The following is a 57671-nucleotide window of genomic DNA, read 5'->3' as shown; positions in this document are numbered from 1 at the left end:
TTTCACCATTTGGCCCCAGCGTGGTTGAACAAGCTACCCCAGCAGCAGAATTGCACGCAGGTATACCGCCATTAGCGTCAGTGTTTTCATCAAAGCGCTTACCCCAAATCTCATTCATTACCGAATGGGCCAGCTCTGCTGAGCGAACCCGTGAAAGTGTTTCAACGGCGCGATCGGCTTGGGGTAATAACATTGAAGTCATCAGTACGATGGAAATGCTCAAAACCAGCATGCCTACCACTAATTCGATTAAGGTAAAGCCTGATTTTTTAGGCGTAAAAGCATTAAAAGGGGATAATTTATAGGCCATGAATATAGCCCTCTGACTCGATTGCAATACCCAAGGTTTCATCGGCTACCGCATTAAAACACAAGCCTGAGCAATTAATGTTTGAGCGGCCCGAGTTATCAAATTCGAGGCTAAAACTAGTGGCATTGCTACTGGCAAGCTCGATATAAGCGCCGCCCTGAAAAGGCTGCTCAACTTCAACTCTTACAAGGTTTGCGGTATTACAGCTTGCTGATGCGGTGTTAATGGTTTGCGAATAATGACTGAGCTGATAACCCGATGGCGACACGCTAATACGATAACAACGATCGCTGTTATTCATCGCCCTTAACTGCACTTGGCGCAGCTCACTGATAAATTCATTTCGCAAAGAATAAGCGCTATAACTGGACTGAGGAATGAGCCTTGGGATCACAAACACAGCAACAATCCCAACAATGAGGATCGTCGTCACCAGCTCCACTAAAGTAAAGCCACAATGAACGCGTTTATGTTTAAGCCCCAGTGAAAAGATCATTACCACCTATCAAAATACAAATCAGTTATTAGTATGGCAAAATATATCATAAACGTCTTGATATCCTTTATTAAAATTGCCATTTAGCTGATTGGTAATTTTAGCCAGTAATAAGCTTAAACACTGGAATATTGCCAAAAAAAAGCCTGCAACAGCAGGCTTTAGTTTACAGCTATTTAAATATTAGCAATCTGAAGCTGTAGGTAATGTTAGAAATGTTGGGAGTGTATTCTCTCCAGCACTTTCAGTATAAGTTAACTTGCAAGCTGCTGGAGCGCCTACTTGAACTATCTCAATAGATTTAGGCGCATCTGCTGCAACAGATACTACTGTAAAATCCCATTCATCGTCTGAAATATCTACCGCTTTTAATAATTCAGTTTTTGTTGCTGCAATATAGCCGAATACTGTGGCAGCATTAGCTGAAGCACCAATACTTACTGAACCTGGATTTTTCTTTTCTTCACCCGCAAGGATTGCTTTTGAATATACTAAGCTATTAGCACCTTGAATCGCTGCTTTAACACCTTGCAAAGTTGATACGCGTGCATCACCTTGTAAATTGATAAATTTAGGCGCTGCAGTCACGGCTAAAATACCCAGAATAATAATCACCACCACTAATTCAATTAGTGTAAAACCTTGTTGCTTTTGCATATGTAATAACCTTGAATATAATTGAATAACATCAGCCCAAATAATTCGAGCTTATCCCTTTCTGGCAACAATTTTATCACTCAATCATAAGTTTCATGTGTTACTAAGATTACACTGCGGCAAAATTTTTCTTTTAAAAACAAAAAAGCCTGCATAAGCAGGCTTTTATTATCCGAAAATTTTATTTAGCAAAGATCGGGATCTGTTACAGCTTCATAAGTTGGAAGATCTGTATCGGTTGCCTCTGTATAAATCAGCGTACAAGTATCAGGTGCACCACGTTGATATATAGTCGCTTCACCATCAGTTGTATCATCGATAATCCAATCATTGCTACCAGTATCAACATCTGCAATAGCATCAAAAGAAACTTCCATTGCTCGCTCTAAATCAGCTTGAGTAGCAGCAGTATAACCATACACAATATTGTGATCTGCTGTACCTGAGCCAATATCAATTGTTGCAGTACCATCGGCAGCATCACCTTTCTCTTGACCAGCTAATGCAGCTTTGGAATAAACTAACGTATTTGAACCTTGAATTGCTGCTTTCATACCAGCTAACGCAGAAACGCGTGCATCACCTTGCAGATTAATAAATTTAGGTGCTGCGGTTACCGCTAAAATACCTAAAATAATGATAACCACCACCAACTCAATTAACGTAAAACCTTGTTGTTTTTGCATAATGCAGATCCTTTTTTAAAATAGAATTCATTGTATTTACAACATTACTGAATAATCCTTATTCAGTAATTTACTGTTACTTACTAGTGATTAAGGTTTTATTACCTTAACCATTAAACTAATCGTTACTAAAGCTTAATACTTGGCCTGTTCCTGGATTGTAAGTCACACCTTTTGCTCCAGCAGTATCTAAGTCAGGAGCTGGAGAAGCTATGCCATTATTTGCATTCAATACTAATGAAGCCACTTGATGATAAACACATAAATCAATGTTATTTACTGTGGTGCCGTCTATTGCGGTTGCAGAACCTCCACTTCCGCCAAGGACTCTTACAGTATAACGCTCATCACGAGCATCTTGGTTAAATAGCACATTGCGCGGCGCACTTTGCAATACGTTATCAAACACTTCTTGGCATGTTTGGTTAGTCATTGCTGTAACACTGGTATTGCTACTATTGCTACTGCCTGTCGGGAAGCCAAAGCGAGTATCCAATGACACCACTGTGCCATCTAAAATAACAGAGGTATTACGGCGACCATCCACTTCCCACTGGGCGCGAACAAAACCAACTGCGGTGGCTAAGCCACCTGCCACACCTTCAACACTGGCGTTTTGTGCATCTTCAGTCACGTTTAAAAAACGTGGAATTGCGGTTGCCGCTAGCAAGCCTAGAATGACAATAACAATAACCAGTTCGATTAAAGAAAAGCCTTGTTGCTTCATTTTCATATAAAATACCTCTATTGAGACTGACATCTATTTGAGCTGCAGTCATATTGCCTATTGTTAACTAGCTAAAGCTTATATGTAAATAAATTTTAGCACTTAATGTAGATTAAACACCTGTATCGATTAAAATTTAATCTGATCCGGTAAAAATAACCCGCCCCGATGAAACCTGATAACTAATGCTGCCACTTTGCACTGTTGCGAAATGACAAATCTCTAATTCGGTTTGGTAATTTACCCTAGCTCCCATATCTTGCAAGTTGCTTGCCATCAATTGTTGCCATAACTCGACACAGCCCTGTGGGGAGGCGGATTTTAGCATTGGCCTGCCAAAAGTCGACATCAAAATAATATTATCTTGTTCTGCTAGCGTGCCATCCTTAGACTGTTGATTCACAGAGTCTGGCGCTAGGTTTTCCCAGGTTAATTTCAAGCTCTGGGGCCTGCCCTGACTGAGCCACTGGCTTTTCACCATTGCTAAAACATATAGCAACCGATTATGTTCACGCTGAATACTTTGCGCGCCAATAGTATCTAGGCTGGCAAAATGTTTTGCGCCGATCACCGCCATAATGACTAGCGCTAAGGTGACGCTGACAATACGGATATAGCTTTTAACCAGATTGCGTTCTGATTGCTGTTGCTTTTGCATTATGCAATTAACTCATGGGTTGTTGCGTTATGCACAGTTAGCCACCTTTGACCACATTGAGCATATCCCACATAGGTAGATAAATACCTAAAGCCAAAATCAATACAATCCCAGCCACAAAACCGATTAAAATAGGCTCTAGCTTGGCGGTTAAGTTCTTTAAATCGTAATCAACCTCACCTTCATAGAAATCAGCAGCATCGTTAAGTAGCTTATCAATTTGGCCGGTTTCTTCCCCTACTGCCACCATCTGCAGTACTAATGGGGTAAATAAACCACTGTGATTTGAAACCCTTAGCATTGACTCACCAGATTCAATGCCGCGGCGCATGGCAACAATGCGGTCGTGCATGTAACTATTATCAACGGCATCAGCCACTAAACTTAACGCTTGAGTCATGGGCACGCCCGCGCCCAACATCATCGAAAAACTGCGGCAATAACGCGATAAGGTTGAGCGCTCAATAATTGATCCCACGGCGGGAATATGTAACTTCCACTTATCCCACTGTCGCTCACCTTTTTCGGTGTGATGCCAATAACGAATACCGACAATAATGGCCACTAAAACCACTGTCATTACATGCCAATAATTAACAAATAAATTAGAGGTGTTAATTAAAATTTTAGTGGCCCATGGCAGCTCGGCGCCAAAACGGGAAAACATATCAGCAAATTTAGGGATCACCATGATATTAAGTACCACCATGGCAATAGTAATAGCGATCAATACAAAGATGGGATAGCGCATGGCCGACTTGATTCGGCGGCGTGTCTCTTGCTCTCGTTCGATATAGCTCGATAACTGGATAAAAGCATCTTCCAATTTACCGGTGTTTTCACCCACATGAACCATAGAGATAAACAACGAATCAAAAATATCTTGATGCTGATTCATGGCAGCAGATAACGGACGACCTGAGGTTAGTTGCTCTGAAATATCATTAAGGGCATCTTTCATTCGCTGAGAATGAGTGGTTTCAGCCAAGCCTGCAATCGCACGCAAAATTGGAATGCCAGAGCGGGTTAACGAATACATTTGCCGAGTAAAAATTTGTAGCTCTTCTAACGACACCTTTTGAGTAAAAATACCGCCAAGATTAAAAGGCTTGGTCGGTTTTACTTCACGCAGCTCAAGGGGAATGATGCCACGAGACATTAACGCATCTGCGGCGCTATTCTCGTTTGCAGACTCGATTAAGGCATTCACTGCAGCGCCTTGGGAGTTCCGGCCTCGATACTGGAATGTTGGCATAATTAAACCCCTAAGCCCATATCATGTTGCGCTGGGGGCTCCATCCGTTGCTCACTAACATCTTCAACCAGTTTGGCCACCTCTTCTATGGTTGTCATACCATTAAATAAATATTCAAAGGCTGAATCGGCCAGCGGTACAAAGCTTGGGCTTTGTTTAGCCGCATGGGCAAAGTCTTGCGGATTACCGGTGCGCATTGCATCCACCATGGCATCATCAAGCTCAAGAATTTCAAAAATACCAATACGACCACGGTAGCCGGAGCCATTACAGCTTTGACAACCTGTACCTACTTTAAAGTTGGCGTGGCTAGGATCTTTTTTGCTGACGGCGTTAATCCAGGCTAATTCGCCTGCTGTGGCTTGGTAGTCTGTCACACAGTTCGCGCACACACGGCGCACTAACCGCTGGGCAATAATCACCCTTAGCGCACTGGCAACTAAGTAACTGGCTGCGCCCATGTCTAATAAACGTAGCGCGCTGGTAATGGCATCATTGGTATGCAAAGTTGATAATACAAAGTGACCGGTTAATGCGCCTCGAAGGCCAATTTCGACGGTTTCTTGATCACGCATCTCACCCACCATGATGATATCGGGATCTTGACGTAATGTGGTGCGTAGTACGCTGGAAAAATCTAAGCCTATCTTATGATTTACCTGTACTTGGTTGATCCGCGGCAATTGGTATTCCACCGGATCTTCAACAGTAATGATTTTGGTATTGGCTTTGTTCAGTTCACTTAAAATGCCATACAAGGTAGTGGTTTTACCGCTACCTGTTGGGCCTGTGACTAACAGCATGCCGTGGGGCCGCTTAATCTGTTTACGAATGCGCTGCAGAATATGATCCGGCATCCCGGTTTCATTTAGTGTCAGTAAACCTGCAGATTGGTCCAATAAACGCATTACCACTGACTCACCGTGGTAAATCGGCATGGTCGACATACGAATATCAATTTTGTGGCCTTTAACCTCAATATTAAAACGGCCATCTTGTGGCATACGTTTTTCAGAGATATCAAGCCCAGCCATGAGCTTTAAACGCAGTACTAATGCCGAGGCAATATTAACTTCATCTAAGGTGTTTTCATGCAATTGGCCATCAATACGTTGGCGAATACGCAGTACTTTTTCACCGGGTTCAATATGAATATCCGAGGCGCGCATTTGCACTGCATCTTCAAAAATCGACTGTAATAATTTAACCACTGTGGTTTCATTATCACTGTCACTGTTGGTGATACTGGCCAAGTCGAACATGTCATCGGCAGCGTATTCTTCTTCTAATTCGCCAGCAATTTTTGCAATTTCATCGGTGCGTCGATAGAGGTTATCGAAGGCATCCAGTAACTGTCGCTCTGGCGTCACCGCAATGGTCAATTTTTTCGGTGCGACAAACACTTCAAGGTGATCGATAGCTTGCAGATCCGCCGGATCGCTCATGGCCAAGGTCACGCTGTCATCTGTGGCTTCAACGACTAAGGCGCGATAACGACGCGCCTGCACTTCAGGGATCAAACTGACCACTTCAGCAGGAATAGAAAGTCGGCTGATATCTAAATAAGGCAGATTAAGCTGCTGAGATAAAAACTTCAGTAATTGATCTTCAGTAATACAGTTAAGATCAATTAAAGTACGACCGAGCTTTTTACCGGAGTTACGCTGCTCCGCTAATGCCTGCATTAACTGATCGTTTGAAATAATGTGTTCTTGAACTAGTAGATCGCCCAAACGCATTTTCAATTTAGGTTTCATTGGCTACCTCCTAGTTGAATTAAACGCTGCTCTATATAAGTCATAGCACCCGTTGATAAACCTCTATATGACATTGCCTTTCGATAAGCATCTGCCGCCTGAGGATATTGTTGTTGTGAATCTAACGCATAGGCTAAGCCCATCCACCAGCGCGCTTGCGAGGGTTCAATGGTCAGTAATGAGCGATAAGCCGCTTCTGCCAGTGCAAATTGACCTTCTTGTTGTGCAATATCACTTTGTAACATCCACTTGTCTCTGGCCCATTCGCTGTTATCGTCTATCTCACTCAGGGTATTGAGCGCTTTATTGGGACTAAACGCGGCGATTTGCACTTTTGCCTTTAAGATGGCTAATTCAACCTCTTCAGGAAAAAGGCTCACCCCTTGGGCTAAAATCTGTTCAGCTCTGCCTAAGTTATTGACCGAGTAATACAGTGCGGCGAGTTGTTTTCTTGCCTGATGCATAGAAGGCTGCAGCACCAAAGCTTCATAATAATTTTTAATCGCTTGATCAATTTTTTGCTGCTGCTCAGCCACTTCTGCTACATCAAATTTTTTCTTCGCTAATTGTTCATTGGTTAAGGTCACTTCTTTAACCGCCATGTGACCTTTTTGATTTACATTGGCCACGGTTGCAGTATTGGCTGCCATGGTTTTAGTCGCTGGCGTCTTTATATCCGTTACGGCTGCGCTGCTGCTTGAACGGCGATTTTGGGCAAAACGCACTTTTACATCCGCCGTTTTTTCAGCCACGTTGACGGCTTCAGGTTCAACCAGCGTTTGGTGTTGTGTTACTGCCTTGGCTTCTGCGATGAGGCTTGCTGGCTCGCTAACGACTATGTCTTGTTGCTCAGCTAACTCTTCATTTACTAGCTTTACATTAACTAACTCTACATTTGCTAGCTTTGATTGCTGGTTAGCATCAGCTTCATTTAGCTCACTTTCTTTTAGCTCAGCGCCTGCAAGCTGATCCGAGGCTTTAATCTCACTCTCTTGCTGCGCTATGGTTACCTTCGCACTGGCATTGCTAGTATCAGCCTTAGACTGAAGATTATGCTCAGCCAAAGGCTGCAGATTTTGTAATTGCTTACCTTGTTGATAGAGCATAAAGCCTAATATCAACATGGTAATGATCATCACCAGCGCAATGAATAAGCCTCGGTTCGACCCCACTGCTGAGGCAGATGTTGATTCTGGCTGCAACTGACTGTGGAACTGTACTTTTGGGGTAACAAAAGCCTCAGTCGAGTTGGCAGCGCTATTTTCATCTACTGCGTTTTGCTGGCGCTTATCTAAATCTTTTAAAACTTTATTGATTACGCTCATATTGACTCACTTAAAACAGCTAACCAGTCAACATCGACAAGATATAAACATGTCAGTGATGCGCTAATAATTAAGATAAAAAATACCCAAGCATTTATGGTATTGCTGGGCGCTAGATGTGTGGCGTCCTCAGTATCAGCAATGGCGGCGCGGCAATGTGATGTACTTATTTGCGCTCGCCCTTCTGCATAACACAGCAACATGGCTTTATTAGCAATCACATTAACTAACCGTGGTATGCCTCTTGCCGCTTGGGCGATTAATTGAATGTCTTTATCACTAAACAAACCTTTGCCTAGGTAGCCTGCAACACTTAAGCGATAGTTAAGGTAAGCTTTAATTTCATCCCACACTAACGGCCTTAGGTTATAACTAAAGGTGATCCGCTGTTTTAACTGCCGTATTGCTGGGTCTTGTAAGCGCTCATCTAGCTCTGGCTGGCCAAATAATACGACTTGAATTAACTTGGCGCTTTCAGTTTCTAAATTGGTAAAGAGTCGCAGCGTTTCTAAACTGTTATTAGGTAAAGCTTGAGCTTCATCGAGCACCAGAATCACTTTAAAGCCTTGGCTGTTGAGCTCAAGTAAACGGCTTTGAATTAAGCTGGTAAGTTGCTGCTGATTTAGGTTTTCAGTTAATAAAACCCCGAGCTCCGCCGCTAACGCCCAACGAAGCTCGTCAGGGGTTAAATAAGGATTAGGCACATAGGCACAGTGATAATTAGTCGGTAAATCATTCATCAACTTACGACAAATCAGCGTTTTGCCTGTGCCCACCTCGCCAGTAACTTTAATAAAACCTTCACCATTGGCAATGGCTGTTTGCAGCACTTGTAACGCCTCCACATGGGGCGTCAAACCAAAGAAAAACTGAGTATTTGGTGTTAGCGTAAACGGTAACTGACTCAGGCCAAAGTGCTGCTGATACATAATGTTTGCTCGTGCTTACATCGCTATTCTTGCTCTGGGTACCAACGGTCTAGCAAGTCTTTTGAACGCTTTAGCTCGTTGGTCCAAGTGTCAGCACCGACAACCGTTGGCTTAAGCATAATGATAAGCTCTGTTTTTTTGGTTGATTTACTGCGGTTGGTAAATGCCTCCCCTAAGAAAGGAATATCACCCAGTAGCGGCACTCTAGACACGATTTCAATATTCTCGCTCTTCATTAAGCCACCGATCACTACCACATCACCTGATGAAGCTTTTATCACAGTGTCAGATTCACGGATTTCACTTTGCGCTAATGGCAGCTCTAATGATGAGCCACTGACTTTAATTTCTTTGATTTGCTCAGACACATCAATCACTGATGGATGAACATGCAACAACACATTGCCTTCACCATCAATTTGCGGGGTCACGTCTAAAGCAATACCAGAAAAGAATGGCGTCAGTTCAACTTGCGGGGTCGTCACTGGCGTTGTACCTGCGACCGTGGTTGATGATACGTCAGTAACAAAGTACTCATCATTACCCACTTTGATCACGGCTTTTTGATTGTTAGATGCGGTCACCCTTGGGCTTGAAAGCACATCTACATCCCCTTGGGTATCCAGCAGGCTTATCATGGTACTAAAGTCGGTACCGGTTAAGCTGACAGAGGTCACTCCGCCTATTACATTCGTAATTTGATCGCTTAAGCCATTACCCGGTGAAGTACCAAAACTAATGTCTGTGCTACCTGCATGACCTAAAACGTTATCCCATTGAATACCTTGTTGATAACCATCAGATAAGGTCACTTCTAAAATTTTAGCTTCTAGGATCACCTGACGCTGTAAGTGGGTTTCAGCAATATTTAAAAAGGTACTGACTTGGCGTAACTCGTTTGGAAAAGCGCGCACCGTTACTAAGCCTGCTTGAGGCGTAATCACCACTTGGCGTCCACCACCGGTATCGCCAATAATGGACACTAAGGTTTTTTCTAGCTCACCCCAAAAATTTGACTTAGTGGTCGAGCGAATAAAGGTGCCGTTGGTATTATCACTACCATCATTACTACTGTTGTTACTGCTGTTGTTATTTGAGCTATTGCTGCTATTTGAGTTATTGCTGTTTGAGTTATTGCTGTTTGAGTTCGAGTTTGAATTATCATTACTGTCTGAAATGCGCCCAGAGCTGACAGAGGTTAGTGATAAGCCTTCACGTTCCATATAAATATAATTTAGCGGATAGGTTTCGGTGCGCATGCCCGCAGGGAAAATCCGTAAAATACGACCATCTTGGCTAACTTCATAACCATAAATGTCTTCAATCACTTTAATCACTTCAGAAAGCGTCACGCCATTGAGCGATACAGAAATAGAGCCGGTCACATCAGGATGCACCGCCACACTTAAAGGAGTGCCTTGAACTAAACTTGGGAAAAACACTTTAGCATCAACATCGTTAGCCGACACATCAAAGCGGCGCTCAGTCGGTAAAGCTGCACTGGTTCTGCCAAGGGAACTTGAACCATTTAATTCACGCTGCACATCTTCAGGCATTTGCGCTGGCGGCGGGACAATATTTTGCGCCGCTTGTGCTTGCTCAAGAGATTGACTCAGCTCACTTTTAGAGGTGGTTGGATCGGGTCTGTCTGTCGTTTGACAGCCCAACAAACACAGGGATAGCAGAGGGGTTACATACTTAATTACATTCATTGTTATTGATTTCCTATCGCTCTGTTATCGATTGAAATAGCGTTAATTTTCTGCCATCAGCTAAATTAACGTATTGCTTTCCAATATATTCAATTCGTACCCCTTCGACGCGATCGCCAACAAATAATATTTTGTTGTTAATCACCGCGTGGGGTTTATTACTGTGCATTATGCTATTAAGTACTAATGAGCCCGGACGATTAACTTGAGTCGATGACACTGCGTAGCCTTTACCTGGTAGTGTCGGATCTCTCAATGCTTTTGCAAAACTTAAGCTACTGAATAGCAAAAAGCTTAGGCTGATAGCACAGGTGATTATGAGTATCTGCTTATTGTGCAACACTAATAAACTCCTTATTAATACTTAAGGTATAAAGCTCTATTTCTACTGTGGCATTGGGGTGTTGCTCAACATGATAATCAAGACGCTTCCAATATAATTTGTCTGGCATAGCTTCAATGGACTGAATAAATTTTAAAATCGCGAAATAGCGCCCTTCTAGGGTTAAGCGAATACCATGGCTATACAGGTTCATTTTGTCTTCTTCGCCCACTTCAATAAGTGGCTGCGGCGCGATAGAGGAAAATGACACTAGCTTCACATCGTTAATATTACCCAGCAAAGTGGTTAATACTGTCGGCATATAATTGGCTGGCACCATGGAGATCATCTGGCTTTCTAAATTGGCATCCATCTGCTGATTTTGCTGCTCAATCAAGGTCAACCTATTGCGATAATCACTATTAGGATCCATGGCTAATCGCTGCTGATAAAGCGCAATTTGTTGCTCAGAAACCTCATTTTCAGATTCAATTTGCGTTACTTGATGTGACAGCTTTAATCTTTCTTTCCAGATAGTTTCAACCGGTATATAAAGCAGCATTGCAACAACAATTATGCTGGCAAGGGCAATCAATACTCTTTCGCGCTGACTGAGCTCATTAAACTGAATGGCGAGTTTTTGCCATGATTGCTTCATTGCTTCGCCCCCTGTTCAACAGTGCTCGCCAACTTAAACGCCAAAGGCTGGTTTTCGCCTCTATCCATGGTCATGGTAGAAAAAGCGTAACCTTTAAGAGTTTCGGTATGCTTTAATCGCTCCACCCAAAGTGGAATGCTTTGGGGGTGAGAGCCAAAACCTTCAAATTCAAAATATTGTTCATTTATCACAATCCGATTTAGCCATACAGAATTATCAGATACAGCGGCAAGATCGGTGAGCAGGCCTGCGTAGCCATGACTTATCATGTTATCTCGTTGTTTTATTTCATCTGATAATAATTGCTTTAACTCTAGACGTTGCTGCTCAAGCTCGACTTTAGCAACTAAATCCGCATCCGGTTGACGGGTGGATAATTGCAACTCTAACGCTGCTTTTTGATTGTCTAATTGCAGCTTTTGCTTTGATAAAGCCGCGTGCTGACTGGCAAGAGTCGACTCCAACCAAAAGCCAACACCCCAGGCGATAAGACTGAGCACAACTACGGCGGCAACCGCCAACATCATGCGCTCAAAAGACAATCTTAACTTGGCGGGCAATAAGTCGGCGCTAAACAGGTTAACCGTGGTTTTGATCACTTAACACCTCCAGCGAGTTGCGCATATGCCATGGTGGCAAAATGACCATTTACAGAGTCGTGTGAGATCACGCTGACCGTTTGATTAAAGTTTTGTGCGACCAAAGGCACCAAGGCTTGGGATTCACCACCGATAAGTAAATTAATCGACTGAACTGGGGCTTGGCGTAATTGGCTCTCGAAGTAATCCATTGAGCGTTGAATTTCTAAACTCAAATTATCGGCTAATCCATATTGTAAGTCTTGGGCACTGGCGCTATCGATTTGACTAAAGCCGCGCACTCGGCGCTGCATTAATAACTCGCCTTGCTTAACCACGGTTAATAGCAACTCTTGCCCTGATACATGACTAACAATCATGTGGGCTGACTCATCGTCAAATAAATGGGTCATGGCAATTTCTTCAATGCTGATGCCGCTAATGACAAAACCATGATGCTCACAAGCTTGGGCTAATTGCGATAGTTGCGCTTTATTAGCCACTACCACATTAATTTTTCCGGATGTGTTTAATGAAGACTCAAAGTAATCTAATTGAATGTTACTTACAGGCTCTGAAACTAAGTCTTTAACCGACCACAAGAGTGCTTGAGATAGCTCTTGGGCTTCTACGTTTGGTTTATCAGCAGTGACTAATTGGTAAAAGGCTTCACTCAAGACTATTTGAAGCTTAGCAGCGCCAAATTCTTGCTGTAGCATTTCAAAGGCTTTTGAGTAATTATCGCCATTTAAAGCGATTTGATGAGTAACGCCGTGTATAGCCAAGTTTGCAAAGGGTTTTGTTGTTGAATCAGTTTGTTGCTCATCATTGCTGACTATATTAGTCTGAAAAACTGAAATCGTATCCGCGCCAAGGTATAAGCCTAACTCTGCAGTAGGCTGAGGCTTGCGCCAAAAAGCTAATGTGTTCAAAAAACCATTTTTCATTCAAAACCCTGTGCTTCAATGACTCGCGAATGTAATGACATAGAAAGAAAGTAACTCTACGCAGCCAAAATCAAACCAGTTAGACAACATCAAAATAGCCTACTTACCGAGATGTCATAACGATTTTCGCCAACTAAGACTAAAAAAGCGTCAAAAAAAATAACGAGTGTCATTTTAACCTCTAATCCCTTAATTTTATAGGGGAATATTTGGCTAATTTTCCATTATACATAAGATAGGTTGTTAAACGAAGATACACAAGTTTCACACTCGCTCATCAAACATGCTATCACAGTAAAATGTGGCAAAATCAGCTGAATAAACAGCCACAATCTATCATTGTTCCCATAACGGCTGCCGATAACGACTCACTATGAGCTATTACTGATACAACAAGATACAATTATCGTACCAATTTATAGTAAAACGCTTTTAAGCTAGCCCAAGCAGCTTCAATACTAGTGGTTAAAAAAGTCACCTTGGGCGGCACTAACACCGAGAATTTTTAACGTTTGCCACTCTTCAAAACTACTGACACCTTCAGCAAATACCTGCACTTCAGCGCGATATAAGCCACCAATTAAGCTACGAATAAACAATTGGTTTTCAGATTTAAGATGGATTTGATGAATAATAGAGCGATGCAATTTCACTAAGTCAAAATGGCACTCTTGAATGTAGTGAGTGCCCACAACTTGCAAGCCCACATGGTCAACACACAACCTTGCTCCTATTTTGCGAAGCATTTCGAGCGTGGCGACCAAGTCTTGTTGATGTTTGACCACAATATCTTCAGCCACTTCAAAAGTAAGCCTTGATGCTAAGGGGCGATGCTCAAGTAAGGTGGTTTGTAGCCAGCGCGTAAAAGCGCGACTGGTTAACGAATCGAGACTTAAATTCACACTAAAATGCTGTTGGTTATTGGCCATTAATTCAAATAGCACAGTTTCAATTAATTGCCGCTCAATTTGCGGCATCAAGCCACACTTGTTGGCCATAGGGATAAATAACGTCGCCCTAACCTCATTACCTTGATTATCAATAGCGCGGCTGAAGGCCTCTTGGTGGCAAGCTGCGCCATCACTATCAATCACATTTTCGGTGATAGCCACAAAGCGGCGGTTAACTAAGGTGCTTTCTAAAAAACTGCGCCAACGCACTGAGCCTTTGGCAATCTCTTTATCTACAGCGCCTTTGTCATACATAAACCAATTATTATTTCGTTGCAGTTGTGCAGCTTTTAAGGCCATTTCAACTTCTTCAACGATCTGCTGCTGCTGATCGCCAGCCTTGTAAAAAGCGGCCCCTAAATGAATATAGTTATCTTGCGAGTCAGACTGATTTTGTAATTGGCTAATACCAATTTTAAGCAGTTTGCCGGCTAAACTGTCTGCTTCAGCAAGGGATAATTGCGGCGCGACCACCACAAATTGATTAAAACTGTAGCGGGCAAAAATGGACTCTTCAAAACTCACCAGTAACCTTTGTACGGCTTGCACTAAGTCATTAAGCTGCTCATTCACTTCTTCAACACCGTGTTGTTGCTGTAATAAATCTAAGTCGTCAAAGTTCATCAGCACCACTACCCCATGGGCAATCATGGCTTCTTGGTGGGTTAACGCCTCCAAACGGTTTTCAAAAAAGATGCGGTTACCAATGCGAGTGCTGGGATCCAAAAAGGTATTCGAGCGAATAAACTGATCAAAACGGCCCCGCTCTTTTTGTGCATCTTGCAGTTGCACAAGTAACTTGGTCATGGCGCGGTTAATCAGTCGTGGTCTGGCCTTAGCCGCATATTGCAATGCTTGTTGATGCTCGCCATCCAAAATCAAATGACTACGCTGAGCGATATGTTCAATGCCGTCTAACTCTTCAGTAAACCAGCGCAATCCAAAACGGACAAACAGTCCAATGGCGCTTAAAGCAATAAACAAGCTGATATATTCATACCAACCTAATTGTTGTACTAGATACGGCTGGGGTAAATTTAGCTCCATCGCTAAATTAGACGGCTTATCAAGCGTATGCTTATAGAGAGTTGGATATTGATCTGCCGTAGGGGAGTAATACTCAAATAAAATATCATCACCACGGGTCAACTTAAATGAATTGGCGTTATAAGCCATTAGCATAGGCGGTAGCCATGCATGTAAATCCCACTGGCTATTGGATTGGCTATTAGATTGGCTATTAAATTGGCTAATAGATTGATAGTGCTCAACTAACATCAACCCTAACTTATCGACTTTTTGCTGCTGAAATTTATAGGTCAATTGTGTGAAACTGACCATAGCACCCACCAAAAAAATAAAGCCCACAGCCGTGAGCGATAACAGCCAAAAACTGATCAGCTTTTTGGTTAGCATTTTCGTTAATTTCATTTATCAGCATCCTGCTTAAACACAGCACTCAAGGGGAATTCGTTATTGTTATTTTATTGCGAGTACATTTTTATTATTAGAAAAATAGTTTAGAAAAATAATATTAAAATCACATGTTCAGTTTATGCTAAACGCGTTTACTTTATACTAATAGTCTCGCCTTATATTGAGCTCGTCATAATATCACTTGTTGAATAAAATAATGCTGTCGCAGTTTTAAAAAAGTGAGCTTAGGCTTAATAATCTTATTTTGCTAAATTATCTGCAGCAACCTTGCAAAAATAACGGTGACACTGACTCAGCATCATTTAATTATAGCAGCCAAATCATTTTTATTATTAACGCCATGATCAGCCAATAAAAAAGGGGCTAATGCCCCTTCCTAACTCACGCTAATATCTCACCATTAATAGACTAATAGTCAGTGGGTACCTTATCTAGTACCGCGACACCTGAATCAATGGCCGCTTGAGATACCGCACTGGCGATATTTCTTAATAAACGAGGGTCCATTGGCTTAGGCAGCACATACTCTGGGCCAAAGCTTAATGAATCAACATGTGGGTATGCTGCTAATACTTCCGCAGGAACAGGTTCTTTAGCAATTGCCGCTAACGCTTTAACTGCAGCAATTTTCATTTCATCATTAATGACACTGGCTCGAACGTCTAATGCGCCTCTGAAAATGAAAGGAAAACACAATACGTTATTCACTTGGTTTGGGTAATCACTGCGGCCAGTACCCATAATCAAGTCTTGACGGATTGAGTGTGCCAACTCAGGTTTAATTTCAGGATCTGGGTTTGAACAAGCAAAAATAACCGGTTTTGGTGCCATTAGTGCAATGTCATCAGCAGTTAATAAATCAGCGCCAGAAAGCCCTAAGAATACGTCGGCATCCTTAATCACATCTTGTAAGGTACGCTTGTCTGTGTTGTTAGCAAACAAGGCTTTGTATTCGTTAATGTCTTCACGGCGAGTATGGATCACCCCTTGTCGGTCGAGCATGTAAACATTTTCACGCTGAGCGCCACACTTAACAATCATGGTCATACAAGCAATAGCCGCTGCGCCTGCACCTAAACAAACAAATACTGCGTCTTCAATTTTTTTGCCTTGAATTTCAAGTGCGTTCAACATGCCAGCTGCAGTTACGATAGCCGTACCATGTTGATCATCATGAAACACAGGCACATTACAACGGGCAATAAGCTCTCTTTCAATTTCAAAACACTCAGGCGCTTTGATATCTTCTAAATTAATGCCGCCAAAGGTATCTGCAATCGACTCAACCGTATTAATAAAATCTGCCGTGGTTCTGTGCTTCACTTCAATATCAACTGAATCAATATTGGCGAAACGCTTAAACAATAATGCCTTACCTTCCATCACAGGTTTTGATGCTAATGGGCCTAAGTTACCTAAGCCTAAAATAGCCGTACCGTTAGAAATCACCGCAACGGTATTACCTTTATTGGTATAACGATATGCGTCATCAGGATTGGCCGCAATTTCTCTTACCGGCTCTGCCACACCTGGACTGTATGCCAGCGACAGATCATGACTAGTTTGCGCTGGTTTAGTGAGGGTTACAGCAGTTTTACCTGCAACTGGGAATTCATGGTAATCGAGAGCTTGTTGGCGAAAATCTGGCATTGTATTTTCCTGAGTGAGGCAAGTGATACGGCGAAGTAAAAGTAATTCTGCGAAAACGAGGCCTGTTAAAAATAACCTAAGATCAAACTAAACCGTCAGCGATCGCTTTCAGCTGGGATTATAAATCAAAAAATAACAAAAGTTACCTTTAATAATTGGAATTTGGTCAAGTTATATTTTTTAATCAAAAAATTAACCATCACATTAAGAATCAATGACTTAAAAATGTAGAAAAATAACAAGATTTGCTAATAAAAACCGTAAAATGCTACTTAAACTTGTCAAAAGTTTGCCTAAATAACAATATTATTAACTCAGTTGAGTTTATATAATTTATAACCAAAAACTTTATTTAGCTGAAAATAAATTTGTGTAAAAAGTGACAGCTACAAAAAAAGACGCCGAAGCGTCTTTTTCTTAAAATAATTGCAAGGGCAATTATTTTTTACCAAGTGCACCAAAGCGCTTGTTGAATTTGTCGATACGACCACCAGTGTCTACAACTTTCTGAGTACCAGTGTAGAATGGGTGACATGCGCCACATACGTCCAAGTGCAAGTTTTTACCAGCAGTTGAATTTACTTTAATGATGTTACCACAAGTACAAGTTGCAGTAATTTCAGCGTAGTCTGGGTGGATACCTGTTTTCATTTGGATTACCTTTTAATATAGGCCACGTCGCTCTCCCAACCCGAAGTTGAGCACCACATGCGTTAATAACAATAGTGTTTTAGGCGCGCAATAGTACAGTATGTGTCCAGCCCAAACAAGTGCTATTTATTGACGACGGTGTTTAGCTTCCATCGCCTCAAATTCAAGCTTGGCATCTGCCTTAGTTAGATATTGATTCAACTGAACTTTTGTCGGGCAACGCAATGGGACATTGCGTTTGATTAAGTGAATTTTCTGCTGCGAAAACGCCTGAGGATTTGCCTCATAAAGCGCTAGCATGGCCCCATAAACATGGGTATTCCACGATGTAGCATAACGTGATGCAATCCCCCATAAGGTTTCAGTGTTATTACGCTCAACCATACAAGCCTGACTATAATTGCTGTTATTACTTGCCGTTACAGTAATAGGATCCTTTAGAGCTGGTGTTGCAGCTAACGGGGCTTTTTTGAGTGCTTTAGCGGCATCGATTTTAATCTCACTGCGGCCATTGGGGCTTATGTAAGGGGCATCAAATACCGACAATACCGCAAACTGCTGCCAACTATTGCCCTTATACTCACTGACAATCAGCTTAGCATTAGGATCGCTGACATCATCAACCCCTATGGCGTAGAGCATAAAGCTATTCACCGGTTGCAGCATTAACTCCTCAACAAGCTCATTTGCTCCATCGGTTTGACGTAAGTGAAAACTCAGTCGTGACAGGTCACCGTTAGCGGCCACAATATTGAGTTTTAATTGCGGATGCTGATCTAGCTTAAAATGGCGGCTATTGATACTGATATGACTCAGCGCCGCTTGGGCGCTAAACGAAAATAAAAAAACGGACAGTGCTAGGGCGTGTTTGCTAAATAATCCTTTTAACATCAATTTTCTCTTATCCTATTTCTTTATGGTCTAGCTCGAGTAAACTAGAGCTTCACAATTCTGAATGATGATGACTTATGCCTGTGTTTGTTGAGGTTGCATTGCCCGTTCCCATGCGGCAAACCTTTAGTTACCAAATCCCTGAAGCCAACGTAGCACAAATAAAGCTTGGACTGCGGGTAAAAGTGCCTTTTGGTCGACAGCAACTGATTGGGCTTATTACTGCCATTAAAGAGGACTGCGACGTGCCAGCAAACAAGATTAAAGCTATCACTGAACTGCTGGATGATAAACCGTTACTGCCTGAAAGTTTGTACAAATTAACACTTTGGGCGGCAAGATATTACTTTGCCAGCCAAGGGCAAATGCTCAGCCAAGCCTTACCGGTTGCCCTGCGTAAAGGCCTAAGCGCCCAACCGCAGACTGTGACTGTATTTGGGTTAAACGAGCAAGGCAAGCAGGTTGATATCAGCGTGCTCAAAAGAGCGCCCGCACAAAAGAAATTATTCCAATTACTGCAGCAGTCGGCCATCAGTCAAGATGAATTTACCACTCAAGAACTGAGTAAAGTAGCCTTAAAAGCCCTTGAAGATAAAGGCTGGATTGAGCGCCAGCACATCACCAATGCCGCCGACTTAAGTTGGCGTCAACAACTCGTAATGACAGAAACCCCACTTAAGCTTAATAAACAGCAAGCGGTGGCAGTATCTATCCTTAATCAGCAGCAAGGGTTTCATTGCAGTTTATTAGAGGGCATTACTGGCTCAGGTAAAACCGAAGTCTATTTATCAGTATTAGAAACTATCCTAAAGCAAGGCAAACAAGCGCTGATTTTGGTGCCAGAAATTGGCTTAACGCCGCAGACCATTAACCGCTTTAAGCGCCGATTTGATGTCAATATTGCGGTTATTCACTCTGCATTAACTGATAACCAGCGCTTAGAAGCCTGGCGTCAGGCCCGTAGTGGTGAAGCCGCGATTATTATCGGCACTCGCTCGGCACTATTTACCCCTATGGCATATCCGGGGCTGATCATTCTTGATGAAGAACATGACAGCAGCTTTAAGCAGCAAGAAGGGGTGCGTTATCACGCCCGTGACTTAGCGGTAATGCGCGGCCACCTTGAAGATATTCAAGTAATTTTAGGTTCGGCCACGCCATCACTAGAATCACTACAGAATGCCATTTCAGGCCGTTATGCCCACTTAGAACTAGGCGAGCGAGCTGGTGCAGCGCAAAAGGTAAAACAAGGCATTATTGATATTCGCTCCCATCCGCTTAAGGCCGGCATGAGCGCCTCGATGATCAATGAAATGCGCATGCATTTAGATGCAGGTAATCAAGTATTACTGTTTTTAAACCGTCGCGGCTTTTCGCCAGCCCTACTTTGTCATGAGTGTGGACATTTGCATGAGTGCGATCGCTGCGATGCCTTTTTTACTGTCCATCAGAGCTTAAATGAAATCTGCTGTCACCATTGTGGCAATCAATATGCTATTCCTCATCAATGCCATGAGTGTGGCAGCACCATGTTAATGGGTCATGGCACCGGCACTGAGCAACTGGCGCAAACCTTAGAGCAAGAGTTCCCCCAATATCCGGTGGTGAGGATCGATCGTGATACCACCCGCAGAAAAGGCTCATTAGAAAAGCAGCTTAATGGCATTTTAAAAGGTGAATATAAAATCTTAGTGGGCACCCAAATGCTGGCAAAAGGGCATCATTTTCCTGATGTGACCTTAGTAGGCTTAATGGATGTCGATGGCGCTTTATTCAGCGCTGACTTTAGAGCCCCAGAGCGTTTTGCCCAGCTTTATACCCAAGTATCAGGCCGCGCCGGCCGTGCTGATAAGCCCGGTAAAGTATTACTGCAAACCCATCAAAGTGATAACCCCATATTAAGGGATTTGCTGCAGCACGGTTATGGTAAGTTTGCCCGCGGGCAACTGCTTGAGCGCCAACAAGCCCTGTTGCCACCCGCTTGGCACATGGTGCTGCTCAGAGCCGATGCCCATTTAGCAGAAGATGCCGATAACTTCCTTAATCAGGTGGCTAGCTTATTACCACAAGATAAAGAGTTTGAAGTCATTGGCCCAATGCCAGCTCCGCTAGATCGCAAGGCAGGGAAATACCGCCGTCAGTTATTGTTTCAAGCTAAAAATAGACAACGATTACAACAGGTTTTTGAGCAAGTACTGCCAACCATTGAAGCATTACCTGAAAGCAAAAAATGCCGCTGGAGCATTGACCGCGACCCGCAAGATTTAATGTAATCAGTTTGTCTAATGCAGCGATTAAATTCGCTTTGCTGAAATTTAAAAAAAATCTCGAATAAAAACACTATCGAGATAGCATTCGAGTATCAAAAGCGGCTAAAATAGTCGGTTACTCCTGTCTTTTACTTTAAGTTAGTGCTGATAAACGCCCATGAAATCACATATTGCATCTTTACTAGAACAAACCGTCGACTCTTTTAAGCAACAAGGCATTGTCCCAGCTGATTTTCAGGCTCGCATTCAAGTTGAGCGCACTAAAGATAAAACTCATGGTGATTTAGCCACTAACTTAGCGATGATGCTAACCAAAGTCGCTAAAAAGAACCCGCGCGATATCGCCCAGTTAATCATCGACAATCTGCCGGCATCTAGCCATGTGGCTAAAGTTGAAATTGCCGGCCCTGGCTTTATCAACTTCTTTATTGATGAAAATGCCTTAGCAAATCAACTGCAAGATGCATTAAACAGTGAGCATTTAGGTATCAGCTTGCCTGAATCACAAACCATTGTGGTCGATTACTCATCACCAAACCTGGCTAAAGAAATGCACGTAGGTCATCTACGTTCAACCATTATTGGTGACAGTGTAGTACGCGCACTAGAATTTTTAGGCCACAAGGTCATTCGTCAAAACCATGTGGGTGACTGGGGTACTCAGTTCGGCATGTTACTCGCCTATATGGAAGAGCTTCGCGCTGCTCATGGCGAGCAAGCTGATCTTGAGCTATCTGATTTAGAAACCTTTTACCGTGAAGCCAAAGTACGTTTTGATGAATCAAGCGACTTTGCTACCCGCGCCCGTAACTTAGTTGTATCGCTGCAATCAGGTGATGAATACTGCAATAAACTATGGCGTGAGTTTAATGATATTTCGTTAGCCCATTGTCATGACGTTTATAAACGTCTTGGGGTGACCTTAACCCGTGAAGATGTTCATGGCGAAAGTGCTTACAACGATGATTTAGCCCAAGTGGTTACAGACTTAAATGCTAAAGGGTTATTAAGCGAAAGTAATGGCGCTAAAGTGGTATTCCAAGAAGAGTTCCGCACCAAAGAAGGCGAGCCTCTACCGGTTATTATTCAAAAAGCAGATGGCGGGTATTTATATGCCACCTCTGATTTAGCCGCAATGCGTTACCGCTCAAATGTACTAAAAGCCGATCGCGCCCTGTACTTTGTCGACTTGCGCCAAGCGCTGCATTTCCAACAAGTATTCAAACTGGCTAAAACCGCAGGTTTTGTTCGTGAAGGTTTATCACTAGAGCACACAGGTTTCGGCACCATGAATGGCCCAGATGGTCGTCCATTTAAAACCCGTAGTGGTGGCGTTGTTAAGTTAGTGGATTTACTGGATGAAGCAAACACTCGCGCCGTTGAATTAGTGCGTAGCAAAAACCCAGATATGGACGAAGAGACCCTACTTGAAGTGGCTCGCGTTGTGGGTATTAGCTCAGTTAAATATGCAGATCTATCAAAAAACCGCGCCAGCGATTATATCTTTAGCTTTGAGCAAATGCTCAGCTTTGAAGGTAACACCGCGCCGTACCTACTTTATGCATACACCCGTGTAGCAGGTATCTTTAAACGTGCCGCAGATGTTGACTTAAGTCAGGCTAAAATCGTGCTTGAACACGATAAAGAAAAGCAACTCGGTACTAAGCTTGCTCAGTTTGGCGAAGTATTAACTCGCATGACTGAAAAAGGCCTACCACATGTTATGTGTGCTTATGTTTATGAGCTAGCCAGTGAGTTCTCAAGTTTTTATGAAGCTTGCCCTGTGCTTGCCGCTGAAACTGAAGCGCAAAAACAAAGCCGTTTATTATTGGCGCAGTTAACTTCAAAAACCTTAAAAACCGGTTTGTCGCTGTTAGGCATCGAAACCTTAGAGCGTATGTAAATGAGCCGAGATTACGCTAATAAAAAGCCTAGTCCCAAAAAACGTTCGGCATCTAAAAAGAGAGGCGCAGCTCAACAAAAGCGCTCTATTCCTTATTTGCCGACCTTGGTGGTCATTTTACTGTTAGGCGGTTTTGGTTATTTCTTGTGGTTTATCAGTGGTAGTTCTGATGATGTGACGCCTGAGTCAGCACCAGCAACTCAAGTGGTTAAAAAGCCAACGCCAAAGCCGACTAAAAAAGACCCTAATGCCCTGCCGCCAAAACCAACGGAGCAGTGGACTTATTTGGAAGAGCTAGAAAATAAGAGTATTGATATTGAAGTGCCAGAAGATGCGATGAAGTCTCAAGGCCCTTACCAAATGCAATGCGCCTCATTTAGAAAACTTGCTCAGGCGGAAGAAATGAAAGCCGTGATTGCCTTTCAAGGTCTAGAAGCCCAAGTCAGAGCCACCCAAGGCACGACAGGCGTGTGGCATAAAGTGATCTTAGGGCCATTTGAGTCAAAACGTGCCGCAGAGCGTGCCAGACATAAATTGCAGCGTGCTAGCATTAATGGCTGCCAAATTTGGCTATGGGAATACTAAGCTTATCTCAGTTAGATAACTCAGCCTTCGTATCCTAGAATCGATAAACAACTCAAAAAAGACGCTAACACTGTTAGCGTCTTTTTTATTCCCTTGAATTTCGAATAACCAACCCCATATCTAGTTTATCAGCAAGCAGCAGACTCCTATTCGCTGCCGTCGTTAAGAGGATTTACCGTGACTACTATCGTATCCGTACGCCGTAACAATCAAGTTGTCATCGCAGGTGATGGCCAAGTATCCCTTGGCAATACCGTCATGAAAGGCAATGCCCGCAAAGTGCGTCGTCTCTATCAAAATAAAGTGATCGCAGGTTTTGCTGGCGGCACAGCCGATGCATTTACTCTTTTTGAGCGTTTTGAAACCAAGCTCGAAATGCATCAAGGCCATTTATTAAAGTCAGCCGTTGAACTCGCCAAAGATTGGCGCACCGACAAAATGCTCCGCAACCTTGAAGCCATGCTTATTGTTGCCGACACCAAAGAATCATTGATCATTACTGGCAACGGCGATGTGGTTCAGCCTGAGCATGACCTCATTGCAATTGGTTCTGGAGGTAACTATGCCCACGCCTCTGCGCTAGCCTTATTACAAAATACTGATTTAAGTGCTCGTGACATTGCAGAAAAATCATTAACGATTGCCGGTGATATATGTGTATTCACCAACCAACATAAAACCGTTGAGCAAATCGACTACTAAATTAGCACGTAAGGAATTATCTATGTCTGAAATGACCCCACGCGAGATTGTCCATGAGCTAGACTCGCACATCATTGGTCAAAAAAATGCTAAACGTTCTGTTGCCGTTGCTCTTCGTAACCGTTGGAGACGCATGCAACTTGAAGCATCATTTCGCCAAGAAGTGACCCCAAAGAACATTTTAATGATTGGCCCTACTGGTGTGGGTAAAACTGAAATTGCCCGCCGTTTAGCAAAACTAGCTAATGCGCCTTTCATTAAAGTTGAAGCCACTAAATTCACTGAAGTGGGTTATGTGGGTAAAGAAGTTGAGCAAATCATCCGTGATTTAACAGACTCAGCCGTGAAAATGACCCGCGAACAGCAAATGAAAAAAGGCCGTCATCGCGCTGAAGAGCTTGCAGAAGAGCGCATTCTTGATGCCCTATTGCCTAAGCCAAAAGATGACTGGGATACTGAAAAGAAAGACGATTCAAATACCCGTCAAATCTTCCGTAAGAAATTACGTGAAGGCCAGCTAGACGATAAAGAAATTGATATCGATTTAGCCGCGCCGCAAGTGGGGGTTGAGATCATGTCACCTCCAGGCATGGAAGAGATGACCAATCAGCTTCAAAGTATGTTCCAAAACATGGGACAAACTAAAGAAAACCGTAAAAAGGTTAAGATTAAAGAAGCATTTAAGCTGTTAATCGAAGAAGAAGCGGCCAAGCTTGTCAATCAAGAAGACATGAAAGAGCAAGCTATCGACTTGGTTGAGCAAAACGGTATCGTATTCTTAGACGAAATCGACAAAATCTGTAAGCGCGGCGAAAGCTCAGGCCCTGACGTATCTCGTGAAGGCGTGCAACGTGACTTACTGCCATTAATCGAAGGTTGTACTGTGACCACTAAACACGGCATGGTTAAAACTGATCACATCTTGTTTATCGCCTCAGGTGCATTCCAGATGTCTAAGCCATCGGATTTAATCCCTGAGCTTCAAGGCCGTTTACCAATCCGTGTTGAGCTAAGCGCATTAACCGCTGATGACTTTAAACGTATCCTAACGGAACCGCATGCATCATTAACTGAGCAATATGTGGCATTAATGGGGACTGAAGGCGTTAAAGTTGAATTTAGTGAATGTGGTATTGAACGCATTGCTAAAGCCGCTTGGCAAGTCAACGAGACCACTGAAAACATCGGTGCGCGTCGCCTACATACTGTGATGGAAAAGCTGATGGAAGAGATTTCATATGACGCTTCAGAAAAATCAGGCAGCACCTTTGTGATTGATGCAGATTATGTCAATGATCACTTAGATGCCCTAGTAGAAGATGAAGACTTAAGCCGCTTCATTCTGTAGCGATTGCTTAAGCTTACCTACCCTAGCTGTGATCTATTACTAATTTAGCCTCACAGATATTAGGAAATTAAAGGTGAATAGTGCCACAATGGACTATCACCTTTTTTATTGTCTATCATTGCCAGCCAAGAGTATCTTAACGTTGCTGACAGTATTTTAAAGAGAGCAATGCCATGAACCAGCAAGCCAATAGCCCCGTTGTAACCAATCTTAAATTAAAGCGTAAATCTAAGTTACTTGAAGTGAGCTTTGAAAGTGGTGAAGTGTTTAATATCAGCTGCGAAATGCTACGTGTTCACTCCCCTTCAGCTGAAGTGCAGCGCCACGGCAATCCAATTTTGGTCACCCATAAGAAAAACGTCAATATCACTGCCATTGAGCCTGTCGGCAATTATGCAGTTAAAATCATTTTTGATGATGGCCATGATACAGGGCTGTTTTCGTGGAAGATTTTATTTGAACTGGGTAATCAACAAGTGGAAATCTGGGAACGGTATTTAGCACGACTTCGTGCTGAAAAAGGTTCGCGTGAACCCTTGATTGATATGAATATCAAATACTCTTAGTTTGGTATTTCCAAACTTGGTATGGACATTCTTAGTCATCAAAAAGTAATGGCCATCCGCTCAAATTCCAAATACAAAAATGCCAGCTTAATCGCTGGCATTTTTCAGTTTACGCTTTTAAACGTCAGTCATCTTTTTAAAGATTAAACCGCAGCTTGAAAAATCACGCTGTCAGCTTTCTTAGTGTAAGAATCAATTTGATCAAAGTTCAAGTAACGGTAAGTATCAGCTGCGGTTGCATCTAATTCTTGAGCGTATTGTTGATACTCTGCTGGTGACGGTAGACGGCCTAATAATGCCGCTACTGCTGCTAACTCAGCTGATGCTAAGTACACATCTGCACCTGTACCTAAACGGTTAGGGAAGTTACGCGTTGACGTTGAAACAACTGTCGCACCTTCAGCAACACGTGCTTGGTTACCCATACACAGTGAACAACCCGGGATTTCAATGCGCGCACCAACACGGCCAAAGATCGCGTAGTAACCTTCTTCGGTTAACTGATCTTTATCCATCTTAGTTGGCGGTGCAATCCAAAGACGAGTTGGCAAGGTCGTGGCAAACTTCTCTAGCATTTTACCGGTAGCGCGGAAATGACCAATGTTAGTCATACAAGAACCAACGAACACTTCGTCAATTTTTGTTTCTGCAACTGATGAAAGTAATACCGCATCATCTGGATCGTTTGGCGCACAAAGAATTGGCTCTTTGATATCGTTCAAATCGATTTCGATAATTTCAGCGTATTCAGCATCTTTATCAGCTTCCATTAGCTCTGGGTTTGCTAACCACTCTTGCATCGCAGTAATACGACGCTCGATAGTACGGCGGTCACCATAACCTTCAGAAATCATCCACTTCAACATCACGATGTTAGAGTTTAGGTATTCAATGATTGGCTCTTTATCTAGCTTAATCGTACAACCTGCAGCACTACGTTCTGCTGATGCATCAGATAATTCGAATGCTTGTTCAACTTTAAGTTGCTCAAGACCTTCAATTTCTAATACACGGCCAGAGAAAGCGTTAATTTTGCCTTTCTTCTCAACCGTTAACAGACCCATTTCAATGGCTTTTAATGGGATTGAATGAACAAGGTCACGTAATGTGATACCTGGTTGCATTTCACCTTTAAAGCGCACCAAGATTGACTCAGGCATATCAAGTGGCATGACGCCAGTTGCAGCAGCAAATGCCACTAGGCCAGAACCCGCTGGGAATGAAATACCGATTGGGAAACGGGTATGTGAATCACCACCAGTACCTACGGTATCAGGCAGTAACATACGGTTTAACCAAGAGTGAATAACCCCGTCACCTGGACGCAGTGCAACACCGCCACGATTCATGATGAAATCAGGTAAGGTGTGGTGAGTGTTCACATCGATAGGCTTAGGGTAAGCCGCTGTGTGACAGAAAGACTGCATGGTTAAATCGGCGCTAAAGCCTAAACATGCTAAATCTTTCAGTTCATCACGGGTCATTGGGCCAGTGGTGTCTTGTGAACCAACTGAAGTCATTTTAGGTTCGCAGTATTGACCTGGACGAATACCTTTAACGCCACATGCTTTACCGACCATTTTTTGTGCCAGCGTAAAGCCTTTGTTGGTCGCAACCACATCTTGTGGACGAACAAACACTTCAGAAGCCGCAAGGCCTAATGTTTCACGGGCACGGTCAGTTAAGCCACGGCCAATGATTAATGGAATACGGCCACCAGCACGTACTTCATCAAGCAGTACCTCGGTTTTTAGCTCGAATGTAGAGATAACTTCATCACTACCGTTGCGCTTAACGACGCCTTCGTATGGATAGATGTCGATAACATCGCCCATGTTCATCTTGTCTACGTTAAGCTCGATTGGTAGTGCGCCTGCATCTTCCATGGTGTTAAAGAAGATAGGGGCAATTTTACCACCTAAACAGAAACCACCAGCACGCTTGTTTGGCGCATAAGGGATATCATCGCCCATGAACCATAGTACTGAGTTAGTCGCTGATTTACGTGAAGAACCGGTACCAACAACATCACCCACATAAACGAGCGGGTAACCTTTGCCTTTAAGGGCTTCGATTTCTTTAACTGGGCCAACAGTGCCAGCAACATCAGGTACAATACCGTCACGAGCATTTTTCAGCATAGCTAAAGCATGTAATGGGATGTCTGGACGCGACCATGCATCAGGAGCTGGAGACAAGTCATCTGTGTTTGTCTCACCTGATACTTTAAATACGGTCAAGGTGATCTTTTCAGCTAATTTAGGACGGTTTAAGAACCATTCTGCTTCAGCCCAAGACTCAACAACTTGCTTAGCAAACGCATTACCAGCTTGCATTTTTTCTACCACGTCGTGGTAGGCATCAAACATCAATAACGTGTTTGATAACGCAGTAACCGCGATTGGCGCAAGTGCATCATTATCTAATTGAGCGATAAGCGGTTCAATGTTGTAACCGCCCTGCATAGTACCTAATAACTCGGTAGCACGCTCAGCTGAAAGGATGGGTGACGATACAGTGCCTTGAGCCACTGCATCTAAGAATGCTGCTTTTACGTAGGCAGCTTCATCAACACCAGGGGGAATACGATTCTCTAATAAGTCAAGAATTACGGCCTCTTCACCAGCAGGCGGCGTCTCAACTAACTTCACTAATTCAGCCACTTGTTGTGCATCTAATGGCTTAGGGACAACACCCTCTGCAGCACGTTCTGCGACGTGTTTACGATATGCTTCTAGCACGGCAACATTCCTCTTTGTTATTGCGCCTAACAGCGAAACTGAACGTCATTCAATATAGAGAATGACCATTCCACAGGTTCGGGCTTGAAATCCGACCCGTAGTATACTACAGGTTTGCAAAAGTATGAATTAGATCACACTCTATCGGAGACGAAATCCATCTGAATTTTGAGTTCGATGGCTAATTTACTGCTCACTTTAAACAAAATAAATTAGACGATAGTTTAAAACGTTATAAAAAACCATTTAATTCAATGCATTAACTAATATATACAATTTAAACTTAACCGAGTCAACTTCTGCAAATTATCGCTATTTTTTTGCAATTATTTTGACTGTTAGGCATAGTTATTTGGCTATGATTAATCACTTGCACCCACCAGCATGCTTATTCAACTTTATCGCCTAGATATTCAAAACAGTAAACAGGACTATTATGACATTGATGAAAATTAACGCGGTTATTTTTGATATGGATGGGGTCATTATTGATACCGAGCCCGCTTGGCAACGAGTCGAGGTGGCGGTATTAAGTCAATTTGGCGTGCCTATCACCCTTGCTGATGCAGAAAAAACCACCGGCATGAGAATTGATCTTCTGGTCCACTATTGGTATCAAAAATACCCTTGGGCTAACTATGATAATCAAGCCGTTTCCCAACAAATTATTGATGGGGTTATCCACTTTATTGAAACTGAAGGCCAGCCGATGCAGGGCGTAGTGGCAGCATTGCAAGCATGTCAGCAGCAAGGGCTAAAAATCGGCTTAGCCACCTCATCATCCAGTGACTTAATTGCGGCTGTAATGAATAAACTGGCTATTAGGGATTATTTTGACGCCATCACCTCTGCCGAAAAGCTGCAATATGGCAAACCTCACCCTGAAGTGTATTTAAATTGTGCTACGGCCTTAGGCATTGAGCCCGCACAGTGCTTGGCAATTGAAGACTCATTTAATGGCCTAATTGCAGCAAGAGCGGCAAGCATGCAAACGGTGGCGATCCCCGCGGCGGAGTTAGCCAGTCAGTCTCGCTGGCAAGTGGCGCACCACCAGCTGGCGCATTTAGGTCAGCTTAAGTCGTTGATTGAAAATATCTAGCGTTAATGTCTTGCTAACATCTGCCATAAAAAAGCTGCCTTATTTAAAGATACGGCAGCTTTTTATCTTCAGACTGAACAATTAAAAGTTTTTACCTAGGAATAAATAAAGGGACTGATCACCGGTATCGGTAAAGCCGAAGCCAAGTGCCGCGGGGCCCCAGCTAGTATCAGTGCCTAAATACACGCTGCCTGCATAAATAAGATCATTGAAATCAATATCATCTCGATTAACCCACACATTACCCGCTTCGAAACTGGTGCCGATATACAAAGGGATATCACTCAAAAACAAATCTCGGCCTAAATCATATTGATAAATCAAAGCACCGAATGCTTTATGGGCACCCGCTAATGCGCCCTTATGGAAACCTGATAAATTTAAAAAGCCGCCGAGCTCTGCAACATGTAAGGTAAACTCACGGTCAACATCAACAGTGGCTAAGGCGACCTTACCCACAATGGCATGATTACCTAGCTTAAGTGCGCCTTTCCAGTCAGCTTCAAACTGCCAAGACAGTTCATCAGAGTCATTAATAACCGCGCCTTTATAGGTTTCATTTCTAATCGACGCTTTAAAGGTTAACCGCTGCCCTTCAGTTGGAAAACTAATGCTATTTAAGGTGTCAAAACTAAAGGCAAAATAGCCACCATAAGAGTCATATTCAAGATCTTGGGTAGAAACGGCTCTATTACTTAAGTCACCTATTTCACCTACAGCACCCACCTCTATTAATCCGGCGTGGGAATAGTTATAACCTACGCCAAATACCAATTGATTTAGTGTGTTTTTCAGTTCAAAGACTCGGTTGTTATCATCATAAAAATCCCAGTTTTTGATCTCAAATTCGTATTTAGAGCGAATGTAGAAGTCTTGGTCTCTGTCTAATGGCTGATAAAATTCTGAGCTAACTCGTTTGTCGTAGCCTAACTGAACTTCATTGCGCCACTCACCACCATTATCGGTCAGTTCACCCATGGTATAAGCCAGACTAAGGGTAATGGCTGAATCTAAGGTAAAGTCATCTTCCCAGTTAAAGCCGGCGTCAAAATAATTTGGCCCCCAGGATTTGGCATGGGTAGTCACCGTTAATATGCGCCCAGCTTCTGTGTCTTCAAACTCGGCATCAACACGCTGAAACTTATTAAGGGAATAAAGCCGTTTTATGCCCTCGTCTAAGGCTTCTTTGGTGATCACTGTGCCTTTTTTAAGGGCTAACTCTTCATCTAACAGGCTTTCACTCACTCTAGATTGATTATCAAATACAATCTTAATCACTGGGCGATTTACTTGATTGACTAGCAGTAATTTGGCGCGTTGTTTATTGTCTTGATAGGCCTGATATTCTTCCGCGCTGACACTTAAATGTGTCAGCATTGGCAGCGCCGCTTCGCCCGCCAGTGTGCCGGCAGCTAATGCGTCTGGCATGATATCAAAGTCAGTGGTGCTCATGTCATCAATCGCTGGACGAATAAGCACATCATCATCCGTTAATAATGTTTTTTGATGCTCTGTGGTGGCTTTGGTCAAAATGGTTGAAAGCTGCTCCAACACAGCAATGGTGCCATTAAGTTGCTCTTTGCTGGCCAATGGTGAGCCAATATCAATGGCTATGACCACATCAGCGCCCATAGCTTTAATGACATCGACTGGCATGTTATTTGAGATGCCACCATCAACCAGTAGCTTGCCGTCTATTTCTGCCGGTTGTAATGCCCCCGGTACCGTTGCAGAGGCTTGCATGGCTTTAACGATACTGCCGTGGGCTAATACCACAGCATGGCTAGTAACTAAATCTGTTGCCACAGCGCGATAAGGAATGGCCAGATCATCAAAATCGCCAAATTGCTCTACCACATCAGTTGATGAACGTAATAGCTGCGACATGGTTTGGCCAAGTAGTAAGCCACTAGGGACCGCTAAGCCGCCATCTTTATAACCTACGTTAATGGGGATATTAAATTTGTCGCGGTGTTGTTTATCGCGGTAAGTAAGTACTTCTCGAGGAATGGTATCTGAGTAGCCATCAGCCCAAGGGGAGTTAAGCATAATGTGTTCGATTTCTGCGGCGCTATAACCTAAGGCATACATGCCGCCAACGTAGGAGCCAATACTGGTACCAGTAATATAATCAACCGGAATACGGTGCTGTTCTAATAACTTAAGCACCCCAATATGCGCCGCGCCTTTTGCGCCGCCGCCACTTAATACTAATCCCACTGACTGGCGTTCTTTAGCCATTAAGTTGTGTGAAAATAAACTGAGTAGCAACAGCAGTGCAATCTTACGGCCCATATAAAGCATCCTATCTTTAATAATGATCTACCGCGTCATTCTAGCAGAGAAAAACTCACATGAATAAAACCTTTATAACCCACCGTTAACCATGCAAACTTCACTTTTTACAGCTTTTTCCAATCCCGATAAACTTATCCAGCTCAGCCTTTGGCATAGGTTTGGCAAAGAAATACCCTTGGATGATATAACAACCTCGGCTAAAGACTTGCTCCATTTGTGCGTGTGACTCTACCCCTTCGGCGACTACCTGTAATTTTAGGTTTCTTGCCAGTTCAATAATACTGCTCACAATGGCTTGATCAGCTTCATTAGTAGCAATATCAATTAAGAAGGAGCGATCGATTTTTAAGGTATTCACCTCAAAGCTTCTTAAATACGCCAGTGATGAATAACCGGTGCCAAAATCATCGATGGCCACCTCAATACCAAGCTGCTTAAGCTGGGTTAAATGCGATCTCGCCACCTGCAGCTCTTTCATTAACACGCCTTCAGTAATTTCGATAGCAAGGCATGTTGCTGGCATACCAGTATCGGCTAAGGTCGCTTTTAAGTTATCAATAAAATCCACCTGCCTAAACTGCACCGCAGACACATTGACTGACAGCTGAAAAGGCTGGTCGTAAAGAGCATGCCATCTTGCCCCATCAATACAGGCTTGGCGCAACACCCAGCGATCAATATCAATAATCAAGCCACAAGATTCAGCCACCTTGATAAAGATATCAGGGCGAATAAAACCTTCAACCGGGTGATGCCAGCGGATCAGCGCTTCCATACCAACAAATTTATCACCTTGGAGTATGTCTATCTGAGGTTGGTAATAAAGCTCAAAGTCGTTATTTTCGATGGCGCTACGTAAGTCAGCTTCAATTTTTAAATGATATTGCGCCTCGGCATTACGCTCAGCCGAATAATATTGGAAGTTACCGCGGCCTTCTTCTTTAGCGTGATACATGGCTAAATCAGCATTTTTTATTAAGGTTTCTGCATCTTGGCTATCTTCAGGCCACATGCTGATACCAATACTGGTTGAGACAAAAAACTCGCGGCCAAATAACCTAAATGGCGCCTCGATAGTTTTTAAAATCGTCTCCGCGATGAGGTTTATTTGGTCGATTGAATTAGCATTTCTGATTAAGATAACAAACTCATCGCCACCAAAACGGCAAACCAAGTGTTCAGCCTCAACGCTATGTTGTAATCGTTTCGCCGCTTCAACAAGTAACGCATCGCCCATACTATGGCCATAAGAGTCATTGACGTGCTTAAAACGATCTAAATCTAAAAACAACAATGCCAGTTTTTCATTACTGCGGTGAGCTTGCTGGATAATTTTTTGCAAGCGGCGATTAAACATCGCTCGATTAGCCAGCCCGGTTAACGCATCATTATTGGCTAAATGCTGTAAATTAGACTCGTATTTTTTACGCTGGGTGATATCTGAAAAGACCACCACATAATGCTGTGAGATATCGCGCTTATCAGACATTTTAGAGATATTAACCCAAACAGGAAAATGCTCATTGCTCGCCCGTTTAAAGCTTAACTCGCCATTCCATGAGCGGCTATTTTGCAATAAATCATCGATATTTTTGGAGCCATGATCCACATACAGTAATGACTCAAAGCCTCTTCCATTAAGCGCTTCATGCTGGGTGGTAAAGATAGTTGCAGCTGCGGTATTTAGTAATTTTACCCGCTTACGACTATCAAGAATTAACATGCCTTCTGAGGTGTTTTCAAATGCCTTGGCAAACAAGTCAATTTCATTTTGAAGCTCACGTTGCTCAGACACCTCAGTATAAATACCGGCAACTTGATCTAACTGCCCAGTGGTTTGGTTACGCGTGACTGCACGGCCTCTGATACGCAGCCAACCAATAGCCTCTTCACCACGGTAATACCTAAACTCAATATCAATGGTTTCTTTATCGCCCTTTAACAAAGCTCGCCATTGCTGCTGGAGGTTATCTTTATCGGCGGCAACAATTGGTAAATCGGACACGAGATAAGATAACTTTCTTCCCTCACCCAACAGGCCCGATTTATTATCAAATTGGATTTGGTTAGTGCTAGCTTGCCACTCCCATAAGTCTGAGTCGCTACCACGCAGTGACTGACGTAATTTGTCTTCGCTTTCCCTTAATGCCTGATTAATGCCAATAACACGGTTTATTTGTTTTTTGCGAAACCATAAAGAAGTAAATGCCCCAAACAGAATGACAAAAAGCACTAAGGCTTTAAACCACTGTGACGCCCACCAAAATTGTTCAACCTTAAAACTAAATTGAAACGGACTGCTTGCCCACATCCCATGCTTTTTATGTAATAGCTCTAGGGTATATTCACCTGCTTTTAAATCAGCAATATTAATCTGAGTTTGGCCTTGTAGATAAATATATTGGCTATCTAAGCTATTATGCTCATGAAGCAAGCGATACTTTAAGCTGATTGGTGTTTCATCCACGTAGTCGAAAGTAGTTATTTGAAAACTGATTAATTTAGCTCCTGGCTGCACTAAATTAAAGGAGTCTGGTACCAAGTGATACTCAGTATTGTCCTCGTAGTAAATTGCAATGGACTCTAGGGCGATACCGTCATTACTGACCCGGCGCTTAAGCTTATCAATATCAACTAACATCGCCCCATTAGGGCCGCCAATATATAAGCCTGCATTAGGGTCATAATAAGCTGCTGACTCATTAAACTCATTACCAATAAATCCATCGCTGGTAGAAAATGCATCAATGGCTTTTGTCTGTTTATTTTGTCTAATTAACGTTGACGTACAACCTACTAAGTTATTTTTTTCAGTTTGCTCAATAAAATAAATCGTCGGACAATCAACATGCCAATAGTCACTCATGGATAGGGTCTCATGAGTTTGGGTATCAAAAACAATGACCCCATTTTGGCGAGTCCCTAACCACAGGGTTCTCTCATCAACGTTAAGAATATTATTAACGGTCATATCCTTAACGTTCTCGCCTAACATTTCACTTAATGACACTGCATTATTATTGCTATCTATATAGCCAAAGAAACCACTACCGCCTATCCATAGACGATCATGATTTTCACGGAACATGCTTCTAATGCGCACAGACTGAGTTTGTGGAATATGATCTTTCAGTGAGATACTTTCGATATCATCTAATCCCGGCTGCCAATAATAAACCAGATTAGTCGCCCCCCACCAAACCCTTCCGTTTGGCAGTGGATCTGCATAGGAATTAAATAATATTTCTCCTTTTAGCGAGTCACTTAAGGCGGCAAAATCGCTAAAATCTACTTGCTGATCAGTTTGTTTATTAATAACAAACAGTCCACTGGTTGTTGTGACCACAATATGCTGATTATCAAGCTCATTAACACCGTAAATTGAATCTCTCGCTTCAAAGCCTGTTGGGATAAGGTATTTTGAAGTCTTGGCTGATTTATCAACAATGGTTAAGCCGCCATCACCGCCAAGCCAGACTTTATCTTGCTCGGCATAAATACTCCAAATCATGTCATCTTCAATTTGATAAGCTGATGAATGAGTGAAACTCTCCAATAAAAAGTCAGGAGCTATTGCCAGTAACGCTAAACCTTCGCCTGCGCCGCCAAGCCAAATTAAACCATCTTCATCAATAGCAATATCGTCGATATAATCAATGTCTGCATTATTTTTTAATTGCTCTTTATATGAAATTGGCTTCGATGATTGCCTATCCCATGAAAATAGCCCACTTTTTGCACTAAGCCACAAATTGCCTCGGGCGTCTTCGATTACCTTTTCAATATAATAAGGCAGCCCAACAACGGCGTTCATCTGATAGTTTAGCGGGTTAAGTTCATATAAGCCTTTATTGGTTAATATCCAAATATGCTGACTTGAATCAATAAATACTTTTTGGATTAATAAATTATTTACAGGCCGCTTTATTTGTTCGATCAATTTTCCTGCGGGATTTTTTATCACAACTTCATAGGCAGACGAGTAAATATAGTGGCCATTACTTAGCTGATTGACACTATTCCATTGCAATGTCTTATCCAGCTCTTGGGCTGTTAGCACTGAGATTGACAGTGAATTAACATCAAACTCAAGCACCTGCCCTAAACGGGTAAGCAGAATTAAATTACCATTATCTAGACGTGTTTCATCAACAACAGAATCATCACTAGTTATGAGGCCGGCAATAATGTCATCTGAAAAACGATTGAGTTTAATATCGTAGAGGTAAAGCGATGTGCCAGAAGCGACTAGAAGGCGCTGAGAAGTCACCTTAGCGATAAGATGAATGTTTTCTGCAGCTAATGCATTATCACTATCAGGTTGATCAATGCGGCGGGTAACAGTATCGCTAACACGAAATACTCCCTGCTCAGTTGCCAGCCAAACATAGCCATAATCATCAAATGCAATGTCATTGATAGTGTAATTAACCAGGCCATCTTTGATATTAAATAAACGTTGGACAAGATCGTCAGCCACGCTTGGAAAGCTGCAACTAAGGGTAAGAACGACCAAGGTGAGAAACGATTTAATGCCTTTTATCATTATGACTGGGTTACTCTTTTATTGATTTTATTATGCTAAGCGCTTCTATGTGAACCTATATGGCTTTATGCCTGCAACAACAAAAACAATTAAATTTAATACAATATTTGAATATATCACCTAAAAGTAAATTTAGAGCAAAAAAAAGCACCTCGAAAGGTGCTTTAATACAAATTGCTACAAATAGCTACATGTTACTTTTTCTTTTTTGCCTTCGGGTTTGGCAAATCAGTAATTGAACCTTCATAAACTTCAGCCGCAAGACCGACAGACTCATGTAACGTTGGGTGAGCATGAATAGTTAAGGCTAAATCTTCAGCATCACAACCCATTTCAATTGCTAAGCCAATTTCGCCTAGTAATTCACCGCCATTAACACCAACGATAGCACCACCAATAACGCGATGAGTTTCTTTATCGAAGATGAGCTTAGTCATACCGTCACTTGCATCAGAAGCAATTGCGCGGCCACTTGCAGCCCATGGGAATGATGCAGTTTCATAGGCAACGCCCTGCTCTTTGGCTTCTTTTTCAGTAAGACCAACCCACGCAACTTCCGGGTCTGTGTAAGCAATTGAAGGAATAACTTTGGGGTCAAAGAAGTGCTTAAGACCTGAAATAACTTCAGCAGCAACGTGGCCTTCATGCACACCTTTGTGCGCAAGCATTGGTTGACCAACGATATCACCGATAGCGAAGATGTTAGCAACGTTAGTACGCATTTGCTTATCAACATTGATAAAGCCACGCTCATCAACATTTACGCCAGCTTTTTCAGCGTCTAGGCCTTTACCGTTTGGTGTACGACCAATAGCAACCAATACAGCATCGTAACGAACTGGCTCAGATGGGGCTTTTTTACCTTCCATAGAAACGTAAATGCCGTCTTCTCTCGCTTCAACCGCAGTCACTTTAGTTTCTAGGATTAAGTTAAACTTCTTCTTAATCTTTTTAGTGTAGATACGCACGATATCTTTATCAGCAGCAGGAATAACTTGGTCGAACATTTCAACCACGTCAATTTGACTACCTAAAGAAGAATAAACTGTACCCATTTCTAGGCCGATAATACCGCCGCCCATGACTAATAACTTTTCAGGTACTTCTTTTAGTTCTAAAGCATCAGTTGAATCCCAAATACGTGGATCTTCATGTGGGATAAATGGCAGTTTAATTGGACGAGAACCCGCTGCAATAATGGCGTTGTCAAAGTTAACCACTGTTACAGTGCCATCTTCAGCAGTCACTTCCATTGTATTTGGGCTAGTGAATTTACCTAAACCATTTACCACATCAACTTTACGCATTTTAGACATTCCGCCTAAACCGCCAGTCAGTTGACCTACTACTTTTTCTTTAAAGCCGCGTAACTTGTCTAAATCAATTTTTGGCTCACCAAAAACAACACCGTGATCGGCAACTGCTTTTGCTTCTTCAATGACTTTAGATACGTGTAAAAGTGCTTTCGATGGGATACAACCCACGTTCAAACAAACACCACCAAGGGTGCTAAAACGTTCTACAATCACAGTATCTAGACCTAAATCTGCAGCGCGGAAAGCTGCTGAATAACCTGCTGGGCCGGCACCTAGTACTACTACCTGAGTTTTGATTTCGTTACTCATGTTTTCCTCTATTTTATCTATCGTTGGCGGAAAAACCGTCCAAACTGCAAAATGTGGTCAAATCTTGTAAGGTGGCCGCATTTTACCCTTTGTTTGATACTGATCACAATCCTAGTGATAAGAATAAAAAGGCCGCTCACTATGAGCAGCCTTTTTGTTTACAAAATTAGCGTACGAATATCGCTAAGAATGCTTGATAATGTCACGCTAAATCTCGCTGCCATTGCCCCATCAATCACACGATGATCGTATGATAACGATAGTGGCAACATCAACTTAGGTTCAAAATCACTGCCATTCCACTTCGGCTTCATTTCTGATTTTGACACCCCAAGAATAGCCACATCAGGATAGTTAACGATTGGGGTAAATGCTGTACCACCAATGCCACCTAAACTAGAGATAGTAAAACAGCTACCTTGCATGTCTGCTGACTTCAGCTTGCCATCACGGGCACGAATTGAAATATCCGTTAACTCACGAGAAAGCTCTACAATGCCTTTCTTATCGACATCACGAACCACTGGCACCATTAATCCGTTTGGCGTATCAACTGCAACACCAATATGGAAGTATTTCTTCTGGATTAACGACTCACCATCAGGGCTTAAACTTGAGTTAAACACTGGGAATTCAGCCAGTGTTTTCGCCACGGCTTTCATCATAAATACTAACGGAGTAATTTTGTAATCCGCTTTCTTCTTAGCAGCAAGTGTATTTTGTTCTTTACGGAATGCTTCTAATTCAGTGATATCAGCTTCATCAAATTGCGTCACATGTGGAATCGTCACCCAGTTACGATGCAAGTTAGGTCCAGAGATTTTCTGGATACGGCTTAATGGCACTTCTTCCACTTCACCAAACTTACTGAAATCAACTTTAGGCGCCGCAATCACATTCAAACCACCCGCGCCACCAGCAACCGCTGTAGCAGCGCTCGCTTTAGGTCGGCTAAGTTCATACTTAATGAAGGCTTGAACGTCTTCTTTCAGAATACGTCCTTTACGGCCAGAGCCTTTAACTTGGGTTAAATCAGCACCAAATTCGCGCGCTAAGCGGCGAACTGCAGGTGATGCATGCACAGCACCGGTTTTAGGTTGGCTGCCAGCACTTGGATGATGCGGCACAGGCGGCTTACTTGCTGGCGCAGCGGTAACAGGTGCAGGCGTTGCTGCAGTAGCTGCGGGTGCCGGAGCGGCTTGCACTGGCGCAGCGACTGATGCGGCAGACTGAGTTTCAACCGTAGCAATAATGCTACCTTGTGACACTTTATCGCCAACATTTACCGTTAAACCAACCAGTTTTCCGGCAAATGGCGCTGGTACTTCCATGGTGGCTTTATCGGTTTCTAAGGTAATTAAACCTGTATCCACGTCAAGCATATCGCCAACAGCAACCAACACTTCAATCACATCAACATCAGCGGCATCACCAATATCTGGTACTGCAACTTCTTTAACTTCAACAACTGATGTTGCTGGAGCTGCTGCAGGCGCTGCTACTGTTTCAGTAACAGGTGCACTAGCACTAGTGCCCACTTCAAGCATCAGCACTAAAGAGCCTTGTGAAACCTTGTCACCAACGTTCACTTTAAGTTCTTTAACTACACCTGCGGTTGGTGCTGGCACTTCCATGGTCGCTTTATCAGTTTCTAAGGTGATAAGCCCAGTGTCCGCTTCAATGGTTTCACCCACACTCACTAACACTTCGATAATATCAACATTTTCAGCATCGCCAATATCAGGCACGTGCACTTCAATAATTTCAGTGCCACCAGCAACGGCTGGCGCTTCTGCTACTGGAGCCGCGGTTTGAGCTGCAGCGGCTTGAACTGGCGCCGCTACCGGTGCAGCCACTTCAGCGACAGGCGCATCACCAGCCGCTTCAACAGACAGCACCGCAATTAGCGAGCCTTCAGATACGCTATCGCCCACAGCCACTTTCAGTTCAACCAATTTCCCAGCAAAAGGTGCTGGAATATCCATAGTCGCTTTATCGGTTTCAACTGTGATGATTGATGCTTCTTTTTCAAGCACTTCACCAATCTCAGCACAGATCTCAATAACCTGCACAGCATCAGTATCAAGGTTAGGAACCAAAACTTCTTTTAATTCAGCCATTTTGTTTCTCCCTATGCGAACTGTGGATTGATCTTATCAACGTCGATACCGTATTCAGTGATAGCTTGCGTTAGCACTTCTACAGGTAACTCTTTACGGTCAACAAGGGCTTTTAATGACGCGATAACAATGAACTTAGCGTCAACTTCAAAATGGTGACGTAAGTTTTCACGGCTATCACTGCGGCCAAAGCCGTCAGTACCAAGTACTTTATAATCAGTTGGAATGTAAGCACGTAATTGCTCACCATAAATCTTCATGTAATCCGTAGCTACAATAGCTGGCGCATCACTTGATAATACTTCTGAAATATAAGGCACTTTAGGCGCTTCAGTTGGGTGCAGCATGTTGTAACGCTCTGCAGCTTGACCATCACGAGTTAGCTCATTGAAACTAGTCACGCTGTATACGTCAGCAGTAATACCGAAGTCTTTCGATAATGCTACAGCCGCTTTACGTACTTGCTCTAAAATGGTGCCGCTACCCATTAACTGTACTGCGCCTTTACCACTACCTTTAAGGGTTTCAAGCTTATAGATACCTTTAACGATACCTTCTTCGACACCTTCAGGCATTGCCAGCTGCTCGTAGTTTTCGTTCATGGTAGTCAAGTAGTAGAACACGTCTTCTTGCTCGCCATACATACGGCGAATACCGTCTTGCACAATTACTGCAATCTCGTAACCATAAGTCGGGTCATAAGAAATACAGTTTGGAATCGTGTTTGCTAATACATGGCTATGACCATCTTGGTGTTGTAGACCTTCACCGTTTAGGGTTGTACGACCTGAAGTACCACCGACCATAAAGCCGCGAGCACGCATATCACCTGCAGCCCATGCCATGTCGCCAATACGTTGGAAACCAAACATTGAGTAGTAGATATAAAACGGGATCATTGGGGTGTCATTAACTGAGTAACTGGTTGCCGCCGCAACCCAAGATGACATTGCACCTAACTCGTTAATGCCTTCTTGCAATACTTGACCGGTTTTATCTTCACGGTAGTAAGCAACTTGATCAGAATCTTGTGGCTCGTATTTTTGCCCTTCGTGAGCGTAAATACCCACTTGGCGGAATAAACCTTCCATACCAAAGGTACGTGCTTCATCAGGAATGATCGGTACAATTTGTTTGCCGATCTTCTTGTCTTTTAGCAGCGCCGTTAAAATACGCACAAATGACATAGTGCTTGAGATTTCACGACCATTTGAGCCTTTAAGTACTGAATCAAAGATCTTTAATGGCGGCACTTCAATATCTTTAGAGAACTTTTCAAGACGCTTTGGCATAGCACCATGAAGGGCAGCACGGCGCTCTTTTAAGTATTTAACTTCTTCAGAGTCAGCACCAGGATGATAGTAAGGAATATCTTCTAACTGATCATCGCTAATTGGGATATTAAAACGATCACGGAAGTATTTAAGCGACTCAATGCCCATTTTCTTCACGTTATGGGCAATGTTTTTACCTTCGCCCGCATCACCCATACCGTAACCTTTTACTGTTTTAGCAAGGATAACTGTAGGACGACCTTTGGTGTTTTTAGCATGTTGCAGCGCAGCATAAATCTTAACTGGATCATGGCCACCACGGTTTAAACGCCAAATGTCATCATCTGACATGTTAGCTACCATTTCAGCAGTCTCAGGATATTTACCAAAGAAATGCTCACGGGTGTAAGCGCCGCCTTTGGCTTTACAGTTTTGGTATTCACCGTCTACGGTTTCTTCCATTAACTGCAGTAATTTGCCGCTTGTATCACGGGCAAGTAATGGATCCCAGTAGCGACCCCAAATCACTTTAACGGCTTCCCAACCTGCGCCGCGGAACTCGCCTTCAAGCTCTTGAATAATTTTACCGTTACCACGCACAGGGCCATCAAGGCGCTGTAAGTTACAGTTAACAATAAAACATAAATTATCTAATTCTTCACGGGCAGCAAGACCGATAGCACCTAATGTTTCAGGCTCATCACACTCACCATCACCTAAGAAACAGTAAACTGTTTGCTCAGAACAATCTTTCAAACCACGGTCAGTTAAGTACTTAAGGAAACGGGCTTGATAAATCGCTTGAATAGGACCTAAGCCCATAGATACCGTCGGGAACTGCCAGTAATCAGGCATTAACTTTGGATGCGGGTATGAAGATAAACCTTTACCATCAACTTCTTGACGGAAATTGTTCATTTGATCTTCAGTGATGCGGCCTTCAAGGAAAGAGCGAGAATAAATACCCGGAGCAATATGACCTTGATAATAAACTAAGTCGCCACCGTCTTTTTCATTTGGAGCGCGGAAGAAGTGGTTAAAACACACATCATAAATGGTTGCACTAGAAGCAAAACTTGAAATGTGGCCACCTAGTTCTAAATCTTTCTTAGAACCACGTAATACCATTGCAAGGGCGTTCCAACGAACGATAGCACGAATGCGACGTTCCATTTCCTGATTACCAGGCATATGCGGCTCTTGGCCAGATGGAATCGTATTCAAATAAGCAGTGGTCGCTTTATATGGTAAATGTGTACCATTGCGGCGTGCTTTATCGATTAATTGTTCAAGTAGATAATGCGCTCGTTCAGGGCCTTCTTGCTCTAATACGGCTTGCAGTGAATCAACCCACTCTTGAGTTTCTAATGGATCTAAGTCTTGTAGAATATCTTCAGACATGTCGCTGTCCTTTCTCTAGATACAGATAATTAATGTGTTTCGGTAAATTTATAATGCATTTGATTATAAATAGGTATCAAACACCACTTTTTAAGCGGCGCAAGCTACGCTGTAACCGGCTGTCTTCTTCCCTCACTGACAACATGACTTCCTCGATATAACTTAAATGTTCGTTCGAGGCTTCACGTGCCGCTTCAGGATCACGACGAATAATGGCAGCAAGCAGTGCTCGCCTATGTTCATTCGCCATGGTAGATGCTTCTTCGCGACGGCTTAAAAGCTCTAAATTTTGTGCCACGTTTTTGTGCAGCACAGGGGTTAAACTGAGTACAAGGTGTAACATCGCCACATTGTGTGACGCTTCAGCAACGGCACGGTAAAAACGCACAATGGCATCAGCCTGCGCTTCTACATCTACAGCTGCTTCAACTTCGTTAATTGAACGTTTAATGCTTTGCATATCGGCATCATTACCACGCAGCGCAGCAAAATAAGCCATCATGCCTTCAGTGGCGTGACGAAACTCAAGTAAGTCGTACTGACTTTCTGAGTCGTTATGCATTAATTCAACGATAGGATCGGCAAGACTTTGCCAAAGTTGTTCTTTAACGTAGGTTCCGCCACCTTGGCGGCGCATTAGTAAGCCTTTGGCTTCTAATTTTTGAATCGCTTCACGTAATGAAGGGCGTGACACTTCAAATTGCAAAGCAAGCTCGCGCTCGGGCGGTAATTTTTGCCCAGGCTGCAAACTTCCTTCGAGGATCATGCGCTCTAATTGCTCCATGATCACATCGGAAATTTTAGGCTGAGTTATTTTGCTATAAGCCATTTGGGGCTCGGCTCCGTTGTCAATTGGTCTTACCAATTTATATGATATAGCGCACTTTATCAAATCAAACAATTGATGTCTAGTTAGACGAGCGTTGAATGGGTGTTAATTGAAGGTTTCAAACATCGCTAGGCACTTTGAGCAAGAGCATAACGAAAAAAACCGTTGAAGAGGTTTGACCATCTCGGTGTTATCGCAATAAAGCATTGAACGCTCTACTATCGCGATAACAAACTCATTTTAAGCTTAGATTGTAGCTATAAAAATCCATTTCACACAGCACAATCTATAAAAACACTGTTTTAACTTCTAATCATTATTTCGGCGGCTCATGCCGCCCATCACCGCAATGAAAACTTCTTAGCTAACCAGACCAAATATAGTCAGCACCGATAATACCGTAACCAGTAAAATAAAGTTTCTTTTACTCAATGCAAGCAGCGCCAATGTTGGCTGCACGCACACTGGCGCATCACTTTTCTCAGGCATCACTTCAGCGGCTAAAGCAGTATAAGTGACAATATTTTTGGCACTATTGTTAGGGTTAAAAACCTGTTTACGCCACTGTGAAATACCTGCAGCAAAGTGACCACTTAATACAAACCCAAAGCTAAAGACTCGGCTCGGTAACCAATCAAATAAAAATAATAACTTATCAATAAATGGCATATCCAATTGCTGCTGTTGATTGTATTGCTGATAAAAACGCACCGAACAATAAAGCACTGCGCCAACAGGGCCAAAACAAATCAGATATAACGCCACCGCGCCATAATAGCGATAGTTAACCCAAGCCACGGTTTTACCAATCTGCTGACCCAAATCTTTTTCATCAACCGCATCTAAACACTCACTGCAATCGAGTTTTTCAGCATGGTGATAACAGGCTTGAACATCGCCGCGGCAAGCCGCAAGCATATATTTTTTAAATGCCGCCCTTAAGCTTTGGTGGCTAAAACACACAATCGAAACCAGCATCCACATCAATAAGGTGATCACATCAAAAAAAACACCATCTAATAACAGCAGCACCAAAAACAGCGTCATTGCCGGTAGCAGCACCACAAAGGCAACCCAGCCAGCAGAATCTAATGCTTTATCTTTCCAAAATAATTGCTGGTATTTAGCCAGTAAAACATCAAATTGCCAATGCGCGGGTAACAGCTTTAAGCGCTCAACCATAATTGCAATTAACAATGAAAATAGTGCCATGGGACCTCTGCAAACAATCTAAAAAAATATTGAGTTAAACTTACACTAACATCATGACTTCGCTGTTAATGCAGTAAAATATCTTTGCCAATCAAAACTATCACCTGGATCGGTTTTGCGTCCAGGAGCAATATCACAATGTCCGACGATATTTGCTTGATTAAGCATAGGATATTGCGCAAACAACACCAAGGTTAATTGCACTAATTCGCGATATTGCGCATCGGTATAAGGGTCGGTATCTGTGCCTTCCATTTCAATGCCAATGGTAAAATCATTACAAGCTTCTCGGCCATTTAAACACGAAACCCCAGCATGCCACGCTCTATCATCACAGCTAACATACTGCACTAACTCACCATCGCGGCGAATTAAAAAATGTGCCGACACTTCAAGCCCGGCGATATCGGCAAAGCTTGGATCAGCATCAACCGCTAAACAGCCCTGAAATAACCCATCAATGTGCGGCAAGCCATAACAACCTGCAGGCAGGCTGATATTATGAATAACTAAACCACTCACCTCATTATCTGGGCGCGGGTTAAAATGTGGTGATGGACAAAGCCGCGCACCTTGATGCCAGCCAGATTTCAATTGTGTATCCATAAATTAATAATAAAATCTCAAGTAATGAATTAACGATACAGCGTAACAGCAGCGCACATTTCAACTCACAATTGGCAAGTCACAAACATCGAGTTACAAACATCTAGTCACAAACATAAAGTTACAAATAGCGAGTTAAAAATAGCGAGTTAAAAATAGCACTCATTAGTACAAACTATCAGCGACACAATAGCTCAAAATAATATTGCCCAATCCGACGTAACCCTAACAGTTTGACTGCTATATTTTAAATTAACAACTGTGATAAAGTAATAGGCATATTGTTTCTCATTTTTTAAACATTGAGTTGGCCCAAGCAACTCAGTTTAGTTGTAATTTCAAGGACATTCACATGATTGAAAATGACATCCGTCATGCCGTTAAAGCTGCACTTGATGAAGACCTAGGCCACACTCCAGCCCAAACCCCGCAAGATATGCTTAATGCCGATATTACCGCGCAACTTATTCCAGCAGATAGACATGCTGAAGCGGTATTAATCACCCGTGAAGAAGGTGTTTTTTGCGGAAAAGCATGGGCAGAGCAAGTATTTAATCAGCTCGGCGGTGATGTTGCCTTACATTGGCATGTGGATGATGGCGACTTATTGGTTCCCAACCAGGTGTTATGTGAATTATCAGGCCCAGCAAGAGCCATCTTAACCGGTGAGCGCACGGCGATGAACTTCATCCAAACCCTATCAGGCGTTGCGAGTCTCACTAAGCTTTACGTTAATAAGCTGGCTGATACCCACACTAAACTGCTCGATACCCGCAAAACCATACCCGGCCTGCGCACTGCGCAAAAATATGCCGTATCTTGTGGTGGCGGTAAAAATCATCGTATTGGTTTGTTTGATGCCTTCTTAATTAAAGAAAACCACATCATGGCTTGCGGCAATATTGAGCTAGCAGTAAAAACAGCCAGACAAGTAGCCGCAGATAAACCAGTTGAAGTAGAAGTAGAGTCAATCGCCGAACTCACCCAAGCATTAGAGGCTGGCTCTGACATCATCATGCTAGATAATTTTGATATCACCATGATGCTTGAGGCTGTTGCACTCAATTCAAGTTATTTAGATCAAGGTAAAGGCGCAAAACTGGAAGTATCCGGTAATGTCACCATTGACACTATCGCTGACTTTGCCAGAACCGGCGTTGACTATATATCCGTAGGCGCACTCACTAAGCACGTTAAAGCCTTAGATTTATCATTACGCTTTAAAAGCTAATGTTAAACCGAACTCGTTAACCAATTAGGCTAGCAGCCTAGTAGAGTTAGCCATAACTAATAGCTAATAGCTAATAGTTAATAGCTAATAGTTAATAGCTAATAGTTAATAGCTAATAGTTACATTCAAAGCCAGCTTACTCATAAGCTGGCTTTGTAATGCTTATAAAAAGCTTAACTAAATGGCTATGCCAAAATAAATAACGCCATAAATAGCCCTATTGTAGCCAAGTGACATAAGCCCCACTGTTTTAATAAACCGGAATTCAAAAAATAACCACAAAGATTAAACTGACACATCGCCCCTGCTTTTGACCACTATCCCGCCCTAAAGACTAAAACAAGGTCATCAATAAGGTTTTAATAGCAACATGAGTAAAGCGCTATAACCTTACAATTAATAAGGTGTCACTTTTTTGACAAACAACCATCAAAGTCAAATTGACTAAATAACTACCTAAAAGTGTCAATTATGTACTGCAAAATCTTTACAAACAGGGCGTTAAAACAATCTTTTTATCTTTTTAGTTAAAAAATGCGCCACAAGCTATTCCATTTTTAGCAACTTTATACTAACGTTTACCCTGGATGAGTGAAGTATCAGAATTCAGTTTTAATAATCAGTTTTTCAATGTGTTACAAATGTAACATTGAGTGAGTTTAAAAATGATTTTTAAAAGAACATGGTAATTCAAACATTTTGTTAACAAATTAACTTCAAGCATCGTGTTAACCCAGGTTGCAGATTGGATAGCAATTTGTTAATGACTAGCCTATTCTGTTTTCTAGTTATTTAGTTTTACGTATGCGTTTTACTTAGAGTGGCATCATTGAAGTCTAATGGAATCGCTTTTCTAAAGCACTTATCTAAAACATTTACCTAAAACACGTTTGTACTTTAATCACAGTAATGCGGATCAGGAAGTTTGATTCACAATAAACTGTAATTCAACATCACTAGTTTAATTATGCAGACAGGTTGTGGTGACTAGGACACCATTCATAGCAATTAAGGGCCTTTAACTGTTATGAAATTCAAGGATTAGAACAAACTCGACGCAACACTAAAGCATCACAAGAGAGAGATAAAAAATGAAAAGCATTAACCAAATCAAAAACGCTAAGGGTTTTACTCTTATTGAATTAATGATCGTAGTAGCGATCATCGGTATTCTTGCAGCAATCGCATTGCCTGCGTATCAAGAATATGTGAACAAAAGTAAAATTAACTCTTGCTTAGGTGAAGCTGCTGCTGCAACTAAAGCAAATGCTTCGGCTATTATTGCTGAGCTAACAGTTCCGACATACGCACCTGTAGCTTGTTCTTCTGGTTCTGGTAGTGCTTTACCAAGTGATTTAGCTGGATTAACTTCTGCAACAACAGCCTCTTTTACAGCTTTAGATGCTACTTCAACAACTATTACATGCGATCTACAAACTGCAACGTGTAAAGCGGGCAGCTAATTTACAGTCGATTATCAACAAAAAAGGCCGCTTAAAATGCGGTCTTTTTTGTTTGTATATCTTCCTGAGATAAACCTACAAATAGTAACATTACTGATTTAGCTTATAAGTTATCTCTACTGCTTATGACAGTTTATTAAAACATCCTAAAAATATACTATTAGTCTACCCTCAATTTCATTTGCCATATCGACTTGTTAGCAATTTGCGAAACCAACTTCTTACTGAAAAGTCCTTAACCCCTCCAAAAAAGTTGAAATGTAATCACATTAGCCATTACGTTATTATATATTCTTATTATTCTGAAAAACTCTCAGCGATTGAAATAACTAAGGTCTTAACTAGTCTAAAATTTTGATACTTCATTTAATATCGCGCTTAATAACTAATCAACCCATTCACCCATATCCTTGGAAAAAGTGCAGATAGCAGATCTTCATTTTTGTATGTCAAAAATAGTAAGTAACTTAAAGCTGTAACTGACAAAAAAAACACCGCTCGAACAGGCAATTTAGTTTGATAAAAACGGGCAGAATCAAACTGTGTCATTATGGCAACTAAAAATACTAAAGCTAACTGTGCAAATGGCATGACAGCGACACCACTAAATAACGAACAAATAAGACCGGATAATACACCAAATATTATTGGGGCAAACTCGGGAAAAGTTTGCTGGCGTAAAGAGTCTAATCGGTTGTATAACCGACTGACACACCATGTCATAAAAATAACACAGGATATAACACCATACTCGTACAATATTTGCGTAACTGAATTATGTGGATGAGCATGCGGTAGCGGTTTTGCTTCTGCCCATGTAAAGCTCATAGGCCCATACCCAAGCCATAGGCTTTCAGGAATATAAGTTAGAATATAAAGCCATAAATCTACCCGCCCTGAACTGCTCGTTCTTATTTGAAAGTTTGCGCTCTCCATTAGCCAATGAGGGATGGCAATGATAAATACTAGCCATAAAGCGACTCCAGCCGTAACTGTTTTAAATACAGTTAAAATAAATTGCTGACGAGTTTGTTTAGATAAAAATAACGCGATCAAACTAGATGCAAGGATGAGGGATAACATGCCCCCGCGCGCTTGTGTTTGCAGCAACACGAGCCAATGCAACGATATAATAATAAATGAAAAACGCTTGAACTTAGCTAAATGTTGACAAAAATACGGAAAAAAAAGCAGCGGTATTACCATCACTTGTAATTGGTTAAAAAAACGAACATTTACATAGCCAGAAATTAGACCATGAATGTCAAAACTTTGCGCATCAGCATACGAAAAGAGTAAAAATAAAATGTACTTAATAAATGTAAATATAGAGAATAATAAAGCGCAGAGATAAAGTCCTAAAAAAAACTTATCTCTATTAATGGCTTTAATACTGGTAGAAAAGATAAAAAATGCACACAATAATAACCCCATATTTGCAATTTCAACCATGCTCCAAAATGGATGTTTACTGTACAAAGCAGAAAAAATAGCTAATAAAAAAAATAGCCCTAAAAAGGCTGTTGTAGCTTTAGAAACCTTGGCGAATTCAACTTCCTTAACGAAACACAGCCCAAGCGAGGACAAACATATAAAAAACACTACCAGCATGCGTTTTATGTCGTATTGACTATCTACACCAACAAAACGTGTAAAATCATTCGCAAATACAGTTCCAAGAAGTAATACACATACAAAGCTTATAAATACCAATTTAGAATATGTTTTTAATTGAATGCACATCAGCTACCACCCCTTGAACATTCAAACATTGTAAGTTCAGTTCATTATCCATTGTTGACTCACAGGTTTTGACAAAATTAACATCCTGCCCCAGCATTACTGGAGCAACATTATCCATTGTAAAAATATTAATATATGAATCCCCATAATTAACCAAAAAGTTATTTATTATAAGAATACAACTACTTAATAACAGGTTCCTTTTAGCTTATTTACAGTGCAGTTTAAACCGATTGTTAACATAAGTCATTCATCAGTGGAGCATCCACCTACCATAGTAATAAAAAAATTATTCTTACAGATATCTATTTTGTGTTGAAATTGATATATTTTTAAGCTTCTAATTTATGACAAATTCTTAAAAAGACGTTATCATTTAATACTTAGTTTCAACTGGAGCCTCCATGCCATCTAACGGCTTACATCTTGGTTTATCAACCTTGTTTATCCGGAAAGGGATACTATCTGATCAACAGGTATCTTCTGCGATTACTCAATCTCGCAAATCTAAACATTCATTGGTAACGACCTTAGTTGAATCAAAAGTCATATCGGCCAGAGCAATTGCTGAGTTGTGTTATGAAGAATACGGCTCACCACTATTAGATTTAGCCGAGTTTGATTTGGCTAATATTCCTGAAGACTTACTCAATAAAAAGCTCATTGCCAATCACCGCTGTCTCCCTTTATTCAAGCGCAGTAATCGTTTATATATTGCCACTTCAGATCCCACTAATATCGCCGCCCTTGAGGATTTCCAGTTCAGTCTAGGCTTGCATGCTGAAGCTATTATTGTCGAGGACGATAAGCTACATACTGCATTAGATAAAGTTCTAGAAGATGATATATCAGGCTTAAGCTTAGACGGCATGGATGAGCAAGCACTTGCAGGCATTGAAATAACTGATACCGATAAACAGCATCAAGAAAAAGAAGCTGAAAGCAGTGATGATGCGCCGATTGTTATTTATATTAATAAAATTCTCACAGATGCTATTCGTAAAGGCGCCTCTGATTTACATTTTGAGCCCTACGAAAAACGCTATCGTATCCGTTTCCGCATCGACGGCATTTTACACGAAGTCTCTGAGCCACCGGTTAATCTGTCAAACAGGCTATCAGCGCGCTTAAAGGTGATGTCAAAGCTTGATATTGCCGAGCGCCGCGTTCCTCAAGATGGCCGCATAAAAATGAAACTGTCACGGACTAAATCCATTGATTTTCGTGTCAGCACCCTGCCCACAATTTGGGGTGAAAAAATTGTAATGCGTATTTTGGATTCATCTTCTGCGCAATTAGGTATTGAAAAACTCGGTTACGAAGATGACCAACGTGAACTGTATGAGCAAATGCTCGCTAAGCCTCAAGGAATGATCCTTGTGACAGGCCCTACGGGTTCAGGTAAAACCGTATCCCTTTATACTGGTCTTAATATACTCAATACTGAAGAGCGTAATATCTCCACCGCAGAAGATCCGGTAGAGATTAACTTAGAAGGCGTTAACCAAGTCCATATTAATTTAAAAGCCGGTTTAACCTTTGCTTCAGCGTTAAGATCATTTTTACGCCAAGACCCTGATGTGGTCATGGTCGGTGAAATCCGTGATTTAGAAACTGCTGAAATTGCCATTAAAGCCGCCCAAACCGGTCACTTGGTGTTATCGACCCTGCATACTAACTCGGCTGCCGAAACCCTAACCCGTTTAATTAATATGGGCGTACCCGGTTACAACATTGCCAGCTCAGTAAACCTTATTATTGCTCAGCGCCTTGCAAGAAGGCTGTGCCCTGAATGCAAAGCGCCAGAAGATGTACCTCAAGCAGAACTCAAACGTTTAGGCTTTACTGAAGACTGCATTAATTCTAACTTTACGGTTTATAAACCTGTTGGCTGTGAGCATTGCTCTGGCGGCTATAAAGGCCGTGTCGGTATTTACGAAGTCATGAAAATGACTGACGAGATTGCTAAGACTATTATGGAAGGCGGTAACTCTTTGCAAATAGCAAAACAAGCAAAAGAAAATGGTATGCGCGATTTGAGACTATCAGGCTTACTTAAAGTCACCAAAGGCATCACTAGCATTGCCGAAGTGAATCGTGTTACCAGTTTTAACTAATGCAATATAGCAGTTTTACAAAAAACGGCTTAACAACAGAATTGTCAAATAATAACAAAAAGGATTTGCTTGATGGCAACTGCAACCCTAAGAAAAAAGCAAAGAGAGAAAAAGAGTGTAAAACACCAGCCTAAGGTGTTTACCTTCGAATGGAAAGGCGTCAATCGTGAAGGTCAACGTACTTCAGGTGAATTACGTGGCAGTAGTATTGCTGAAATTCGCGGTGTTTTAAAAGCCCAAGGCGTCACCCCTAAAGGAGTTAGAAAAAAATCTGCACCTTTATTTAAGTCTGAGAAAAAGATCACTGCAATGGATATTGCCATGATCACTCGTCAGATCGCTACTATGCTAGCAGCAGGTGTACCGCTGGTAACAACAATTGAGCTACTTGGTCGTGGCCATGAAAAAGCCAAGGTGCGTGAGTTGCTCGGTGTGATTGTCACCGACGTTCAATCAGGTATCCCACTATCAGATGCATTAAGGCCTCATAGGATCTATTTTGATGACTTATATGTCGATCTAGTCGCAGCAGGTGAGCATTCAGGCTCATTGGATGCCGTATTTGACCGAATTGCTACCTATCGTGAAAAGGCTGAGCAATTAAAATCAAAAATTAAAAAAGCCATGTTTTATCCTGCAGCTGTTGTAATTGTAGCTGTAGCTGTGACCGTTTTATTACTATTGTTTGTAGTGCCACAGTTTGAAAGTATATTTGAAGGATTTGGAGCCGAACTTCCTGCATTTACTCAATTCATCGTCGGTATTTCACGCTGGTTACAAAGTTCTTGGTATTTCTTTGCTATTGGAATTATTGCTAGTATATTTTTATTTAAGCGTGCTCACCGAAACTCCCAAGCATTTCGTGATCGGGTTGATGAGTCATTATTAAAAATCCCAGTAATTGGTGATATTTTACATAAAGCAGCTATGTCACGCTTTGCACGTACATTAGCCACAACTTTTTCTGCTGGTGTCCCCCTAATTGATGGTTTAAAGTCTGCTGCGGGAGCATCCGGTAACGCAGTCTATAAAAAGGCCTTACTAAAAGTTCGCCAAGAAGTCATGGCAGGTATGCAAATGAATGTCGCTATGCGCACCACGGGTTTGTTCCCTGATATGCTAATTCAAATGGTGATGATTGGTGAAGAGTCAGGCGGGCTGGATGATATGCTCAATAAAGTAGCCAATATTTATGAAATGCAAGTGGATGATGCCGTCGATGGCTTATCTAGTCTAATTGAACCCATTATGATGGTAGTTATTGGTACACTTGTCGGCGGGCTAATTGTTGGTATGTATCTACCCATCTTCCAAATGGGTAATATTGTTGGTTAGTGCACCTTTTCCAAATTAAAATAAGAATAAAATGACCGAATTTTTAGAAACCTTTACCACTAGCATGAGCCAATATCCTTGGCTCTTTATGCTTATTAGCTTTATCTTTGCTGCCACCATTGGCAGCTTTTTAAATGTTGTTATCCATCGCTTTCCGGTAATGATGAAACGTGAATGGCAATCTGAATGTAATTATTACTTATCAGAATATCACCCTGACATAGTCAAAGAGGTGGGTGAAAAAAGGCTAAATAAACCCATTGACCACTTCCCTGAAAAATACAATTTAGTGGTACCCAATTCTGCCTGCCCCAAGTGTAAAACCAGCATTAAAGCTTGGCATAATTTGCCGGTTTTGGGTTGGATGCTACTTAAAGGCAAATGCGCCAGTTGTAAAACGGTAATTAGCCCCCGCTACCCAATCATTGAGTTTATTACCGGAGCCCTAATTGCCACCTTAGCTTGGCATTTTGGCCCAACATGGCAGTTTTTATTCGCGTCTATTTTGACCTTTGTACTTGTTGCGCTTACTGGCATCGACCTAGATGAAATGTTGCTGCCCGATCAACTCACACTACCTCTTTTATGGTTAGGCTTAATCATTAACCTCAATGGCGTATTTACTAGCCCCACCGATGCCATAATTGGCGCTGCGGCAGGCTATTTAAGTTTATGGTCAGTATTTTGGTTATTTAAATTAGCCACCGGCAAAGAAGGCATGGGCTATGGTGACTTTAAGCTATTAGCCGTATTTGGCGCTTGGCTTGGCTGGCAGTATTTACCCCTTATCATTTTACTATCGTCTTTAGTGGGTGCTATTGTGGGTATTGGCCTAATCATTTTTAAAAAGTTAGCTAAAGGCAACCCTATTCCATTTGGGCCCTATATTGCCATAGCTGGCTGGATAGCACTCATCTGGGGTCAAGACATCATAAACTGGTACCTAAGTACTCTGTAAACTAAGTACTCTGTAACCCGCTTTAAACTCCTGTGTGAGAGATAATTATGAGTAAATTCATTGTTGGCCTAACAGGTGGTATTGGCTCAGGTAAAACTACCGTAGCAAACTTGTTTGCAGATTTAGGCATCGAATTAGTCGATGCCGATATCATTGCACGCCAAGTTGTCGCTAAAGGCTCTGAGGGCTTACAACAAATCCAGCAACATTTTGGCGCCAGTGTAATACTCGACACTGGCGAACTTGATCGCTCAGCACTGCGAGAAAAGGTATTCAATGAGCCTGAAAAGAGGTTGTGGCTTAACAATCTCTTACACCCCATGATCCGTCAGCAGATGCTGCAAGCTGTAGAAAATGCTAAGTCTATTTATGTAATTATGGTTGTACCCTTGCTATTTGAGAATGGGTTAGATAGGTTAGTCAATACAACTTTAGTGGTGGATATTCCACCACACGAACAAATAGCAAGAACAGCTAAACGAGATGGTGTTGATTCAACCCAAGTTGAACAAATAATTAATAGTCAGATAGATAGAGATCAGAGATTACAAAAAGCTGACGCTATCATTGATAATACCCAGACACCTGAAGCACTTCGTCAAACTGTTCAGTTATTACATCAGCAATATATAGATAAAGCATCTCAAGACAATAATAATGAATGATGACCTGATTTATGAGCAACCATTAAACGAAAAAACCAGAAGCTACTTACGCCTTGAGTATTTAGCTGATCAGCTCGAGCTACACACAAAATCAGATCATCAACATCATTGCTTTTATCCCTTATTTTCATTATCAGAACTAACAGATCGATGTGACTATCGTTCTGACATCTTAAAAGATATCGACAAACAACTTATCTTGTTAGAAAAGTGGCACGCTTTGCCCCATGTCAATAAAGCCCAAATCCAACGTATTATTGATCAGCTAATTCAAGCAAAAGCACCGCTACAGACCAACGAAAGAATAGGCTGCCATTTAAAGCAAGACAGATTTATTGCCGCACTAAAACAACGATTTGGTATGCCAGGTGCTTGTTGTAATTTCGATTTACCGCAACTGCATTTTTGGTTATCAAAACCATGGGGTGAAAGACAAAAAGATTTGAAAACCTGGATAGCACATTATCAGCCCATTTTAGAACCCATTAAAATACTCCTCGATTTAACCAGAAGTACAGCCGAATTTAGAAGCGCCGAAGCTGAGCAAGGTTTCTTACAAGGAAATAGTCCCCATCCTCTGACGCTAATTCGAGTAAAAATCAAAAGCAAAGAAGGTTGTTACCCTACAATTAGCGGCCACAAAAATCGCTACGCCATTCATTTTGTCAATTTTGACAACCAAAAACACACTGACAAAAAAGTAAAATTCAAACTGGCTACTTGCAACTAAATTCTTTAATATCAGCAAGAATTTTACAGCGAGAAATCTTATGCCTATTTCAGTTAAATGCCCAATCTGCCAGACTCAAGTAGAGTGGAGTCCAGAATCTAAATTCAAACCTTTTTGTAGTGAACGCTGCAAATTAATCGACCTCGGCGATTGGGCCAGCGAAAAACATGCTATTCCAGTTAAGCCAGAGTTTGACCATGAAATGTTAGATTCAGAAGGTTTTGACGAAGGCGACTTCTTTAAGCACTAATTACTTCATTTACCCAAACGAGCATTCTAATGAAAAGAGTCAATGTTGCCGTTGGCATAATTATCAATGACCAACAACAAATTTTGTTAGCTAAGAGACACGCACACCTACATCAAGGCGATAAGTGGGAATTCCCTGGCGGTAAGGTGGAAGCGAATGAAACTGTCTCACAAGCGTTAATTAGAGAGCTTAAAGAAGAAGTAAACTTAACAGTTAATACAACTGAACCCTTTATGGTCATTTCACATGATTACCCAGATAAACAAGTACTTCTTCAAATCCACCTAGTGAAAGACTTTACTGGCACTGCCAGTGGTGTTGAAGGCCAAAAAATTGAATGGGTTAATAAAACCAATCTAACCAGTTTTGAATTCCCAGAAGCCAATATACCCATCCTTGAGAAGTTACTCGCATAACAGCAACAGTTCCGTCGCTATTAGAAAATATATAAAGCACTACGCTAATAAGTGCTTTAATCCAATATCCAAAATAACAGCGAAACCACAACCCCTTAGCTGTACTAGCTAGGTAACTCACAGACACCACTAACAATTGTATATGCAGATTTACCTGCCAGCTCATGATCATTAATACTCTAAAAGCGAACTACAATAGCCTTCTTAATCCAGATTAAGCGCTATTCAGCTTTGGATAAATCCTTCGCATCTCATGTTTGTATAAAGTCGGTATAAAGTCGGTATAAAGCGTTGTTGAATTTATACTGGCAATTAGAGACTACTTTGTAATGGCCATACGCCCCACTCACAGTTCGCAATGAGATGTAGCAACTGATGACTCAAGCTGTCAGCGTTAGGACTTGTTTTATTTTGGCCACAACGAAAAAAGCCCTGACTATTAAGTCAGGGCTTTATCGACTCTCTTACGAGAGAAATTAGGCGCTTGGCGATGACCTACTTTCACATGGGGAGACCCCACACTATCATCGGCGCGATTGCGTTTCACTACTGAGTTCGGGATGGGATCAGGTGGTACCACAATGCTATTGTCACCAAGCAAATTCTTGCTTTATCTACCGCAAACGCAGTAAATAATAATTCGGAAATCTGATAACTCTTWCGAGATTTTTTGAGTTCGCACTTCATTAAGCGCTATATATTCTTCACTAAGTCTGTAACACAGCTTGTATACAAAACCCATTAGGGTTGTATGGTTAAGCCTCACGAGTCATTAGTACAGGTTAGCTCAACGCCTCACAACGCTTACACACCCTGCCTATCAACGTCCTAGTCTCGAACGGCTCTTTAGAGRRATTAAATYYCTAGGGATGACTCATCTTAGGACTCGCTTCCCGCTTAGATGCTTTCAGCGGTTATCGATTCCGAACGTAGCTACCGGGCAATGCTATTGGCATAACAACCCGAACACCAGCGGTTCGTCCACTCCGGTCCTCTCGTACTAGGAGCAGCTTCCTTCAATCATCCAACGCCCACGGCAGAT

At 42.1% G+C, this 57671-nt stretch carries 45 protein-coding genes and 2 rRNA genes (1 of these 47 running past the window's edge); 16 read left to right on the top strand and 31 right to left on the bottom strand.

Annotated elements, in window-relative coordinates; all coding sequences use genetic code 11:
- From BM739_RS06165 to BM739_RS06075, 19 genes are all read right to left on the bottom strand, one after another.
- Window positions 1-310, bottom strand: partial view of a prepilin-type N-terminal cleavage/methylation domain-containing protein gene (locus BM739_RS06165; protein ID WP_076538549.1) — the 5' portion only. 218 nt of this gene lie to the left of the window's left edge; only the first 310 of its 528 coding nucleotides appear in the window; the start codon lies at window positions 308-310; its stop codon lies beyond the left edge, outside the window.
- Entirely contained in the window at window positions 300-806 is a 507-nt protein-coding gene (locus BM739_RS06160; protein ID WP_076538546.1) for a Tfp pilus assembly protein FimT/FimU, read from the bottom strand. Before BM739_RS06160 ends, BM739_RS06165 begins: the two co-directional genes overlap by 11 nt.
- 183 nt (window positions 807-989) lie before the next feature.
- Window positions 990-1463, bottom strand: coding sequence for a type II secretion system protein (locus BM739_RS06155; protein ID WP_076538544.1), 474 nt, complete (start codon window positions 1461-1463; stop codon window positions 990-992).
- 185 nt (window positions 1464-1648) lie between these two features.
- Entirely contained in the window at window positions 1649-2149 is a 501-nt protein-coding gene (locus tag BM739_RS06150) for a type II secretion system protein (RefSeq protein WP_076538542.1), read from the bottom strand.
- A gap of 118 nt (window positions 2150-2267) precedes the next feature.
- Window positions 2268-2882 carry a prepilin-type N-terminal cleavage/methylation domain-containing protein gene (locus tag BM739_RS06145; protein ID WP_076538539.1) on the bottom strand — a complete coding sequence of 205 codons (615 nt, stop codon included), beginning with the start codon at window positions 2880-2882 and terminating at the stop codon, window positions 2268-2270.
- A gap of 130 nt (window positions 2883-3012) precedes the next feature.
- The gene (locus tag BM739_RS06140) at window positions 3013-3534 is read right to left on the bottom strand and encodes a hypothetical protein (protein WP_076538536.1); all 522 of its coding nucleotides are present in this window, start codon (window positions 3532-3534) and stop codon (window positions 3013-3015) included.
- 37 nt (window positions 3535-3571) lie between these two features.
- Window positions 3572-4789: a type II secretion system F family protein gene (locus BM739_RS06135; protein WP_076538534.1), complete on the bottom strand. Its 1218-nt coding sequence runs from the start codon at window positions 4787-4789 to the stop codon at window positions 3572-3574.
- Window positions 4790-4791: 2 nt separating this feature from the next.
- Complete coding sequence (locus tag BM739_RS06130) at window positions 4792-6546, bottom strand: GspE/PulE family protein (protein WP_076538531.1); 1755 nt, start codon at window positions 6544-6546, stop codon at window positions 4792-4794.
- On the bottom strand, window positions 6543-7871 hold the full coding sequence (locus tag BM739_RS06125) for a lipopolysaccharide assembly protein LapB (protein WP_076538529.1): 1329 nt from the start codon (window positions 7869-7871) through the stop codon (window positions 6543-6545). Before BM739_RS06125 ends, BM739_RS06130 begins: the two co-directional genes overlap by 4 nt.
- Window positions 7868-8800, bottom strand: a complete 933-nt coding sequence (locus tag BM739_RS06120; protein WP_076538527.1) for an ExeA family protein — start codon at window positions 8798-8800, stop codon at window positions 7868-7870. The genes BM739_RS06125 and BM739_RS06120 overlap by 4 nt, the downstream gene beginning before the upstream one ends.
- Before the next feature lie 23 nt (window positions 8801-8823).
- Window positions 8824-10512: a pilus (MSHA type) biogenesis protein MshL gene (gene mshL / locus BM739_RS06115; RefSeq protein ID WP_076538525.1), complete on the bottom strand. Its 1689-nt coding sequence runs from the start codon at window positions 10510-10512 to the stop codon at window positions 8824-8826.
- A 13-nt stretch (window positions 10513-10525) separates the two neighbouring features.
- Window positions 10526-10837: a hypothetical protein gene (locus BM739_RS06110; RefSeq protein WP_076538912.1), complete on the bottom strand. Its 312-nt coding sequence runs from the start codon at window positions 10835-10837 to the stop codon at window positions 10526-10528.
- Window positions 10838-10841: 4 nt separating this feature from the next.
- Window positions 10842-11492, bottom strand: coding sequence for an MSHA biogenesis protein MshJ (locus tag BM739_RS06105; protein WP_076538523.1), 651 nt, complete (start codon window positions 11490-11492; stop codon window positions 10842-10844).
- Complete coding sequence (locus BM739_RS06100; protein ID WP_076538521.1) at window positions 11489-12091, bottom strand: fimbrial assembly protein; 603 nt, start codon at window positions 12089-12091, stop codon at window positions 11489-11491. Before BM739_RS06100 ends, BM739_RS06105 begins: the two co-directional genes overlap by 4 nt.
- On the bottom strand, window positions 12088-13017 hold the full coding sequence (locus BM739_RS06095; RefSeq protein ID WP_076538519.1) for a hypothetical protein: 930 nt from the start codon (window positions 13015-13017) through the stop codon (window positions 12088-12090). Before BM739_RS06095 ends, BM739_RS06100 begins: the two co-directional genes overlap by 4 nt.
- Before the next feature lie 458 nt (window positions 13018-13475).
- Entirely contained in the window at window positions 13476-15398 is a 1923-nt protein-coding gene (gene csrD, locus BM739_RS06090) for an RNase E specificity factor CsrD (protein WP_076538517.1), read from the bottom strand.
- Window positions 15399-15812: 414 nt separating this feature from the next.
- Window positions 15813-17054 carry a malic enzyme-like NAD(P)-binding protein gene (locus tag BM739_RS06085; protein ID WP_076538515.1) on the bottom strand — a complete coding sequence of 414 codons (1242 nt, stop codon included), beginning with the start codon at window positions 17052-17054 and terminating at the stop codon, window positions 15813-15815.
- Between the two features lie 438 nt (window positions 17055-17492).
- A complete protein-coding gene (gene rpmE / locus BM739_RS06080) occupies window positions 17493-17705 on the bottom strand; it encodes a 50S ribosomal protein L31 (protein WP_076538513.1) in 213 nt (70 codons plus the stop codon).
- Window positions 17706-17831: 126 nt separating this feature from the next.
- Window positions 17832-18596, bottom strand: coding sequence for a FimV/HubP family polar landmark protein (locus tag BM739_RS06075; RefSeq protein ID WP_076538511.1), 765 nt, complete (start codon window positions 18594-18596; stop codon window positions 17832-17834).
- Between the two features lie 77 nt (window positions 18597-18673).
- On the opposite strand from BM739_RS06075, the gene priA reads away from it, so the two are divergent.
- From priA to BM739_RS06045, 6 genes are all read left to right on the top strand, one after another.
- Entirely contained in the window at window positions 18674-20869 is a 2196-nt protein-coding gene (gene priA / locus BM739_RS06070; protein ID WP_076538508.1) for a primosomal protein N', read from the top strand.
- 154 nt (window positions 20870-21023) lie between these two features.
- Complete coding sequence (argS, locus tag BM739_RS06065) at window positions 21024-22769, top strand: arginine--tRNA ligase (RefSeq protein ID WP_076538505.1); 1746 nt, start codon at window positions 21024-21026, stop codon at window positions 22767-22769.
- Window positions 22770-23354: an SPOR domain-containing protein gene (locus BM739_RS06060; RefSeq protein WP_076538503.1), complete on the top strand. Its 585-nt coding sequence runs from the start codon at window positions 22770-22772 to the stop codon at window positions 23352-23354.
- A 177-nt stretch (window positions 23355-23531) separates the two neighbouring features.
- Window positions 23532-24056, top strand: coding sequence for an ATP-dependent protease subunit HslV (gene hslV / locus BM739_RS06055; protein WP_076538501.1), 525 nt, complete (start codon window positions 23532-23534; stop codon window positions 24054-24056).
- 22 nt (window positions 24057-24078) lie between these two features.
- The gene (gene hslU / locus BM739_RS06050) at window positions 24079-25404 is read left to right on the top strand and encodes an ATP-dependent protease ATPase subunit HslU (RefSeq protein WP_076538499.1); all 1326 of its coding nucleotides are present in this window, start codon (window positions 24079-24081) and stop codon (window positions 25402-25404) included.
- A gap of 173 nt (window positions 25405-25577) precedes the next feature.
- Window positions 25578-25970, top strand: coding sequence for a gamma-butyrobetaine hydroxylase-like domain-containing protein (locus tag BM739_RS06045; protein ID WP_076538497.1), 393 nt, complete (start codon window positions 25578-25580; stop codon window positions 25968-25970).
- A gap of 143 nt (window positions 25971-26113) precedes the next feature.
- On the opposite strand, the gene acnB is transcribed toward BM739_RS06045, so the two are convergent.
- A complete protein-coding gene (gene acnB / locus BM739_RS06040; protein WP_076538496.1) occupies window positions 26114-28711 on the bottom strand; it encodes a bifunctional aconitate hydratase 2/2-methylisocitrate dehydratase in 2598 nt (865 codons plus the stop codon).
- Between the two features lie 436 nt (window positions 28712-29147).
- Here acnB and hxpB point away from each other — a divergent pair, with 436 nt between their 5' ends.
- A complete protein-coding gene (gene hxpB, locus BM739_RS06035; RefSeq protein ID WP_076538494.1) occupies window positions 29148-29810 on the top strand; it encodes a hexitol phosphatase HxpB in 663 nt (220 codons plus the stop codon).
- Between the two features lie 81 nt (window positions 29811-29891).
- Here the strand turns inward: hxpB and BM739_RS06030 are convergent, their stop codons facing one another.
- The 8 genes from BM739_RS06030 to ampD form a co-directional block, all read right to left on the bottom strand.
- Window positions 29892-32105, bottom strand: coding sequence for a patatin-like phospholipase family protein (locus tag BM739_RS06030; RefSeq protein ID WP_076538492.1), 2214 nt, complete (start codon window positions 32103-32105; stop codon window positions 29892-29894).
- Window positions 32106-32205: 100 nt separating this feature from the next.
- Window positions 32206-36654 (bottom strand): EAL domain-containing protein, encoded by a 4449-nt coding sequence (locus tag BM739_RS06025; protein WP_076538490.1) that lies wholly within the window; start codon window positions 36652-36654, stop codon window positions 32206-32208.
- A gap of 194 nt (window positions 36655-36848) precedes the next feature.
- Window positions 36849-38279 (bottom strand): dihydrolipoyl dehydrogenase, encoded by a 1431-nt coding sequence (gene lpdA / locus BM739_RS06020; RefSeq protein ID WP_076538488.1) that lies wholly within the window; start codon window positions 38277-38279, stop codon window positions 36849-36851.
- 158 nt (window positions 38280-38437) lie between these two features.
- Window positions 38438-40399 (bottom strand): pyruvate dehydrogenase complex dihydrolipoyllysine-residue acetyltransferase, encoded by a 1962-nt coding sequence (gene aceF, locus BM739_RS06015; protein ID WP_076538486.1) that lies wholly within the window; start codon window positions 40397-40399, stop codon window positions 38438-38440.
- A gap of 11 nt (window positions 40400-40410) precedes the next feature.
- A complete protein-coding gene (aceE, locus tag BM739_RS06010; protein ID WP_076538484.1) occupies window positions 40411-43074 on the bottom strand; it encodes a pyruvate dehydrogenase (acetyl-transferring), homodimeric type in 2664 nt (887 codons plus the stop codon).
- Between the two features lie 76 nt (window positions 43075-43150).
- Entirely contained in the window at window positions 43151-43903 is a 753-nt protein-coding gene (pdhR, locus tag BM739_RS06005) for a pyruvate dehydrogenase complex transcriptional repressor PdhR (RefSeq protein ID WP_076538482.1), read from the bottom strand.
- 360 nt (window positions 43904-44263) lie between these two features.
- The gene (ampE, locus tag BM739_RS06000) at window positions 44264-45115 is read right to left on the bottom strand and encodes a beta-lactamase regulator AmpE (protein WP_076538479.1); all 852 of its coding nucleotides are present in this window, start codon (window positions 45113-45115) and stop codon (window positions 44264-44266) included.
- A 51-nt stretch (window positions 45116-45166) separates the two neighbouring features.
- Window positions 45167-45709, bottom strand: coding sequence for a 1,6-anhydro-N-acetylmuramyl-L-alanine amidase AmpD (gene ampD, locus BM739_RS05995; protein ID WP_254843473.1), 543 nt, complete (start codon window positions 45707-45709; stop codon window positions 45167-45169).
- Window positions 45710-46073: 364 nt separating this feature from the next.
- Here ampD and nadC point away from each other — a divergent pair, with 364 nt between their 5' ends.
- Together nadC and BM739_RS20635 are read left to right on the top strand one after the other, a co-directional pair.
- The gene (nadC, locus tag BM739_RS05990; RefSeq protein ID WP_076538475.1) at window positions 46074-46952 is read left to right on the top strand and encodes a carboxylating nicotinate-nucleotide diphosphorylase; all 879 of its coding nucleotides are present in this window, start codon (window positions 46074-46076) and stop codon (window positions 46950-46952) included.
- Window positions 46953-48043: 1091 nt separating this feature from the next.
- Window positions 48044-48415: a prepilin-type N-terminal cleavage/methylation domain-containing protein gene (locus BM739_RS20635; RefSeq protein WP_076538472.1), complete on the top strand. Its 372-nt coding sequence runs from the start codon at window positions 48044-48046 to the stop codon at window positions 48413-48415.
- A 378-nt stretch (window positions 48416-48793) separates the two neighbouring features.
- Here BM739_RS20635 and BM739_RS05980 read toward each other — a convergent pair whose 3' ends face one another.
- Entirely contained in the window at window positions 48794-50158 is a 1365-nt protein-coding gene (locus BM739_RS05980) for an O-antigen ligase (protein ID WP_254843472.1), read from the bottom strand.
- 404 nt (window positions 50159-50562) lie between these two features.
- On the opposite strand from BM739_RS05980, the gene pilB reads away from it, so the two are divergent.
- From pilB to mutT, 7 genes are all read left to right on the top strand, one after another.
- Complete coding sequence (gene pilB / locus BM739_RS05975) at window positions 50563-52275, top strand: type IV-A pilus assembly ATPase PilB (RefSeq protein ID WP_076538470.1); 1713 nt, start codon at window positions 50563-50565, stop codon at window positions 52273-52275.
- A gap of 72 nt (window positions 52276-52347) precedes the next feature.
- Window positions 52348-53610: a type II secretion system F family protein gene (locus BM739_RS05970; RefSeq protein WP_076538468.1), complete on the top strand. Its 1263-nt coding sequence runs from the start codon at window positions 52348-52350 to the stop codon at window positions 53608-53610.
- Between the two features lie 31 nt (window positions 53611-53641).
- Window positions 53642-54568, top strand: a complete 927-nt coding sequence (locus BM739_RS05965) for an A24 family peptidase (RefSeq protein WP_076538466.1) — start codon at window positions 53642-53644, stop codon at window positions 54566-54568.
- A gap of 47 nt (window positions 54569-54615) precedes the next feature.
- Window positions 54616-55233, top strand: coding sequence for a dephospho-CoA kinase (gene coaE / locus BM739_RS05960; RefSeq protein WP_076538464.1), 618 nt, complete (start codon window positions 54616-54618; stop codon window positions 55231-55233).
- A complete protein-coding gene (zapD, locus tag BM739_RS05955; RefSeq protein WP_076538461.1) occupies window positions 55226-55963 on the top strand; it encodes a cell division protein ZapD in 738 nt (245 codons plus the stop codon). The genes coaE and zapD overlap by 8 nt, the downstream gene beginning before the upstream one ends.
- 40 nt (window positions 55964-56003) lie before the next feature.
- Complete coding sequence (yacG, locus tag BM739_RS05950) at window positions 56004-56213, top strand: DNA gyrase inhibitor YacG (protein ID WP_076538458.1); 210 nt, start codon at window positions 56004-56006, stop codon at window positions 56211-56213.
- A gap of 29 nt (window positions 56214-56242) precedes the next feature.
- Window positions 56243-56629, top strand: a complete 387-nt coding sequence (gene mutT / locus BM739_RS05945) for an 8-oxo-dGTP diphosphatase MutT (RefSeq protein ID WP_076538455.1) — start codon at window positions 56243-56245, stop codon at window positions 56627-56629.
- A gap of 482 nt (window positions 56630-57111) precedes the next feature.
- Here the strand turns inward: mutT and rrf are convergent.
- Window positions 57112-57227: ribosomal RNA gene (gene rrf / locus BM739_RS05940) — 5S ribosomal RNA — on the bottom strand.
- Between the two features lie 153 nt (window positions 57228-57380).
- Window positions 57381-57671: ribosomal RNA gene (locus BM739_RS05935) — 23S ribosomal RNA — on the bottom strand; the annotation flags it as partial.

This window comes from Shewanella sp. UCD-KL21 (assembly GCF_001957135.1).
Lineage (GTDB): Bacteria > Pseudomonadota > Gammaproteobacteria > Enterobacterales > Shewanellaceae > Shewanella.
Note: the sequence above shows the minus strand (reverse complement) of the source record. Positions and strands in the feature narration are given on the sequence as shown.

What these genes read in the sequence shown, in the direction of transcription:
- BM739_RS06160 (WP_076538546.1), bottom strand. Translation starts at nt 806, where the DNA reads ATGATCTTTTCACTGGGGCTTAAACATAAACGCGTTCATTGTGGCTTT.
- BM739_RS06155 (WP_076538544.1), bottom strand. Translation starts at nt 1,463, where the DNA reads ATGCAAAAGCAACAAGGTTTTACACTAATTGAATTAGTGGTGGTGATT.
- BM739_RS06150 (WP_076538542.1), bottom strand. Translation starts at nt 2,149, where the DNA reads ATGCAAAAACAACAAGGTTTTACGTTAATTGAGTTGGTGGTGGTTATC.
- BM739_RS06145 (WP_076538539.1), bottom strand. Translation starts at nt 2,882, where the DNA reads ATGAAAATGAAGCAACAAGGCTTTTCTTTAATCGAACTGGTTATTGTT.
- BM739_RS06140 (WP_076538536.1), bottom strand. Translation starts at nt 3,534, where the DNA reads ATGCAAAAGCAACAGCAATCAGAACGCAATCTGGTTAAAAGCTATATC.
- BM739_RS06135 (WP_076538534.1), bottom strand. Translation starts at nt 4,789, where the DNA reads ATGCCAACATTCCAGTATCGAGGCCGGAACTCCCAAGGCGCTGCAGTG.
- BM739_RS06130 (WP_076538531.1), bottom strand. Translation starts at nt 6,546, where the DNA reads ATGAAACCTAAATTGAAAATGCGTTTGGGCGATCTACTAGTTCAAGAA.
- BM739_RS06125 (WP_076538529.1), bottom strand. Translation starts at nt 7,871, where the DNA reads ATGAGCGTAATCAATAAAGTTTTAAAAGATTTAGATAAGCGCCAGCAA.
- BM739_RS06120 (WP_076538527.1), bottom strand. Translation starts at nt 8,800, where the DNA reads ATGTATCAGCAGCACTTTGGCCTGAGTCAGTTACCGTTTACGCTAACA.
- mshL (WP_076538525.1), bottom strand. Translation starts at nt 10,512, where the DNA reads ATGAATGTAATTAAGTATGTAACCCCTCTGCTATCCCTGTGTTTGTTG.
- BM739_RS06105 (WP_076538523.1), bottom strand. Translation starts at nt 11,492, where the DNA reads ATGAAGCAATCATGGCAAAAACTCGCCATTCAGTTTAATGAGCTCAGT.
- BM739_RS06095 (WP_076538519.1), bottom strand. Translation starts at nt 13,017, where the DNA reads ATGAAAAATGGTTTTTTGAACACATTAGCTTTTTGGCGCAAGCCTCAG.
- csrD (WP_076538517.1), bottom strand. Translation starts at nt 15,398, where the DNA reads ATGAAATTAACGAAAATGCTAACCAAAAAGCTGATCAGTTTTTGGCTG.
- BM739_RS06085 (WP_076538515.1), bottom strand. Translation starts at nt 17,054, where the DNA reads ATGCCAGATTTTCGCCAACAAGCTCTCGATTACCATGAATTCCCAGTT.
- rpmE (WP_076538513.1), bottom strand. Translation starts at nt 17,705, where the DNA reads ATGAAAACAGGTATCCACCCAGACTACGCTGAAATTACTGCAACTTGT.
- BM739_RS06075 (WP_076538511.1), bottom strand. Translation starts at nt 18,596, where the DNA reads ATGTTAAAAGGATTATTTAGCAAACACGCCCTAGCACTGTCCGTTTTT.
- priA (WP_076538508.1), top strand. Translation starts at nt 18,674, where the DNA reads ATGCCTGTGTTTGTTGAGGTTGCATTGCCCGTTCCCATGCGGCAAACC.
- argS (WP_076538505.1), top strand. Translation starts at nt 21,024, where the DNA reads ATGAAATCACATATTGCATCTTTACTAGAACAAACCGTCGACTCTTTT.
- BM739_RS06060 (WP_076538503.1), top strand. Translation starts at nt 22,770, where the DNA reads ATGAGCCGAGATTACGCTAATAAAAAGCCTAGTCCCAAAAAACGTTCG.
- hslU (WP_076538499.1), top strand. Translation starts at nt 24,079, where the DNA reads ATGTCTGAAATGACCCCACGCGAGATTGTCCATGAGCTAGACTCGCAC.
- BM739_RS06045 (WP_076538497.1), top strand. Translation starts at nt 25,578, where the DNA reads ATGAACCAGCAAGCCAATAGCCCCGTTGTAACCAATCTTAAATTAAAG.
- hxpB (WP_076538494.1), top strand. Translation starts at nt 29,148, where the DNA reads ATGACATTGATGAAAATTAACGCGGTTATTTTTGATATGGATGGGGTC.
- BM739_RS06030 (WP_076538492.1), bottom strand. Translation starts at nt 32,105, where the DNA reads ATGGGCCGTAAGATTGCACTGCTGTTGCTACTCAGTTTATTTTCACAC.
- BM739_RS06025 (WP_076538490.1), bottom strand. Translation starts at nt 36,654, where the DNA reads ATGATAAAAGGCATTAAATCGTTTCTCACCTTGGTCGTTCTTACCCTT.
- lpdA (WP_076538488.1), bottom strand. Translation starts at nt 38,279, where the DNA reads ATGAGTAACGAAATCAAAACTCAGGTAGTAGTACTAGGTGCCGGCCCA.
- aceF (WP_076538486.1), bottom strand. Translation starts at nt 40,399, where the DNA reads ATGGCTGAATTAAAAGAAGTTTTGGTTCCTAACCTTGATACTGATGCT.
- aceE (WP_076538484.1), bottom strand. Translation starts at nt 43,074, where the DNA reads ATGTCTGAAGATATTCTACAAGACTTAGATCCATTAGAAACTCAAGAG.
- pdhR (WP_076538482.1), bottom strand. Translation starts at nt 43,903, where the DNA reads ATGGCTTATAGCAAAATAACTCAGCCTAAAATTTCCGATGTGATCATG.
- ampE (WP_076538479.1), bottom strand. Translation starts at nt 45,115, where the DNA reads ATGGCACTATTTTCATTGTTAATTGCAATTATGGTTGAGCGCTTAAAG.
- nadC (WP_076538475.1), top strand. Translation starts at nt 46,074, where the DNA reads ATGATTGAAAATGACATCCGTCATGCCGTTAAAGCTGCACTTGATGAA.
- BM739_RS20635 (WP_076538472.1), top strand. Translation starts at nt 48,044, where the DNA reads ATGAAAAGCATTAACCAAATCAAAAACGCTAAGGGTTTTACTCTTATT.
- BM739_RS05980 (WP_254843472.1), bottom strand. Translation starts at nt 50,158, where the DNA reads ATGTGCATTCAATTAAAAACATATTCTAAATTGGTATTTATAAGCTTT.
- pilB (WP_076538470.1), top strand. Translation starts at nt 50,563, where the DNA reads ATGCCATCTAACGGCTTACATCTTGGTTTATCAACCTTGTTTATCCGG.
- BM739_RS05970 (WP_076538468.1), top strand. Translation starts at nt 52,348, where the DNA reads ATGGCAACTGCAACCCTAAGAAAAAAGCAAAGAGAGAAAAAGAGTGTA.
- BM739_RS05965 (WP_076538466.1), top strand. Translation starts at nt 53,642, where the DNA reads ATGACCGAATTTTTAGAAACCTTTACCACTAGCATGAGCCAATATCCT.
- coaE (WP_076538464.1), top strand. Translation starts at nt 54,616, where the DNA reads ATGAGTAAATTCATTGTTGGCCTAACAGGTGGTATTGGCTCAGGTAAA.
- zapD (WP_076538461.1), top strand. Translation starts at nt 55,226, where the DNA reads ATGAATGATGACCTGATTTATGAGCAACCATTAAACGAAAAAACCAGA.
- yacG (WP_076538458.1), top strand. Translation starts at nt 56,004, where the DNA reads ATGCCTATTTCAGTTAAATGCCCAATCTGCCAGACTCAAGTAGAGTGG.
- mutT (WP_076538455.1), top strand. Translation starts at nt 56,243, where the DNA reads ATGAAAAGAGTCAATGTTGCCGTTGGCATAATTATCAATGACCAACAA.